This is a genomic window from SAR202 cluster bacterium (assembly GCA_016872355.1).
GTDB lineage: Bacteria > Chloroflexota > Dehalococcoidia > Lucifugimonadales > VGZY01 > VGZY01.
Window position 1 is genome coordinate 1 of sequence record VGZY01000011.1, and the last position, 52324, is coordinate 52324.

The window sequence follows — 52324 nt, forward strand, 5'->3', positions numbered from 1 at the left end:
ACAGTGTGCTGTGCTTCCGATACCAGCGGACAGTGGCCGCGGATAACACGGTGAGCTTTGGTGGAGAGGACCTGCAGATCGAGCCTGACAGCGAGCGGAGCACATACGCCAGGGCGACCGTAGAGGTACAGGAGCGGCTGGACGGGCGCATCGTGGTCATGCACAAGGGGCGTGAGCTGGCCAGCACGGTTGCTCCCCTGAGGCCCGCAGTCCTGCGAGCAAGGCGAAGAAAAGCTCAGGCGGGCAAGCGAGGAGAGGGGCGTGCTGGAGACGGGTCCGTCTCCAGCACGCCCCTCTCCTCGCCCAAGGATCGAAAGCCGGCTCAAGATCACCCTTGGAGATCGAGACTGATTCAACCAAAACCAGTGGTACTGACAAAATCACTGAGCAGTAAGACTGACAAAGTCACTGAGCATTGACATAACTACAGAGGAGGTGCGAAATGCTGCGGAAGCTTCCCCTGCCCGTCATTGCGTTCATAATCATGGGCGGCGTGGCCCTGACGTTCTTCGGCATGGGCGTCTACGCCTTCGGCGGGGACCCCGCGGGCGGCAACTTCGCCATACTATGGGGCGCGACGCTCGTCCTGGGCGCGATAGGTATCGGCCTCTTGCAGGCAGACATGCGCACTCCCGGATACCTCACCCTCGCGGGCGCGGCGGTCTGCCTCGCATTGGCGCTGCTGGTGACGTATGTCCGGTGGGCAGTGCCTTAACCTGCTAGAATGCAGGCGGCGTACCGCAAGGGAGTCGAGGGAGTCGAGGGAATGAATTCCACACTGTGTGGCGGGGCGCCGGGCGTCCGCCTTCGCGGACGCGGGCAGGTGGGACCTGAGAAGTCGAACGTCTTACTAGATCGGAGCTGCCCCCACCGATTGCCGCACCCGAGCTTCGTCCAGATACAATACCTTCACTAAAAACACCGAGGTCAGCATGGTGTCGAAGACGATGCCTAGAGCGAAAAGGACCATGATGCCCTCGAAGGTAACAGTCCAAATGCCCGTGATGTAGGCCAGAAACGCGGCCACATAAACGGTGCCGTTTACGATGATGGACTGATAGGCGAGGTACATTGTCTTCCCCATACCGTAGAAGAACGCATCGGTAACCATGTTGAAGCAGAACAGAACGTAAGGAACGAAAAGCATGCCGAACGCGGTTACGGCGAATCTAACCGTATCTGAATCGTCATTGAGAAAGTGTGCGAATGGCGCATAGGCCGGTACGAGTGCAATCCACACCACCATAAATATAGCGACGGTCAGAATTGCCGTGTGCCACAATCGGCGAACGTGATTTATGTCTCCCTAGGAGTTGGCTACCAGGGCCTTGGCAGAATCGGCAAACACCAGAATAGGCACAAGCATGAAGCTCCATAGGATATGCATCGCCAGGTAGTACCCCCCGATCTCCGTTGCGCCGATCGTGTTGATAAGCATGATGACCATGAAGAAATAGAAGACATTACGCACTAGGCTGTCCAACCCGCTGCCGGCCCCAACCCGTACGAATTCCCTCATACCGTTGAACGTGGGTCTTGAAAACGCCTGCGCAAGCGGGATCTTCAAGTTGAATGACAGTAACACCACTCCAATCAGGAATAGCAGAGCGCTAGATATGAGGCTGGACCAAGCCGTACCGGCCACGCCGAGATCCAAGGAAAAAGAATGGCCGGCGAAGAAGAGCGTATCGAACACGAACAGAAGCCCGATGTTGGCGCCGGCCATAACCAGCACGAGCGCGCGCTTCCGCAGGGATTCGAAAAGAACGACCATAGCAGCCGAGAGCAGGCTTGCCTTGAGCAGGTGCTCAGGAGGAATGGAAGGCCGGCCTCCGGCAGCGTACATCTCGTTGAAGGTGGAAGACAGTCTTGCAAGGGCGGCATCTGCAAGAGGCTTGATCTTCCGGATGGGATGGTCCTTCGGGACAATGGCGTCAGGGGTGACTGCAGTCAGCATCATCGCTTGCCGGGCAGCTTCTTCGCGCATCTCGCTCTCCGAAGATCAGGCTGCTTGCAGTCTATCTGTTCCTAAGGTATTTTTCAGCCAGGAAAGCAGGGTGTTTTTCAACACCCGACTAGTCCGAGCGCATGGCGAACTTCTGGCCCTCCCGGGGCTATGGTACAATCCGAGCTAGTTGTGATGGAGGGGTGTTATGCCGACACGGGTAAGGACATCACGCGACTTAAGAACGCGCCCCACCACGTCCGCGGACGCAGCGTCCAGGCGCGTCCCAATGAAGACCGCCCGAAACATCCGCCGCGGCCACCTTATCAAGGGCATCCGCGAGATCAACCGAATCGACTGGGACCCGTTGGAGAAGCTCGTTGCCGACGGCCAGCGCGTCGCCGAGTTCCAGAGGTTCAACCGCGAAAACCAGTTCTTCGACTACCTGAGCCGGGTTGAAGGCCTTCTGCGTGAAGTCCGCGTGCGCGAGCAGGAGATGCAGCGGACCAACGAAGAGCTGCTCGCCATCAACGAGGAGCTGCAGAGCACGACCGCCGAGCTGAAGACGACGACCGAAGAACTCGAACAGTCCAACGCCTACCGCAAGCGACTGACAGACCTTCTCCCCGACCTCCTGGTGACTGTGGACGTGGGCGGGAGAATCACCGAGACGAACAAGGCAGCGGAGCGGATCTCCGGGTACTCTATTGCGGAGCTAATGTCCCGCCGACTCCAGGACCTCTTCGCGGAGTCCGAGCGCGCCGCTCTCTTCATCCAGCAGGCCGCCAGCGGCACCGACGTAGCCAGCTACGAGCTGGAGTTCGTCACCAAGGCCGGCAAGCGCATCCCCGTCTCCTTTACTGCCGTCTCGCTCGTTGAGCCGGAAGGCGGCATACGCGGAGTGCTGGGCATCATCCGCGACATCACGGACCAGCGACTGGCGCAAGAGACCCTCAGGTACAGCGAGGCCCGCCTGCGCGCCGCCATGGACAACATGGCGGACGGCGTCATCATCATCGATAGCTCAGGCATTATGAACTCGTTCAACCTGGCCGCCGAAGAGATCTTCGGTTACGAGGCTGCGGAAGTCGTGGGCCAGAACCTCAAGATGCTGATGCCCGAGCCGTACCACAGCAATTACGACGCCTACATAGCCAACTACCTCAAGACCGGCGAGCGCAAGATGATCGGCATAGGGCGCGAGGTGATTGGCCGCAGGAAGAACGGCAGCACGTTCCCGCTGGAGCTCGCGGTCGGCGAGATCTACGTCGGGAACGAGCATATGTTCATCGGCGTCGTTCGCGATATCACCGAGCGCCGCAAGGAGCAGGAGGAACTGGCCAGGCAGGCGGAGGCACTGCGCCGTTCCAACGAGCAACTTGAGCAGTTCGCTTACGTGGCATCACACGACCTTCAGGAACCGCTACGCATAGTCACGGTGTATACCAAGCTCCTGGCCGAGCGCTACAAGGGCCGCCTGGACAGTGACGCGGATGAGTTCATCCAGTTCGCCGTCGGAGGCGTCGACCATATGCGGAACCTGATCAACGACCTGCTCCTGTACTCGCGCGTCATCTCCCAGGACCGGTCGCTGAAGGCCACGCCCTGCCAGACCGCTGTGGAGCAGGCCATGGCCAACCTGCAAATGGCCATCGAAGAGTCGGCCGCTCAGATCACCTTCGACCCGTTGCCCGTTATCAACGGCAACCCCACGCAGCTAGTCCAGCTCTTCCAGAACCTGTTCAGCAACGCCATCAAGTTCAGGGGCCAGGAGAAGCCTCGTATCCACATATCCGTCCGCAAGAGCCTGAACGAATGGACCTCCATCGTTAAAGATAACGGCATCGGCATCGCTCCAGAGTACCACAACCGCATCTTCCAGATCTTCCAGCGCCTGCACGGGAAGACCGAGTACCCCGGCATGGGCATTGGCCTTGCCATCTGCAAACAGATCGTGGAGCGCATGGGCGGCCGCATATGGTTAGAGTCCGAGATGGGCAAAGGCGCGGCGTTCATGTTCACCGTCCCGGTTGATGAGCAGCTCCAGATGAAGGGCCGCGTACCACGCCCGCTGTCGAAGGGCTGACATGCTGGTCAGGGATACCGGCGAGTTCGCGCTTATAGATAGGCTCGCGAAGGTCATCGCCGCAAGACAGGCAAAGACGCCGGCTTCCGGGCACCGTCTCGAGGTGGGTATCGGCGACGATGCCGCCGTGTGGTCCGGCCCCGCCGGGGCGACAATCGCGACCACCGACACGATGGTGGACGGCGTCCATTTTCTCGAGGGCGAGGTGGAGTGGCGCGACCTCGGGTGGAAGTCGATGGCCTCCAACCTGAGCGACATCGCGGCCATGGGCGGCGCTCCCCTCTACGCCCTGATAACGCTTGGACTGCGCGGGGACCTGCCCGTAGACGGAATCGCCGCGATGTACGAGGGGATGCTGGACGCGCTCGACGCGCACGGCGGCGCCATCGTTGGCGGGGATATCGTCTCTTCGCCGGTCTTCTTCATCACCGTCTCCCTCACCGGTGCGGCGCAGCTATCACCCGCAGGCGCGCCGCTGCTGCTCAGGCGGGACGCAGCCCGCCCGGGCGATCTCATCGCCGTGACCGGCCCACTTGGGTGCTCGGGCGGCGGCCTGCGGGTTGTGCTGGAAGGCCTTTCGCTCGACCCCGCGACATCGGCGCACCTCCGCGCCGCGCACTACCGGCCGACGCCACGCGTGCGGGAGGGCGCGGCGCTCGCCAGGCATGGCGTACTCGCGGGCATGGACATCAGCGACGGCCTTTTCGACGACCTGGGAAAACTGTGCCGCACGAGCGGCGTCGGGGCCCGCGTCCAGGCATCGAGCATCCCCATCGACGACACCCTCCGCTCAGCCTTCCCGGACCACTGCCTGTCCCTCGCCCTCTCCGGAGGAGAGGACTACGAGCTGCTTGTTGCCGCCCCAGCCAGGATTATTGAGTCCGTGATCAGGGCCGGCAAAGTGCCGTTGCACGTGATCGGGGAGATTGTCTCCCGGGAGCAGGGCGTGAAAGTACTCGGCCCTGACGGGCAGGACATTTCGCCCCGCCGAGGTGGCTGGGACCACTTCGACAAGAGATAAAACCGACCCGTCAGACCCGTCCCCCAAACCACCCCGGCGGAGAAGCAACTTGGACCGCGTAACCATAGAGATACGTACTGATGGGGAGATTCGCGCCAGCGAGATAATCGCCGACCTGCGCGCCGCCGCTGAAACGCTCTATTTCCCTATGAAGCTGGTGGGGTTCTGGGACTATCGGCAGCGCCTGCACCTGTGCCCGCACGAGGAGCGCCGCCTGTCCTGCCCTCACGTCCTCCCGAAGGAAGACCCCGCCCACGTGCCGTACGAGACGACCGTCCAGCGCGACCGCAAGGGCAGCCTGGCCATCGACTTCCCGCATGCCGGGACAGTGGTGTACTTGCGGTAGGCCCGGCGCCCGCCCTTGGGCAAACGGGGGCGTTCTGGTAAGATGCACTCCGGGCTGGCGCACTGCCCAGCCCCACAATTCGATTCCACCGAGGTTTGCCGTGAGCAAGTACTACGACGAAGCCCCCATTCCCAAGGAGCTGCGACGCAACTTCAACGTGTATGACCGCATCAAGAAGATCGGCCTGGACCTGGGCACGTTCGAGGAGAACGTAACCTCCATCGCCGGCTCAGGCATTGCGCAGGCCGTCGTGCACGACTCCGGCCTCGTGTACCTGTCCGGCTCCTCCGGCGGCAAATACCCGATGAACGACGATGAGGACCGCATCAAGCACGGCCAGGAGGGTTCGCGGGATGTGGCGGACAAGCTCATCAAGAGGCTGCACTGGACGCTGGCGGCCGGCGGCGAGGGCGACCTGAACGACGTGCTGTACACGGTGAAGGCGCTGAGCATGATCGTCTCCCCCGGCGGCGGCGCGTTCGGCAACGCCCCCAAGGTCTCCAACGGCTTCTCGTTCCGCTGGCACTCGGTCTTCGGCGGCACAATGGGCGATTTCTCCACGAACGGCACGGACTCCGGCGGCTACGCGGGCGTGCACGCCCGCAGCGCCATGGGCGGCTTCGACGGCAAGTTTTCCGCGGAGCCGGAGATTATTGTGGCCATTCCGCAGGCCCTGGCCCGGGACATCATCATGAACCGCGGCTGGCTCTTCCCGCTCGTCCCGTCCATGCTGGACAAGGTGAAGGCAAAGAAGAAGTAGATTGCGGGGCGATTGACGGCACAAAAGTAGTGGGCGGTCGGCATGCCGACCGCCCACTGGCGTCTTCCAATGGTCGTCGTTGTTTACTGACGCACCCAGGGCATGAACTCCCGCCACTCTTCGAGGATATTCCTGTGGTGGAACATGGAATATAGGTCTGGGCGGGGTGGGCCGGGTTCCCTGAGGAGCTTCATGTTGGCTTCGGCGGGGGTGCTACTGGCTTTGCGGTGGTTGCAAGGTATGCATGCACTGACGACGTTCTCCCATACGTGCGGCCCCCTGCGGGACCTCGGCACAATATGGTCGAGGGTCAGGTTCTTGCTCTGCTTGCCACAGTACTGGCAGGTGAAGTTGTCGCGGTAAAAGACTGCCCGGCGCGAGAGCTTCCTCTCCATCATGGGCTTTTTGACCATGTACATCAGCCGTATAACGGAGGGTACCGTGTAGGCCTGGCTGATAGTATTAATATGCCCCCGACCATTCGACATCAACTCCGCTTTGCCTGCATCGAGCAGCACAATTGCGCGCCTCGCATTGCATACGTTGAGAGGCTGGTAATTCTGGTTCAGTACCAGTACTGGGGCGTCGGTTAGCATATCCTCTGTTGTGGACTCAGGCCGTTCGCCGGCCCGTCTGCGGCTTATTTGTCTATATTAGTTTCCAGTATTTCGAGTGATGCTTTGAAATCCGAAGGCACAAAGCCCAGGGTGTTCGCCGGCAACGCGAACGCTATGTCGATAAACATTGAAACCACCTGCGATCCGGTCAGCGTGCCCTCAAGTCCCGACCGCGCGCTTTCTATGCGGGCCACCTGGCCTTCGATCTGCGACACCTGGGCGTTGCCGCGGATCTCCTCCGGGATGGCCGCAAGCACGTCGTAAGTCTCGAAGTCGTAGGTGAGCCGCGCGAGCCCGATGATCAGCGCGCCGCCGATGGCGCCGCCGATGACCAGGCCGAGCACAGCCCCGCCCGCGCGGTCAACGACCACGGACATCCCCAGGGTGAAGACCTTCAGCAATAGCCTGACGACCCTGGCCACCAGCCCCACCGCCACGACCACGGCGATCATGATGACCGAATAAGCGATCGTTGTCACAAGCGTATCATTCTTGATATTTGACGAGAGCGCCGCGCCAAGGTCGTCCGCAAACTGCCCGGCGATCAACCACCCGATAAGGACTCCGAGCGCCATTATTGCGGCCCCAATCAGACCGAACCGGAAGCCCACGAACGCGGCCACAGCCAGTACCGCCAGGAGAACGATATCAAGCCAGTTCACTCTTCCTCCTTGAAGTCGGCGAGGGTGAGCTCAGCGCGCCTTTACGCGGCGAATCTGGGTCAAGTCTACCATAGGGCTATTTCCTAACGAAAGTTCTTTATGTTAATAATCGCTCCGGCGCCTCAACCAAGTCTACAAACGTCTCCGCCAGGGCGAAAACGCTGGAGCTCCGGTCTCCCCCAATGCTCTGCCGCCAGATATCCCGCTGGTAGGGCTCGCCCTCTATGGACCTGCCGTCAATGGCAATAAACGCACCCTCTGTGAAATACAGGAGGGAAAAGACGTCGCGCGGGACTTCATCCTTCGGCCAGTATCCGCTCATGATCACTGGAGGCAGCATCTTCGTCCATGTCGCAACTATCCGATGGCCCGACGTGCGGATTCTCCACGACGGCGCAGAGCGAACGTCGCCGGTCCGAAGGAAGACGGCGTCCACAACCGGCAAGTCATGTCCGTACGGGGGGGTGGTTTGCCCCTTTGACGAGCTCTTCAAGCGCGAACCTGGCTACAACGTGGTTATCCGTGCATATAGCTTTGAAGCCGTTCTTCCCCGGGATGTACACCCATGCCACATCGCCGTTTCCTACCTCGCTGTACGCTGTGTGGTAGAGGCTCACCATGCCGCTGTTAGTCTCTTCCCCTGGCCGCCGGATGTATGCGATCCAGTGCTCGCCGGTCCATTTGATGCGGCCGGTCTTGACGATATTGGACATTGGCGGACCTCCGGTAAACAGGATGGCTAGATTCTTCACTGGATTGTGCCATAATACAGACCAAATGTAACTTACTCCGACCCCGCGAGGCGAGTGTGCGGATAGAGAATTACACAAAGCGCGGCCGCAGAATCTGGTCCATCTGGTTCTACCTCTCGGGGTGGTGGGTCATTGCGATTATGGCCGTGCAGCTCACGTATCTCACCGCCACGCAGGGTCCCCTCTGGGACGCCCTTATTGCGGCCGCGCTGATGGCCGTTTCCTATGTGGTGGCAGGATGGTTAATCCTCAAGCTCATCGTTAAGCCCTGGCAGAAATGGGACGTGACGTTGCAGGGCGAAGAGCGCCATATGCTCCAGGTGACGGTGCACCCGGCAGCCGGGGACTACGACGTCACCTACAATGGCCTGCCTATACGGAAGGGCAGGAGCCTGAAGGTAGCCTTCGACGGCGGGGAGCGGATTCAGCTGCCCATACCGGACCTGGCGCAACACAAGTTCTCTATGGTGCTGCGCACCCCGTGGTTCGCCAGCATGAGGCTGTCTCTTGAGATGGACGGGAAGCGCCTGGCCCAGATCTGATTACGAAAACTTTCATACCGCAATGCGGGGTGGTATACTTCGCAAGGCGATTTTTTGTGGGCAGTCACCAAACATCCGGAGGATACGATTCGATGTCCCTACCCAATTCCACGCCGGGCCCGTGGGCGATCAACGAGAAGAGCCCGCACAGGATCACCGGCCCCAAGAACGAGACGATAGCCACCATATTCGGCGGCAAGCTCGGCATAGATACCCAGCGGTACAACGGTCGGCTAGTCTCGCTCTCCTGGTCCATGTACGACCTCCTCTCCAGGAAGGCCGCCGGCGGCGATAAGCAGGCCAAGGCCATCATAGACAGCATCAAGAAATAACGGAGCCAATCCTTTGAGCAAGTCTCACGTAACCCCCGGTCCCTGGAAGCTTGAGGGCAAGAACCCAATACGGGTAACTGCGGCCAACGCCGGAAACCTGGCCACCATGTTCGGCGGACTGCCGGACGATCCCGAGCAACTGGCAAACGCCAGGCTCGCAGCGAATGCCTCAGTCATGTTCGAGTACGTAGAAAAGCTGGCCGCCGCCGGCGACCCCGAGGCCAAGGCCATCGTCGACCGGTTCAACGCTCCAGTACCCTGATCGGCCGGTCAAAAGCCCTTACTAAAGGCGTCCCATTGTCCGGGACGCCTTTGTTTTTACCAGGAAGCGATTAGTCCAGCCTGACTATCCTCCTCCTCTGTAAGTGCGCCATCCCCGCGTATTTTCGCGATACCGTTTCATCGTGTGCCGTGCTAAGGTATTCCTATGGCTCGTTTACACGTTGTAAATAGGGCACAAACAACGGCGACCCCGAGGAAGCGAATTGAACGGCGGCAAGAAATTATGGGTCGGGTTCGGGCTTAGCGCCCTCTTCCTGGCCCTATTCCTCTTTACCCTTGACCTTGAACACCTACTTAACGCCCTCGCGGACGCTAACTACTGGTATGTCATCCCCGGCATAGCCCTCTACCTTGTCGCGGTAGGTTTCCGAACGCTTCGCTGGCAGTGGCTCCTGCGCCACATCAAGCCCATACCGGTGGCCCGCCTCTTCCCCGTCGTCGTCGTCGGGTACATGGCCAACAACCTGCTCCCGATGCGCCTAGGCGAGCTGGTGAGATCGTACTACGTTGGAGAGCGCGAGCAGGTCAGTCGTACTTCTGCTCTTGTGACTATCTTCATAGAGCGCCTGCTGGACGCTCTCACCCTGCTGCTCTTCATTTGCACCATCGCCATATTCGTGTCGCTGGACACCGTGATTGAGGTGCTAGCCGCCGAGCTGAGCATCCCCTGGCCGCTCCTGATCGCGGCCGGCAGCCTCCCCTTCGTAATAGGCTTCGGCGGCCTGATGCTGATCGCCTTTGCGCCGGGCAGCGCCCGGTCGCTGGCGCGTCTCCTTATTCGCCCTCTGCCCGCGCGTTTCGAAGAGACGGCGATGCACATCGTGGACATGTTTCTCCAGGGGGTTGAGTCCCTGCGGAAGCCGACCGACATCCTGGTCCTCTTCCTGATGTCGCTCCCGATCTGGATATTCGAGGCCGGGCTGTTCTACATGATCGGCTTCTCTTTCGGCCTGCACCACCTGTACGACAGCCAGCTCGAAATGATCGTCGCGATGGTGCTCGTTACCGCCATCGCCAACATCGGCAGCTCAATACCCGCCGCGCCCGGCGGCGTGGGCCTGTTCGAGATCATCGGCACGTACACCCTCGTCTGGCTGCCTCTGGCAGCGGTGGACAAGGAAGTGGCCGGCGCCTACATTGCGGTTGTTCACGCATGCCTGCTCATCCCCATGATCGGCCTGGGCCAGGTCTTCCTCTGGGCGCAGCACGTTTCCCTCAGAAATCTCACCAGGGTCGGCAAGCAGGCGGTTACGGAAGGAGAAGAGGCAAGATGAGAGTCGGCATCATCGGCGCCGGGGCGACGGGCCTGACGGTGGCGTACCGGCTGGCGCAGCAGGGCCACGACGTTGTGGTATACGAGCGCGCCCCATTCATCGGCGGGCAGGCCTCGACTTTCGACGTTGCAGGCGCGCGCCTGGAGCGCGGGTACCACCACCTCTTCACGAATGACACCGATATCATCGACCTCATGGGAGAGATCGGCATCGGCCATCAGATGAAGTGGTTCCCCTCTAAGGTGGGCACTCTGTATGACGGGAAGATCTACAACTTCGTCACGCCGATAGACCTTCTGAAGTTCAAGCCGCTCAAGCTCCAGAACCGCATCAAGCTGGGACTCGTCACCCTCAAGCTGCGCCGGCAGAAGGACTGGCGCAAGCTGGAGGGCGTTACCGCGGACGAGTGGCTCCGCAAGAACGCGGGGAAGAATATTTACGACGTATTCTGGGGTCCTATGCTCCGCGGCAAGTTTGGCGAGGACTTCTACAACCAGATCGGCATGGCGTGGATATGGGGTAAGATCAACACGCGTTTCGCATCGCGCGGCAAAGGCATGTCCAAGGAGATGCTGGGATACCCCATCGGCAGCTTCGGCGAGATATTCGACGTGCTAGCCGACAAGATCAAAACGCTCGGCGGCGAGATACACATCAACCACGCTGTAAACCGCGTCATAGTTGAGAACGGGCGCGCTACGGGCCTTGAAATCTCCCCTGAAGGGCGCGGCGACAGCTTCACGGAGAAGTCCGATGCCGTAGTCTCGACGACTCAGAACTACATATTCCAGAAGCTGGCGCCGGAGCTTCCCGAGGACTACCGCGCAAAGCTGGACAGCGTCAAATACCTGGCCGCCGTGCTTCTCATCATGGTCCTCGACCGCCCGCTCTCGAAGGTGTACTGGCTGAACGTTTCAGACCGGTCAATCCCATTCGTGGGCGTCATTGAGCAGACGAACATGATCAATCCCAAGCACTACAGCGGCAAGCACATCGTGTACCTGACCAACTACGTCACCCGCGAGCACCCGGTTTACAAAATGACGCACGAGGAGCTGCTTACCTTCTACTTGCCTCATCTCAAGAAGATCAACCCCGGCTTCAACGCATCGTGGATAGAGACCAGCTACCACCAGGCGGTTAACGCCGCGCAGCCCATCATCGGCGTAAACTACTCGCAGCGCCTGCCGGACAACCGCACGCCCATAGCAGGTCTGTACCTTGCCAACACGACGCAGGTATACCCGGAGGACCGGGGCACCAACTACAGCGTACGCATGGGAAACAAAGTGGCGAAGATGGTTATGGAGGACGGCACAGTCGCAGATGGTGGCAAAGTGCAGGTCGGCGCGGAAAAGCAGTCGGCCTAAGTCTCGATAATACGCCGCCATTCGTTGAATCTCGACGGCTCCAGCCGCTCCAGACCGGGAATCCTGTCGAAGCCGGTGTCCGCAGAGACTATCCTCCTGGCGCCCAAGCGCTTAATTACCGCCGCGTGCAGCAGGTCGCGCGACTGAACATCCGGCAACGTGTCTGCCAATTCGGCGGCCAATTGCACGTCCCGGTAATGTACCGGCTCCACCCGCCCCTCCATCAGGTCTGCAAACGCGGCCATTACCTGGCGGCCTTGAGCCCACCTGCGCAAGGACATAGCTCTGTGCATGATCTCTTGAAAGACCTCTACGTCCGTTACGAAGGACGCCGGGTGCTCGGCGGCGAGAAGTAGAATCAGCCTGCACGGCTCTTTCAAAGGGTGTTCGCCGCCGGCCGCGTATAGAGGTATGTTGGTATCAAGGAAGACCAGGGTCATGAGCAGCGGCGAGCTCCTTGCTGAGGGTTTCCGGGTCCGGCAAGTCTTCGAGATTCATCTCACCCAACTCAAACGCCGCTCGCAGCCTGCGAGCTTTGAGAGAGTCCTCATAAGCCCGGTCTATTAACTGCCGTACGAGGTCTGATGCCGGTGTGCCGTGTTCTTCGGCCAGGACCTTGAGTCGCCGACGATGCTCGACGTCAAGCCTGACTTCAAGTCGTTCAGTAGCCATGAGAGGGCCTCCTCACAACATTGTACGGCAAAACTATGCCGTACACCAACGTCCGTACACCACCCAGCAGCACCACCCATTCTAATTGTCGTTCCTAATCGGCATAATAGTCCCCACACTAATGGGGAGATTGCTCCTATGCTTCACATGGTCATCGCCACGCACGGGCCGGAGACATGCTCGTACGCTTCAGAGAAGATACGCATACTCGCCATTGAAAGCGCCAAGCGCGTCGACGAGAGTGCCAGGGCCAAGGGCTGCAAGATCGTAGGCGCCTGGTCCAGCCGCGCCAACCACTCCCTTTACGTGGTCATCGACGGCCCCAACGCTCACGTCGTGGAACAACTACTCTTCGACCTGCGCTTCCACGAATGGCAGAGCACTACAATCCAGCCGGTATTCGATATGTCCGAGGCCGCGGGCGGGCTAGGAAACTACAACGTCCTGGGGTAGGTCCGTGGGTTAGCTCGGATGAATCTAAGACGGCCCTTACTGGTGGGGCTGCCTGAGGCGGAATGCGCAGCACCTAAACACTGCGTTGTCCTTTTGCCACGATCAGGGATTGGGCCAACCGGCCGCTCCAATGGAAGTGCAACTCGTGACGGGCCCGGGTGCACCCGAGATAGAGCAGGCGTGTGTCAAATTCTTCGTCCAAGTAATTACTGTCATTCACTCCTGCAAGAATGACCGCATCAAATTCCAGACCCTTTGCCACGATGACAGGCCCTACGACGACCTTAGAACGCATAGGTTCGCCGGATTCAAGGGTGGTCACATCCTCTACCCCACAAGCTGTCAGCCCTTTTGCGATAACTCCCCGATCCCGGGCCCACCTGTGAAGGACTGCAACCGTCACATCCCGACCGGGCCGAAGAGACTGGACTTGTTTGGCTATCGCTGAAATCATGGCCTCATTGTTCGGGGCCATCACAAACGTCGGCGCCAAGCCTTCGCGGTGATAGGCCTCCGGCGGATTGCTAGACCCTCCAGGTAGCTGCCTGAGGATGCGATTAGCGAATCTTGTTATTTGTGCAGTGCTTCTGTAACTGACGGGACTCTCATACTGAACGTACTCCGTTCTCTGGAAGAGGGTCGTTATTTCCCGCCACTGTTTAATGCCACGATGCGGAAACAATGATTGCCGGATGTCCCCCATGATCGTAAACGACCCATTGGAGGAATCCTGCTTGAGCAGCAGTATCTCCATCGGCGACACATCCTGAGCCTCGTCCACAACTATGTGTTGGAACCCCTGCTTGGGGTGTAGATTCAGGAGCCGATCCAAGTACAGTAGTGCAGGTAGATCTGTGGAGTTGAACGGTTCCGCGTCATTTCCGATACTCATTGCAAGCGCCGCCGCCAAATCGCTGTCCACGCTTTCCCGGCCAAGACTAATCAGTCTTCCGGTATTCTTTAGAAATCGACGGTATTCCTGCGCAAATCTGAGTTGTGGCCAGAAGGAAGCAATTGCGTTTTCAACTATTGGAGCCAGATCGATTCCGGTCCTCCCTAGCCCTGCTCGTTTCTGAAGCGCGTTGACTGCATCATTCGCAAAAACGCGACGCGCACTATTCCACGGCCGATTTAAGGCTTCGCGGGCCAATTGAATAACATCCGCCTTTGGCAGAACTACTTTACGGTTCAACTCGGTGGTGGGGGCCAAAATGCTGGTGGCACCCTGCAAGACGTCTCTTTTCCGTTCATCAACGAAGCGCTCGAGCAACTCGGCCATGGCACGCGAACCTTTGTAGAGTTCGGCCCTTTCCTCCAATTGAGTCGGTTTTCGGTTCCTTGTCACCAAGCCATGAATGTGTCTGTCAGTCTGTGCAATAACCGTGCTCTCGGAGAGCCTGCTCTCCATCCAATCACGCAAAGTCATCTGCCTAATATTCCTGTGGCCCAGAGAGGGCAACAGATTGGTGACGTATTTCAGGAAGGCAACAGTCGGCCCAAACATAATGACATTTTGGGCCTCGGGCCGCGCGTTCTTGCCAATCTCGCTGTGGGGGGGAGAGCAGGTAGGCTATCCTATGCAAGCCCACCACGCTCTTTCCACTCCCAGCGGCCCCTTGGAGCACGACGACAGGCGTGTCTCCCGCTGATATATGCTCGTATTGGGCTGGCTGAATCGTTCTGACGACATCGGTTAGTTCTGAGCCACCAATGCCACTAAGAGCTACCTCAATAGATGACGGCGGGGTCTTGCTTTCGATCGCCTGCGTCAACGTTGGAGGCATCAGCCGGAAAGGTCTATCACCGAGGTCAGCTTTGATCGTTCGATTTGGAACTGTCTTCTTAGTTCAACGGCCCCGCCATGGTACCCGTTGGGACTTTGATAACCTTCAGCGCCTTCCTTGTGCCATAGAGCCGCAACCGGCGCCGTCCAACTGTGCACCTCATTAAGAATGCCAAACTTGCCAATGTAGAACCTCCCCGGCGCTTCGCGCCCATTCTCACGGAAATCTACACGTCCATGAAACGGAGCAGGTCGCGCCATCTGCAACTCAAGCAAGGCCTTGTCGTTGAGGGACTGTATGCCCCGCGCGCCCTGCACATACGCAGCGTGAGCGGGGGTGCGGGCATATATCTGCCCCCACAGTTCTGTCTATGTGTTCTATAGTGCGTTGCAGCTTCCGCCTTTCCTCTTCGACTTCATGCTCCGGCACTGAGGTCACGGTTACGCCGCGCGCCATGAATCGCCTCCTTGCTGACCACATACAGACCGATTGAAAACGATGCAGTTAACATATGGCGAGCATTTTAGTTTCTAGTTTACGAAATTTGCAAGATTCTCGTACGACGGTTGAACATTACATTCGATTGTTGGTGCAATTCGCTTGTGCTATCATTGTGATAATTTTAGCAAGCGACAGAGGCCAGGCCTTTGACCGTAGCAAATACCTCCAACGAAGCCCTCAGGGAACGCATTCAGAAGGCGATCACGCACCAGAAGCGGCCTACCGTAACAGTTCTCTCCTCCCTGCTGGCGGTCCAGGATGAGATAGGCTACATCCCCGACGTTGCGATCGAAGAGGTCGCGAAGTTCACCGACACCACGCTGAACGACGTTTGGGGCGTTGCCTCGTTCTACAAGAACTTCCGGTTCACCCCTCCTTCCGCGCACACCGTAGAGGTGTGCTGGGGCCCCACGTGTCACCTGGTGGGCGCGACGAAGGTCATGACGGAGCTCATGGGTCACCTGGGGCTCAAAGACGAGGGCGACACGGCCGACAAGAAATTGACGCTGCGGTTTAACACCTGCCTGGGCGCCTGCTCTCAGGCGCCGGTAATTTCCGTTGACCACCACCTCTGGGGCAAAGTGACCCCGGAGAGGGCGTGCAAGCTCGCAGACAAGGCCCGCGAGAGCGGCCCTAAACATCATTAAACAGCCAGAACCCCCTCTGTAGCCTCCCCGCGCGGGAGACGGGGTGGAGAAGTATGCCCACTTACGCGGAACTCAAAGCCCGTGCCGACAAGCAATGGCAGGACCTCACTGCCGGCGACAGGCCGTGGATAAGGGTCGGCACCGCCCTCTGCGGCCAGGCCGCAGGCGGCGTTGAGGTCGTTGAGGCCCTAAAAAAGACGGCCGAGGCAAAGGGCATCAAGGTCACCGTCGACGAGGTGGGCTGTATCGGCATGTGCTATGCCGAGCCCCTGGTGGACATCCAGAAGCCCGGGGAGTCGCGTCTCTTTTTCAAGAACGTCTCCGCCGATGATGTCCCCGCCCTGCTCGAAAGTTACCTCGTCAAGAACCAGATCCCAACCGGCAAAGTCTTCGGCTACCTGGGCGCAAAGCCCATCGCCGGCGCGCCGAACATCGCCGACATGCCGCAGTGGAAGCTTCAAAATCGCATTGCGCTGCGCAACGCCGGCACAACCGCGCCGGACGATATCTTCCAGTACATCGCCAACAACGGCTTCGCCGCGCTCAACAAGGCGCTCACCGAGATGAAGCCGGCCGATGTTATCCAGCAGATGATCGACTCCGGCCTCCGCGGCCGCGGCGGCGCTGCATTCCCGACCGGCACCAAGTGGAGCTTCCTGGTCAAGAACACCAGCCCTGTGAAGTACATCCTCTGTAACTGCGAGGAGGGCGACCCCGGCGCGTACAACGACAAGGGCATCCTTGAGAGCGACCCTTACACGCTGGTGGAGGGTCTTCTGCTTGCCGGTTACGCCACCGGCTCCAGCAACGGGATCATCTTCGTGCGCCACGGCCACGACGGCCCTATCGACCGCGCGGAGATGGCCGTCAAGCAGGCGTACGAGAACGGCCTGCTCGGCAAGAACATCCTGGGCACCAGCTTCACGTTCAACATCGAGGTAGCTCTTACCGGCGACTCCTATGTTGCCGGAGAGGAGACGGCCCTGATGGAGGCCATCGAGGGCCACCGATCGATGCCGCGCTCCCGCCCGCCCTTCCCCGCCGCCTTCGGCGTGTGGGGCAAGCCGAGCAATATCAACAATGTGAAATCGCTGTCATACGCCCCTGAGATCATCCTCAAGGGCGCGCAGTGGTTCTCCTCCATCGGCGTGAACAAGAGCAAGGGCACGGCCATCGTTTGCCTGAGCGGGGCGATCAAGTACCCCGGCTGGTACGAGATCCCCATGGGACTCAGCCTCTCGCAGGTCATAAACGTCATCGGCGGCGGCCCGCCGTCCGGCAAGAAGGTGAAGCTCCTGCAGACCGGCGGGCCGCTCGGCGGCGTGCTGGACGCGAACAGCCTGAATATCAAGATCGACTTCGAAGAGATGTCGGCCGCGGGTGCTATCCTTGGCTCCGGAGGCATCATCATCGCGGACGAGGATACCTGCGCGGTCGACCTGACCCGAGTCCTCGTCGCATTCTGCCAGTACGAGTCGTGCGGCAAGTGCTTCCCCTGCCGCCTGGGCATGACGCACCTGCTGGAGTTCGTCGAGCGCATAACCAAGCTGGAGGGCCGCCCCGCCGACCTGGCGATGATGGAGTCTGTGGGCAAGAACATGCAGGCCGGCTCGCTCTGCGGCCACGGCCAGCTCGGCTTCAACCCCATCAGGTCCGCGCTGAAGTTCTTCGGAAGCGACTTCAAGATGCACATCGAGCAGAAGAAGTGCCCCACCGGAAGCTGCGGTAAGCCGATAATATCTCCCAGGAACACGCGCCCATACGCCGAGATGGCGCGGGACGACAGGCAGCCGATCCAAGTCGCCAGCAAAGCCTCCAAGTAGCCGAAGACCCCCTTTATGGTCTCCCCAGTTGGGGGAGGCGAGAAGGTTGTGATGACCAACGAGATCAAGCTCAAGATCGACGACAAAGAGATAAAGACAAAGCCGGGTACGAACATCCTCCAGGCTGCCATGGATGCGGGCATCTACATCCCGTACCTGTGCTACTACCCCGGCATGAAGTCCTACGGCGCGTGCCGCATGTGCGTGGTCGAGGTTGAGGGCGGCCGCGGCACCCCCGCCTCCTGCACCACGCCGGTCGCCGAGGGCATGATCGTCCGCACAAAAACGGACAACATCGTCAACCTTCGCAAGGGCGTCATGGACCTGCTCATCTCAGAGCACCCGCACGGCTGTCTGAATTGCCACCGCGTTGAGCTTTGCGGCCCCCAGGATATCTGCCTCCGCCATGTCGCCGTCAACGACAGGTGCGTGACCTGCCCCAAGAACGAGCGCTGCGAGCTCAAGGACACGGTCAGGTACCTCGAAATGGACATGGACACCAACCTGACCTACAACAACCGCCACATCCCGCTGAAGGTGGACGACCCCTTCTGGGATATGGACATGAACCTCTGCATCGTCTGCGCGCGCTGCGTGCGCGTGTGTGACGAAGTCCGCGGAGACACCGCCCTCACGCTCTTCGACCGCGGCGGCCGCACGCTCATCGGCACTTCCCACGGAATCTCGCTCCTGCAGTCCGGATGCGAGTTCTGCGGCGCGTGCATCGACGTATGCCCCACAGGCGCGCTCGTGGAGCGCAACCACAAGTGGGACAAGGCCGCGAAGACGGTCATGACCACCTGCCCGCACTGCCCTGTCGGTTGCCAGATGAAGGTGGAGGTGGACAAGCGCAATCGCATTCTCCGCACCACGCCGGACATCTACGCCGCTGCGAACAAGGGCCAGTTCTGCATCAAGGGCAAGTTCGGCCTGGAGTTCGTCAACCGCAAGGACAGGCTGCGCAAGCCGCTCATCCGCACCGAGGGCGTACTCAAGGAGAGCGCGACGGTGCAGGCGCTCGACCTCGTCGCCGAGAAGCTCGGCAAGTACAGGGGCGACCAGTTCGCATTGATCACCTCGCCGCGCGGCACCAACGAGGACCAGTACATCGCCCAGAAGTTCGCCCGCGCCGTCATGGGCACGAACAACGTGGACGTGTCGTCCAACACTCGGCCGGAGCTGATGCCCGCCGTGGGCGAGATGCTCGGCTACCAGGCCGCCACCAACCCCACTTGGGACCTTCTCGGCGCAAAGTGTTACCTGGTCGTCTCCAGCAACATCACCGAAGAGCAGACCGTCGCGGCGGTGCCCATCAAGCGCGCGCTGCAGGCCGGCGGCCCAACGCTCATCGTCATCGACCCGCGCGAGACCGAGCTGACCCGCTACGCCAAGACATGGCTTCGGCCTTTGCCCGGAACGGAAACCGCGCTGATCGGCGGCATAATCCGCGTCATCATCGACGAGTCGCTTGACGCCCACGAGTTCCTCGCCGACCGCGTGGACGGCCTCAACGACCTGAAGAACAGCCTGTGGCACTTCGACCTCATCAAGGTATCGGGCGTCACCGGCGTCCCGCAGGCGAAGATCCAGGACGCCGCGCGCACGCTGGCAAAGCGTGGCCCCACCGCCATCCTGTACGCCCTGGACACCCTGGCGCCGGAGCTACGGGACGCTTGCTCCCGCGCGCTGGTAAACCTGGCGCTCGTCATCGGCAGCGTCGGCAAGGCAAACGCCGGCCTCTACCCGCTCTACCCCGGCGCAAATGAGCAGGGCGCGCGCGACATGGGCGCCACGCCCACGCTCCTGCCCGGTTACAGACCTGCTGCGGACGCAGCCGCCCGGTCCGCTGTGAAGCAGGCGTGGAGCGCAGCGAAAGACCTGCCGACCGGCAAAGGCCTTTCCATCAAAGAGATTGTCCCGGCGATTAACAGCGGCAAGCTGAAGGCCCTCCTGCTCCAGGGCAACAGCGGCAACTTCACGAACGGCGAGCTGGGCGAGTTCCTGCCTGCTCTCAGGAAGCTCGAATTCCTGGTCGTCCAGGACACGTTCGCGAGCGAGATCACAGAGATGGCGCACGTTGTCCTTCCCGCGGACACATTCGCGGAGCGCGAGGGCACCTACACGAACATGGAGCGCCGCGCGCAGCTGCTCCGCCCGGCCATCGGCCCGAAGGGGGATGAGGACGCATACTGGCGCACGCTCAGCCTCATAGCCCGGCGCATGGGCGCGCAGGGGTTCGACCACCCGAACGCCGAGAGCGTCTTCACTGAGCTTACGCAGCTGGTCGAGACCTACGGCGGCATGACCTTCGCCCGCCTGCAAAAGGGCGGCCTCCAGTGGCCGTGCCTGGCGGCAGACATGTCAGACACGCCGGTCCTGTACGTCACAATGGACGCGGCGCGAAAGCCGAAGCTTGCTCCAATGGCGCTGTCGGCGGCGAAGCCAGCTGCCGCCGCGACGGACTTCCCACTCACGCTCGCTCACGGCCGAGTGCTCCACCAGCCGGACCATGAGGGCGAGATCGTGAAGGCAGGTAAGATCAACGACATCCAGCGCGACGAATACCTGGAGTTCCACGAAGAGGACGCGCGCAACCTTGGCCTCAAGGCCGGCGAGTGGACGGAGCTCGTCTCCGACCGCGGCGACCGCTACCGCGGGATTGTCAGGCTGACGACGGACCACAAGGGCGTGGTCTCCCTGACAACCCTGTTCGGCGGACTGGCCAGCGACCTTGACCAGTCGCGCGAGCCGGACCCCATGCTCAAGGCGCCCGGCCTGCCGCTACTTCAGGTGCGCGTAGAAAAGGCGCTGGCCGCTGCGGCTGACTAGACAGGGCAAGACTCCAGTATCGGAGGCCCAGCATGAAGTGCTCCAGATGCGGCCGTGAAAACCCGCCCGGCTCCAACTTCTGCGCTTCGTGCGGCACATCGCTAGCAGTAGCAGCAGCCGTCCGCTGCCCCACCTGCGGCCACGAGAACCGTCCCGGCGCGCTCGAATGCGCCATTTGCCACGCCGTGCTCGGAGCGCCTCCCGCCACTCCCACTGTCGAGTCTGTGCTTGGCGGGCTGGCCAAGGCAGGCGGTTTCAATCTACGGCGCGCTGCCCCCGCGCAACCTCGGTGAGCTCCTCAGCGAATCATTCACAGTCTACAGCCGCAACTTCGTGCCGTTCTTTGCACTCGCCCTGATCGCCGCGGCGCCGTCGATACTTGGGGCCCTGACTGAGGGCTCCAGCCGCGTGGTCCTGTTCATTGTGGGACTCCTCTTCAGTCGCTGCGTTTACACAAGCATCACCTGGGCGGTAGCGCAGCAATACATTGGCCGGTCCGTGACTGTAGGGCAGTGCCTGTCCGTCGCGCTGAAGCACCTGGGCACAATCGTCGTCGCCGGCATCCTGGCATTCCTGATTGTCGCCGGCTCGGCGGTCCTCATCCTCTTGATCATCGGCATCTACTTTTTCTTCTACTTCCTGGTCTCACTCTTCTTCACCACCGAAGCCATCGTGATAGACAGGACCAGCGCGACAGGAGCGATCTCCCGAAGCATCAACCTGGTCAGGGGCTCATGGTGGCGTGTTCTCGGCATCGGCATCGTATTCGTGCTTGCCACGGGCCTGATAACGCTGGTGCTGCAGATACCGGCTGCAATTATCGGCGTCGCGAACGAGACTACGGGAGAGGTAATCTCGGCTGCGGTAGCGTCAGTGGTTGCTCCGATAATCCCTATCGGCAGGACCTTACTTTATCTGGACCTCCGCGTCCGCAAGGAGAACCTCACTCTGGACAGGCTCGCCGTGGAGATGGGACCTGCCCCCGCCTGAGTACGAAATTCGTACCCAGATACTTCCAAACCTCCGGTAGATGTGTAATCATTTGACGCGGAGGTATGCAGCACAATGACACTGAGAGAAAAGAAGATTGCGGCCCTGGGTGAGGTAAAGATCATCAAGAAGCAGATGGTCACGCACGACCTGATGCTTCTGTGGCTGGAGAAGCCGGAAGGCTATACCTACAAGCCGGGCCAGTACTGTACCGTCGGCCGAGACGGCATCGAGCGCGCGTACTCGATGGCCTCCGCCCCGCACGAGAATTTCATCGAGCTGTTCATTGAGGTGGTCCCGCCGCCCGAGGGCCAGCTCACCCCGAAGCTTGCGAAGCTGGAGATAGGCGACAAGCTCACAATCCGGCCGCGCGCCAAGGGTATCTTCGTCTTCAAGCCGGAGCTGCCCAAGCAGTTCCTGGTGGCCACCGTAACCGGCGTGGTGCCCTACGTCGCCTTCCTGCGCGACTACATTCACACAAACAAGTCCGGCCACCACTTCTACGTCCTGATGGGCGCGAGCTACATGGACGAGTTCACCTACAAGGGTGAGCTTGAGAAGCTCGCAAAGGCGCGGCCCGACCTGCTGACGTTCGTGCCGACGGTCAGCCGCCCCAAGGAAGAGAAGAACGCCGGATGGAAGGGTGAGACCGGCCGCGTGAACGCCATCGCGGAGCGCCTGGCCGCCCAGTGGGGGATGACGCCGGCGGACACGATCGTGTACGCCTGCGGCCACCCGGGCATGATCGAGTCGATCAAGGAGCAGTTCGAGCCGAAGGGCTACAAGTTCGAGGAAGAGCGCTTCTGGAAGGAAGACGACTAGAGGCGAGGTTTCGGGTCTATCAGGAGTGTTAGAGGGCGGCCCCGGCGGGCCGCCCTCAGTTTTGCGTCCTACTTCCCCTTGGCCGCCGCGCGGGTCTCGGTGATCTGCTGGGCGTGGTCGTTGAGGTGCTTGATGACGCTTGTCTCAACCACATCCAGCGGCGAGGCGTACCGGCCGGTGATCGGGCGGGTCAGGTCCTCAGGCTTCAGCTTCTTCATCGTATCCAGGCATTTCGCATTGGCGCTAAGGACGCGCTTTCGGATTACGTCGATCTTGTCCTTGCCCTGCTCGTCCACCACCTTCACTCGGCGGGCCTGCTCAGCCTCGTTGCGGGCCAGGCTGGGCTCCTTCGCGGCGTTGGCTACCTTCTCCATCCACATCGGCGCGGATTCCGCCATGTGCGCGCAGATCTGCGCCACCGACCACTCGCCCTCCTTGGGGATGGTGTAGAGCTCCCTGTCGGTGATGCCGTCCATGGAGGCCACGTACTTCTTCTGCGCCTCTTCCATGCGCTTTACGAGGTCGGCGATCTGGTTGGTTGCCATTGTGATGCTCCTTGGAGTGCCTTTGGCGTGAATGGTACCCCCGCTGCCGACAGCGGTCAACGTGGCGGATTTTCAATTCACTATTCACTATTCACTATTCACTATTACAATAGCCCTCTATGGTCACTCCTGCGCGGAAGCAATATCTGGATATCAAGAAGCAGCACCCGGACGAGATCCTCCTCTTCCGGATGGGCGACTTTTATGAAACTTTCGACGGCGATGCGCGCATCGTCGCGAAGGAGCTTGAGATCGCGCTGACGGCGCGGGAGATGGGCAAGGGCGGCCGCATCCCGCTGGCCGGCATCCCGTACCACGCGCTGGACGGCTACCTCGCGCGGCTCATCAAGAAGGGCTACAAGGTCGCGATCTGCGAGCAGACGAGCGACCCCGCGACCTCGAAGGGTATAGTCGACCGCGAGGTCGTGCGCGTCGTGACGCCCGGCACGGTAATCGAGGACTCGATCCTTGACCGCAGGGCGAACAACCACCTCGCCGCGGTGATAATGGACGGCGACTCCGCCGGGCTGGCGTATGTGGACATCACCACCGCCGAGTTCGCCACGAGCCAGTTCCCCGCCGCGCACCTGCCGGTCGAGCTCGCCCGACTGATGCCTGCAGAGGTGCTGCGCCCGAAGGACATGGACGGCCTCCCCGCGCCGGACGGCGTGACGGTAACTGCCGTGGACGACACCGCGTTCCACCTGGAATGGTCAAGGGATGCCCTGCTGCAGCACTTCGGCGTCGGCTCGCTGGAGGCGTACGGCTGCGACAGGCTGCCGCTCGCCATCCGGGCCGCCGGGGCTATCCTGGACTACATTGGCCGCAACCAGAAGTCGGCGCTGGGCCAGCTAACGTCGCTGTACACGTACTCCACCGAGCAGTACATGGTGCTTGACCCGCAGACGCGGCGTAACCTTGAGCTGTACGAGGGCGGCCGGTGGGCGGACAAGCAGTCGTCGCTGCTCTCTGTCCTGGACCGTACGAAAACATCGATGGGAGCGCGCATGCTCCGCCGCTGGCTTGGCCAGCCGCTGCTGAGCGTGCCGGACCTGGAGCGGCGGCTCGATGCCGTGGAGTGGTTCCACCGGAGCGCCTTGCGCCGTGGCCGGATCATATCCGTGCTGGAAAACGTCTCTGACATCGAGCGGCTCGTCAACAAGGTCCGCGGTTTCTCCGCGACGCCGCGCGACCTGGTGGCGCTGGGCCGCAGCATGGAGTGCGCGCCGCACATTTGGGAGGTGCTGTGGGAGGACGAGGACGCACCAAAAGTGGAGTGGATAACGAAGGGAGTCGGCGACCAATCCGAAGTGGTGCAGCTTATCAAGAGCGCTGTCGCTGACGATCCGCCACTCTCAGTAGGCGATGGCAAGACCATACGGCCCGGCTTCTCACCGGACCTGGACAACGTACGCAACTCCTCCCGGAGGGCGCAGGAGTACATTGCCTCGCTGGAGAAGACCGAACGCGAGCGCACGGGGATAAAGTCGCTGAAGGTCAGCTACAACAAGGTCTTCGGGTACTACATCGAGGTCAGCAACCCCAACCTGGCGCAGGTGCCGTCGGACTACATCCGCCGCCAGACGATCACCACCGGCGAACGCTTCATCACGCCCGAGATGAAGGAGTACGAGTCGCAGGTGCTGAACGCCCAGGAGCGCGTGAGCGAGCTCGAGATATCGCTCTTCAGGCAGGTTTGCGGCCAGGTGGCCTCGCACGCAGGCGCAATAATTGAGGTCGCGCAGGCGATTGCTCACGTAGACGCGTTCGGGTCGCTCGGCGAGGTCGCATCGGTCCACGGCTATGTGCGCCCTGCGCTGAACGACGGCGAGGTCATCGACGTGAAGGACGGCCGCCACCCCGTGGTGGAGCGGACGCTCGAGGCGGGCGCGTTCGTTCCCAACGACATGCGCCTTTCTAACACGGACGACCAGTTGATCATCCTTACCGGCCCCAACATGGCGGGCAAGTCCACCTTCATCCGGCAGGCGGCGATTATTGTCCTCATGGCGCAGTGCGGCAGCTTCGTTCCGGCGGCGTCCGCCACCATCGGCCTCGTGGACCGCATCTTCACCCGCGTGGGGCTGCAGGACGACCTCTCGACCGGCCAGTCCACGTTCATGGTGGAGATGGTGGAGACCGCCGCAATCCTGAACCATGCCACGCGGCGCTCGCTCGTAATCCTGGACGAGATAGGGCGTGGGACGAGCACCTACGACGGCCTGGCCATCGCCCGCGCCATAGCTGAGTACATCCACAGCCACCCACGCCTCGGGTGCAAGACGCTCTTCGCGACGCACTACCACGAGCTGATTGCCCTGGCAGAGACGCTGCCCCGTGTGCGCAACTTCAACGTGGCTGTCTCTGAGGACAGGGGCAACATCGCCTTCCTCCGCCGCATCGTCCCCGGCGGCGCGGACAAGAGCTACGGCGTGTACGTCGCGCGGCTGGCGGGGCTGCCGACGGCGGTTGTCAACCGCGCGTGGGAGGTGCTGCGTGAACTGGAGGAGCGCTCAAAGGAGAACGGCGCCCACCCCGGCGCGTCCTCGACTGCAGCCAGGGGCCCCTCCCGCCGCCCAAAGGTCACACCACCGCAGCAGCTTAGCCTGATGGGCAACACACCGCCCGTCCTGAGCGACCTCCTCTCCCTGGACGTATCCTCCATGACGCCCATCGAGGCGATCAACAAGCTGTACGGGCTGCAGGAAAAGGCGAAGAGGGGGAATCAATGACAGTGCGAAGCCACGTTTCAAAACCGCCCTTGGTAGTAGTGGTTGCTGGGCCGAATGGAGCCGGAAAGACCAGTACGTCGAAAAAGCTTCTTCATGGCGCACTCGCAGTCAACGAATACGTCAACGCCGACCAGATAGCATCCGGACTGTCTGCATTCCAGCCCGAGACCGCGGCCGTTGAAGCAGGGCGTGTGATGCTAATCAGATTGAAAGCCCTTGCAAAAGCTCGAGAGAATTTTGCATTCGAGACAACATTGGCAAGCCGGACGTTTGCGCCGTGGCTAGAGGTTCTCCGAGCGTCAGGCTACCGCACTCATCTGAACTTCGTGGCGCTCCGTTCCCCCGAACTCGCCATTTTGCGGGTGGCGCAGAGAGTTAAGAATGGAGGCCACAATATACCGGACAATACCGTTCGGCGCAGATACGTCTCAGGATTAAGGAACTTCTTCCACCTCTATAGGCCCATTGTCGACTCATGGCAAGTGTACGATAATTCAGATAGGAGGGGCCCACGCCTAATCGCTCATGACAACGCCGGCAGTGAAGCGATTTTGGATCTCGTTGCTTGGGATAACCTTTTGGAGCAGCAGAAATGACAATTAAAGAGCGTGACAATCGCACACCTGCCGAACGCGTTCATGATATCCGCGCTATGGAAGCGGCCATGCAGGAAGCAGTCCGCGAAGAGATCGCCCGCCACAAGAAGCTCGGCAATCCCATTGCCGTCTGGGAAGACGGTCGCGTGAAGTGGATTCAGCCTGAAGATATTTGAGCCATCCGCCACACTCCTTCCCCTTCGCCCCCTCTTCCCTTACAATCCCCCCTGACACGAAAACGGCTACCGAAGCGTTTGCCGTTTTCGAAGTATCCTCCCGTCTTTAGCGGGAGGCCGTGCAGGAGGAGCCGTCGCAATGATAAAAATCGGATGCAACTTCCTCAGCCTCAAGGGGCCGAACCGCGACGTCGACCAGTTCATTAAGATGTCGTACGACCTGAGGCTGGACATCATCGACTGGCATACGTCCGCATTCCCCACCAAGAACACGGATGACTGGCTCAAGATCAAGCGCAGGTGCCTGGACTGGGGACTTTCAATCGGCTACCTGGGCATCGGCGGCAGCTTCATGCGCCCCAACGAGCCGCCCAGCAAGCAGGTGGAGCGCTGCAAGGCCGGCATCGACATGGCCGCCTTCCTTGGCTGCCCGATGATCCGCACCTTCGGCGCGCCGAAAGACGTGAACGCCAAGGACGGCAACGACGCCATCTTCGAGGGGCTGGCCAAGGGCCTCCGCGAGGCGGCTGACTGCGGCGCCGACAAGGGCGTGATGGTCGCCCTGCAGAACCACAACCACGGGAACATCGCCTCCACCGGCAAGGACGTCATCCGCATCCTTGAGACGACCAACCACGCGAACGTCACCCTGATCATGGACACCGGACAGTGGGCCGGCTCCATCGGCGACGAGGGCCACCCGGACCTCTACGACCCCAACACGCCGGTCTACGACTACATGGAGCAGACGATCCCCTACTCCGGCTATATCCGCGCCAAGTTCTACAAGTGCGCTAGCGGTCACGAGGAGCATATCGACTACAAGCGCGTCGCGAAGATCCTCAAGAAGGCGAACTTCAACGGCTCCGTCTCCATCGTCTACGAGGGCCAGGAGGAGACCGACCGCGCGATCATCGTCAAGAACGCCGCTAACGAGCTGCGCGAGGTACTGCGCGCAGAGAAGGTGGGACTCTAGGGCAGCAGTCAGCAGTCAGCAGTGAGCAGTTGGCTAACAGCCGGAAGACTTAGGCAAAATCGGGGAGAAACGGTTCATGATAAAGATCGGATGCAACTACCTCAGCTTCAAGGGCCTGCCGCTGGACATCGAGACCTTCATCAAGATGTCCTACGAAATGCGCCTCGACGTGGCAGACTTCCACACCCGCGCGTTCAAGCTGGGCGACAACGCCGCGATCCTCAAGCAGAAGGCGCTGTGCGTGAAGTACGGCCTGCCTATCGGCTACATCGGCGTCGCGGGCAACTTCTCGACCAAGCCCGAGGAGCAGCAGGCAGCGCTCCAGCGCTGCCGCGAGGGCATCGACCTCGCCGCGTTCGTCGGCTCGCCGCTCATCCGCGTATTCGGCGCGCAGAAGATCGAGGGCGCGGCCAGTCAGGACCAGGTGTTCGACGCGCTATCGAACGGCCTCCGGGAAGCATCGGAGTACGGCGCGAAGAAGGGCGTGATCGTCGCGCTGCAGAACCACAACCACGGCAACATCGCCTCTACCGGCGAGAGCCAGGTGCGGATCCACAAGCAGGTCAACCACCCCAACTTCTCGCTACTCATGGACACCGGCCAGTGGGCCAACGCCGTCGGCGACGAGGGCCATGTGGACAAGATCAACCCCAACACGCCCATCTACGACTACATGGAGCAGACGATCAAGTACGCGTCGTACGTCCGCTTCAAGTACTACAAGATCGCCGGCGGCAAGGAAGAGCTCATAGACAACGACCGCGTCATGGGCATCCTCAAGAAGGCGGGCTTCAACGGCTCCATCTCCATCGTCTACGAGGGCAAGGAGAACGAGACCACGCCGGAGCGCATCGAGACGATCCGCAAAGCCGCCGGTGAGCTGCGGACACTGCTGGCGAAGCATGGGGCGTAAGACGGTAGTTGGCTGTTAGTAGTTGGTAGTTAGCTGAAGAACAAAACCTACAAAGGGGGCGTTTGTGATCAAGTTAGGCATCAATTACACGAGCTATAAAGCTCACCCGATGACGGCGGAGAAGTTCATAGACCTTCACGCCGAGCTGAAGATGGACACCATCGACTGGCATACGGGCGCGTTCAAAGGGATGGACAAGAAGGAGCTGCTTCGCCTGAAGAACAAGGCGCTGATGAAGGGCCTGCCGATGGGTTACATGGGCCAGGGCGGCTCGTTCCTTCGCGTCACCACGACGCCTGACCCGCAGATCCAGATGTGCAAGGACGCCATCGACCTCTCGGCGTTCCTCGGTATCCCGGTCATCCGCACCTTCGGCGCGCTCCCGCCTCCGGGGTGGACGGTCGACCAGACATTCGAGGGGCTGGCGAAGGGCCTCCGCGAGGCGGCCGAGTACGGCGCCGAGAAGGGAGTGATGGTCGCGCTGCAGAACCACAACCACGGCAACATCGCCTCAAAGGCGGACGCGATCATCCGCATCCTCAAAGAGGCCAACCACCCGAACGTTGGCTACATCCTGGACACCGGACAGTGGGCGAACACCATCGGCGACCAGGGCCACGTGGACAAATTCGACCCCACGGTGGACCTGTACGGCTACATCGAGAAGGTCCTCCCCTACACCTGCTGGGTGCGCGCGAAGATATACGAGGTCGCCAGCGGCACCGAGAAGGCGCTCGACTACGACCGCATCTACGGCATCCTGAAGAAGGGCAAGTACAACGGCTCCGTCTCCCTCGTCTACGAGGGCTATGAGAAGGACGACCGCACCGAGCTGGTCACCAAGGCCGCCAAGCACCTGCGCGCCATGCAGGCGAAGCACGGGCTGTAGGCAGCGCGGAAGACATGAAGGAAATCGTCGGTAAAGCGAAGAGCATAAGGGACCTGATTGGTGCAAGCAGGTTCGCCGTCGACTACTTCCAGCGCGAATATCGCTGGCAGACGAAGCACGTTGCGGAACTCTTGGACGACCTAGCTTCCAAATTCAGAGAAAGTTATGAGGCGTCTGATGAGAGGTCAGCCGTCGAGACGTACGGTCACTATTTTCTAGGATCCATCATCGTCAGCGATAAGGATGGGAAGAAGTTCGTCGTTGACGGTCAACAGAGGATCACCTCCATCACGCTTCTTTTGATGTATTTGCACAGCGAACTGAGTGACACTCTGCAAAAAGGCGAGCTGGCGAACCTGATCTTCTCCCTCAAATATGGAACGCGGTCGTTCAATATAGATGTGCCTGAACGCGCCCGCTGCATGGATGCCCTCTTCCAGGGGCAGCCGTTTGACGACGACGGGAGGTCTGAGTCAGTTACCAACATTCTCGGGCGATATCGGGACATTGAAGAGAAGTTCCCAGAGGAGCTACTGGGCAACGCTCTCCCGTATTTCGCTGATTGGCTGATAGAGAACGTCCATCTCGTTGAGATCACAGCATTCTCTGACGAAGATGCTTACACAATTTTTGAGACCATGAACGACCGCGGACTATCACTGCGCCCCACGGACATGCTGAAGGGTTACCTGCTGACAAACATTCTGGATGCCAACAGGCGAACGCTGTGCAGCAACACTTGGGTTAACATGGTGCAGGAGTTGCAGAAGCAGGGCAAGGAGGAAGATGCAAATGCGATCAAAGCTTGGCTACGCGCCCAGTACGCTTCTACGATACGGGAACGAAAAAGCCTCGCCGCTCCTAAGGACTTTGACCTAATAGGTACTGAATTCCACCGATGGGTGAAGACTCACGAGGATGACCTCTCCCTAAAAAAACAGCGAAGCCTTCGCGCACTTCATCGAAAGCAACTTCGCATTCTACACAAGAGTGTATCAACGGCTAAGACAAGCATCGACGCAGCTTGCATCCGGCCTCGAGGAAGTCTTTTTTAACGCACAGCATGACTTCACACTCCAGTTCCCAGTCATTCTTTCCCCACTTTGTGTGTCTGACAGCGAGACTGAGCAAAATAGGAAAGTCCGAGTTACTGCCACATTCCTCGACATCCTGCTAGCCCGGAGGATATGGAATTTTCGGGCCATTGATTACTCCACAATGCAGTACGCAATGTTCCTTGTGCTCAAGGACATTAGAAACAAGTCTCTCGAAGACCTTCTAGACATCCTGACCAAACGACTAGCGTCCGATCCTGAGACCTTTGCAACGCGGGACAGATTTCGCCTTCACGGTGCGAACCGAGGGCAAGTACATAGGACACTTGCTCGTATTACGGCCTTCCTGGAATGCGACACGGATATCAGGGTCGCGGAAAGATTCAAGGAGTACCTCAACCGGCAGGGGAGAGATGGGTATGAGGTTGAGCACATATGGGCGAACCACCCCGAAGACCACAAAGCAGAATTTCCAAACGCGAGTGATTTCTTGGAGTCCCGAAACCGTATTGGTGGGCTTCTCTTGCTGCCAAAGGAGTTTAATGCAAGCTACGGCGACCTGCCGTATGAAGACTTTGCTGGCAAAGAAGGCAAGTACTCCAAGTATTTCGGGCAGAACTTACTCGCTAAATCGCTGAATCATCAATGCTATGCCAACCACCCTCGCCTTCTAAGTCTCCGTAACTCCGGTCTGCCCTTTCGCGAGCATCGGGTGTTTAACAAGGCGGACTTGGAAGAGCGGTCGGTGTTGTATCGGAAGATAGCAGAACGAATCTGGGATCCGACGAGATTAGCAAGTGCAGCCACCTAGACGAAGACGTTAACACGCCATCGCAAGACGTTGACATCCCGAGGCAATCGGAGAAGTACCGGCAATGATCAAAATCGGTTGCAATTACCTTAGCTTCAAGGGCGCGGCGAATGAGCTGAGCGTCGAGGACTTCATCAGGATGTCCTATGACCTGCGCCTGGACACCATCGACTTCCACCACCGCGCGTTTACGTCGAGCGATCCGGCGTACCTGCTCAAGATCAAGCGCATGTGCCTGGACTACGGGCTGCCCATCGGCTACGTCGGCGTCGCCGCCGGCGGGACCGGCACCGTGGAGGAGCGGCTGAGGGAGCGCGTGAAGCAGTCGAAGGCGGCCATCGACGACTCCGTGCACCTCGGCGCGCCGCTGATCCGTGTATTCGGCTTCTCCGCCGAGCAGAGCGACCCCAACCGCGACGCGCTGTTCACAGCGCTTGCGAACGCCTTCCGCGAGATATGCGAGTACGGCGCAGACAAGGGCGTCGTCGTGGCGCTGCAGAACCACAACAACCGCAACCTGGCCGCGGACGCCGAGGGCGTGCTTCGCATCCTCCGCGAGGTCGACCACCCCAACATGGCATACATCATGGACACCGGCCAGTGGAAGAACTTCTACGGCTCCTCCGGCACGCCCAACCCGACCGACGACGGTTACAAGTACATGGAGCAGGTGATGCCGTACGCCTGCTACGTCCGCACGAAGTTCTACGAGGTGGCGAGCGGCGTGGAGAAGCGGCTGGACTACGAGCGGATAATGCCGATCCTGAAGAAGAACAAATTCAACGGGTCGATATCTATTGTGTACGAGGGCGCCGAGCCCGGCGACCGGGTGGAGATCATCCGGAAGTCTGCGGCGCACCTGCGGAAGCTGATTGTGAAACATTCGATGTAGCCTGCGCGATTCATCGCGCCAGAGTCGCTTACAGGCAGTATCGGCGAACGATACAGGCGCGATGAATCGCGCGGGCTACAGAAAGCTGGAACCAAATGATCATCGATACGCACACCCACGTCTGGAGCGACGACTACGAGCGCTATCCCACCCCTAACGGGCGCAAGCACTCCATGCCAGGCTCGACTGAGTTCTTGCTGGAAACGATGGCGAAGCACAACGTGGACCACGCGGTCCTCGTGCAGTTCATCGCGTACTGGTACGACAACAGCTATATCATCGACACGATGAAGCAGTACCCCGGCAAGTTCGCGGCTATCGGGCTCATCAACTGGTTCGAGCCCGGCGCGCCGGACCGGCTGGAGAAGCTGGTCAAGGAGCACGGCTTCGCCGGGCTGCGCTTCCACACCTACCGCGCGCCCAATGGCCCGGCGAACTGGCTGGGGCCGCAGCAGCGCAATGTGTGGAAAAAGGCCCAGGAGCTTGGCTCCAGCTTCATCATCCACGCCAAGCCGGAGCACCTTCCCATTGTGGAGCCGGTCATCGCCGCGTTCCCCGGCGTGAGCGTCACGCTGGACCACCAGGGCGGCATACCGCGCGTGGAAGACCCTCCCCACCCGATGCTCCAGAACCTGCTCGCCTACGCCAAGTACCCGAACGTGGTGGTGAAGTACAGCGTGGCGCGCGAGAAGGGGCGCGAGGACTACCCGTACCGCGACACCTTCCCGATGTTCAGGAGGATTTACGACGCCTTCGGCCCGCAGCGAATCATGTGGGGCAGCAACTTCCCGGAGGTCTTCGACCAGACGAAGGGCTACGAGGAGGTGCTGGACATTTTCCGCAAACACCTCGATTTCCTTTCGAAGAATGACCTGGAGTAGATCTTCAGCAAAACGGCGCTGGGCATTTACGACTTTACCAAACGGTCGTAGAGACGCCCCACGTTGTCGAACAGGTGGCCCCGATATACAATCTCAGCAAATCAAACGGAGCGCAAAAACCGCAATGACAATTGTCGATACCCATTTGCACGTGTGGACGAACGACTACGCCAAGTACCCCATGGAGGGCGGCAAGCAGGTCAAGGAAGACGGCACCGCAGAGTTTCTGATCGATACGATGAACAAGGCCGGCGTGGACAAGGCGGTCATCGTCCAGCCAATTCACTACCTGTTCGATAACAGCTACGTATCGGACACTATGAAGAAACACCCCGGAAAGTTTGCCGGCATCGGACTGGTCAACCACTTCGAGCCGGGCGCCCCGGAGCGGCTGGAGAAGCTGGTCAAGGACCACGGCTTCAGCGGCCTCCGAATCCACCTCGCCAGGCCCCCGCAGGCATCGGACTGGGTCCGCCCCGACCAGGACGCCATATGGAAGAAGGCAGAGCAGATCGGTTCCAGTTTCATTATCTACGGGCCGGCCAACCTTCTCCCCGCCGTGGAGCCCATCATCGCCCGCTTCCCCAAGGTCAAGGTCGCCCTCGACCACAACGGCGGCGCGCCGCGGGACGAGGAGTCGCCCTACCCCGTCCTGAAGAGCATCCTGGCCCTTTCGAAGTATCCGAACGTTTACGTTAAGCTCACCCCTCACAAGCACAAGGAGCCGTTCCCTTACAAGGACACGCACCGCATCTTCAAGGCCTTCGTCGAGACCTTCGGCGCAAAGCGCCTGATGTGGGGCACCAACTTCCCTGGCGTGATGCGTGAGACCGGCTACACCCCCGCCCTGGAGCTCTTCTCCAAGCACCTGGAGTTCCTGACAAAGGAAGACAAGGACTGGATCCTCGGCAAGACGGCTCTGGGCATCTACAACTTCGGCGGCAAAAAGTAAGCCTGCTGAAAAGGATCTGAACAACGGGCCTGGCGCTGGCAAAGTCAGGCCCGTTGTTTTCTTTATGTTAAACGCTCTCGCACGCTGTCTTTCGGGGGCTTGCGTCCACCTCAGATAATCATGGTGTCCGTCGAGCGTACTCAGAGTGTGACTGGTCGCACCATGCCTTACCAAAAAGACAAAGAGAAGACCACCCGGCTCCGCCTGCGCATCGAGGCGCTGGAGAGCGAAATCGCCGCGCGAGAACGCGTGCGCGAGCACGAGGCCACGATCAATGCCTGGATAGAGAATGCGGAATTCTCGGTGTTCACGAAGGACGCCCAGGGCCGGTACGTGATGCTGAACAAGCACCACGAGGGGCTGTTGGGAAAGACCAGGGACGAGGCACTGGGAAAGACCACGCTGGAGCTTATACCCGGCGACGTGGGCGGGCGGGTCCATTCTGAAGACATGCGCGTCCTCCAGGACGGTCATGTAGACGAGCAGGAGCGCTCGACAACCGAAGGCGGCCAGACCAGGACCTACGTGGTGCGCAAGACCCCCATCCGCAACGAACGGGGCGAGGTCGTAGGCCTCTTTGGAATTACTCTCGATATTACCCAGCGGAAACGCACCGAAACGGAGATCCACCTCCTCCTGCGCATCACCCAGGCCATCGAGGAGGCCAGGGACCTGGCAACAGCCCTCCGCGTGACGATAGAGGAGGTCTGCCGCTCAACGGACTGGAGTTACGGAGAAGCGTGGACGGTAAACGCTGAAGGAGCGCTGCAGTGCAGCAGCGCCTGGTACTGCCGCGATGAGAGACTTATGGAGTTCAGGGATATCCGCAGAAAGCGCGCCCTGGACAGCGGCGTCAGCATGGTAGGGCGTGTTTGGAAGTCCCGGCTGGCAGAGTGGCTACCGGATGTTTCCGCAACACCCGAAGTTGTGTATGTCGACAGGGCCGACGCCGCAAGGTTGGGTGTAAGGGCCGCGCTCTGTGTTCCGATTGTGGCGGGTGGCCAGACCGTGGCGGTCATGGCCTTCTACATGACCGAAGTGCGTGGCCCCGACGAGTACATGAAGGGGTTCATCGCCTCGATCGGCACGCAAATTGGCGGAGCCATTGAGCGCAAGCGCGTGCAGGATATTCTCAAGGACAAGACGGAGGATCTGGCGCGGTCAAACGCGGAGCTCGAACAGTTCGCTTACGTGGCGTCCCACGATCTCCAGAAGCCGCTACGAATGGTCAGCGGCTTCGTACAGCTTCTCGCAAACAAGTACAAGGGTCAGCTTGACTCGGATGCGGATGAGTTCATATCCTATGCGCTTGATGGGTCCCAGCGCATGCATGCGCTCATAAACGACCTCCTCCAGTTCTCCCGGGTAGGACGCGACGAGGCCTCTGCAAAAGAAGTGCAGATGGGGGAGGTCCTTGAGCGCGCCCTCACGAACCTCGGCGTCGCAATAGAAGAGGCGGGCGCAATAATCACAGCAGACCCGCTTCCGTCAGTTGTTGGCAAACAGTCCTACCTTGTTCGGTTGCTCCAGAACATTATCGGCAACGCGATCAAGTTCCGTAGCAAGGCCGTCCCAAAGGTCCACGTAAGCGTGCGCCGGCAGGACGGCGAGTGGGTCTTCTCAGTGAAAGACAACGGGATAGGCTTCGAGCCGAGGTTCGCTGAACGGATATTCGGCGTCTTCCAGCGGCTGCATAGCCACGCGGAGTACCCGGGGACCGGTATCGGCCTGGCCATCTGCAAAAAGATCGTCGAGCAGCACGGCGGGCGCATCTGGGCGGAATCCGAGCCGGGCAATGGCGCAAGCTTCTACTTCACTTTGCCCGTTGTTTCAATGGACTCCGAAGCCGACGGCGAGAAGGTCTAAAGGCAGGTCAGATGACGCAAGTGCCCGCTCCCAAGCTCATCGAAATACTTATGGTAGAAGATAACCCTGGTGACGTGCGCCTCACCTACGAAATCCTCAAGATGAACAAGAGGATCGGCAATCTCACGGTCGCCAGGGACGGCGAAGAGGCGATGGCCGCCTTGAAACGGCAGGGGAGGTTCGCGGAGACGGCCCGTCCCGACCTTATCCTACTGGATCTCAACTTGCCGAAAAAGAGCGGCCACGAAATCCTGGCCGAGATCAAGGCGGACCCGAACTTCAGGCGTATCCCTGTCATTGTGCTCACGTCCTCCACTTCTGAGCACGATATTCAGCGCACGTACGAGATGCACGCGAACTGTTACATTTCCAAACCTTTCGAATTCGTAAAATACCGTGAGGTCCTCAAGACGCTCCAGACGCACTGGCTCGACACGGTTACCCTGCCCTCAGAGTGAGGCCGGATAGTATGGATATTTTCAAAATCCTGTTAATAGAAGACAATCCCGGAGACGCGCGCTTCATCCGGGAAATGCTCTCCCAGGGCCTGGGGGCAAACCACCGCGTCAAGTGGGCGCAGAAGCTCGGCGACGGGCTGACGCTACTGGCGAACGAGACCTTTGACGTGCTCCTTCTCGACCTGTCCCTCCCTGACTCCCATGGCCTCATGACACTGGAGCAGATCCACCCTTCCTACCCCAACCTTCCCGTGGTTGTGCTGACGGGCCTGGACGATGAGAAGAAGGGGCTTGAGTCCATTCACAAGGGGGCGGAGGACTACCTGGTCAAGGGCAAGACGGAGAGCCAGCTCCTCGTAAAGTCCATCCGTTACGCCATAGAGCGCCGCCGGACGGCGGAAGCGCTCCTGGTCAAGGAACAGGAGAACACGCGACTGGAGATCCTCCGGCAGACCGCCGTCGCCATGGCGCACCACGCCCAGAACGCCATCACGCCCGTCTGAATCATGGCCCACCTCTTCGATGCGAGCCAGCCCCAGGACGCCATTGAGTTGAAGCAGATCACGCTGGACCAGAGCCTGCGCATCGCCGCCATTATCGATGCGCTCGTGGAAATGGCGGAGACCGGCAACATCCCCACAATGCACTACCTGAGCGACAACAACAAGAAGATGCTCGATATGGAGCCCCCCTGATCGAGCACTACCTGAAAAAGCGCCAGCAGGCCTGAGGATGGGTGGGCGGACTACGAATTTCGTTCGCCGCAACCGGAAAACGGTCGCTTCCGTGGAAAAGCGCGTGTTATGATAGGAGGGTTGCCCCGCGAGCGGGGCTTAGATTTGCCTGGAGACTTATGGATAACCTCACCAACACACACCTTCGAAACGTAGCCATTATCGCCCACGTCGATCACGGCAAGACCAGCCTCGTTGACACACTCCTCAAGCAGAGCCATACCTTCCGGGCGAACCAGGAAATGGGGTCGCTCATCATGGACTCCAACCCCCTTGAGCGCGAGCGTGGCATAACGATCCTTGCCAAAAATACCGCGGTGACTTACAAGGGCGTCAAGATAAACATCATCGACACCCCAGGCCACGCCGACTTCAGCGGTGAGGTGGAGCGCGTCATGAACATGGCGGACGGCTGCCTCCTCGTCGTAGATGCGGTGGACGGCCCCATGCCCCAGACCAAGTACGTCCTCAAGCACGCGCTGAACCAGGGGCTGATTCCCATCGTCGTCATAAACAAGATCGACAGGCCGGAGGCCCGGGTCAAAGAGGTCATCAGCCTCGTGCAGGACCTTTTCCTGGAGCTCGCCACCAAGCCGGAACATCTCGATTTCCCCATCCTTTTCGCCTCCGCCCGCGAAGGCTACGCCATTGCAGACATGGCAGCCCCGCGCGTGGACATGCAGCCGCTTTTCGAAGCCATCCTTGGCTCCGTGCCCGCCCCCCAGGGGGACCCGAACGCGCCGCTCCAGATGCTGGTCTCAGCGCTGGACTACGATAACTACATCGGGCAGATCGCCATCGGGCGCATTTTCCGGGGGACGATGAAGTCCGGCGTCAACGTGGCGCTGCTCAGCAGCGACGGGAGCAAGACTAACTACCCTGTGGAGAAGCTTTTCATCTTCAAAGGCCTGCAAAAGGTGCAGGTTGAGGAGACGCCGGCCGGCGAGATTGTTGCGATAGCCGGCGTTTCAGACGTCACCATCGGCGACACCATCGCCTCCATAGACAACGCGGAAGGCCTGCCCCGTATTTCCGTGGAAGAGCCCACCGTAATGATGAGCTTCATCGTCAACAACTCGCCTTTCATGGGCCGCGAGGGCAAGTATTGCACTACGCGCACGCTGCACGCGCGCCTGCTGAAGGAGCTGCGCACCAACGTGAGCCTTAAGGTAGAGTCCACCGACAGCGCGGACGAGTTCCTTGTGAAAGGGCGGGGTGAGCTGCACCTCGCGATCCTCATAGAGACCATGCGGCGCGAAGGCTACGAGTTCGGCGTCTCCCGCCCCAAACCGGTACTGAAGGAGATCAACGGAAGGACCTACGAGCCTTACGAAATACTGATAATCGATACGAAGGACGAGTACATCGGCTCTCTCACGGAGAACCTGACCCGGCGCCTGGCCCAGCTGCTCGATATGCGGAGCGACGGCCAGGGGAACGTGCACATAGAGTACCGCATTCCCACGCGCGGCCTCATCGGGTTCCGCTCGTTCTTCATCCGGCTCACGCGGGGCAACGGCGTCATGAACAGCCTCTTCCAGGAGTACGCTCCCATGGAGGGCGAGGTCAGGACCCAGTCTAACGGCGTGCTTGTTGCCTCTGAGGAAGGCGTGGCGGTAACCTACGGCCTCAACGCCGCCCAGGGCCGCGGCACAACGTTCATTGAGCCCGGCACACCCGTTTACGAGGGCATGATTATCGGCATGCACCCGCGGGACGAAGACATCAGCATCAATGTAACCAAAGAGAAGAAGCTGACCAACATCCGCTCCGCCACGGCTGACTTTGCTATACGCCTCACGCCCGCTGTGAAGATGAGCCTCGAAGAGTCCATGGACTTCATCGCGGACGATGAAATGATTGAGGTAACGCCTCTCAGTTTGCGCCTGCGCAAGAAAGAGCTTTCCGCCCAGGCCCGCCAGCGGCTGCGGCGCGACGCGAAGGTCCGGGTCTAGCTCCTCGCCTCGAATTGCGGATAGGCAATGGGCGGCCGGCATGCTGACCGCCCATTGCTTTTTTTTCGCACACCACGCAGTCGTTTTCTCCGGATGGCTCCTGCCGAAAGACTCCGCGCTCGACGCAATTGCGGGGCATACTTTCTAAGATATTCTTTGAGAATTTTGCTGCCGTGTCTCGGGAATTATCGGGAGATACGCCGGGGATTTCTCGTTAAACCGCACCTTGCGAAAGAAGAAACTAGGGATTAGACTATCGTTGACCCGGCGAAGAGTCACGACATATACGTTGCCCGCAGGAGGATGAAAATGCCCAAGTTTGACCTGGTGCCATTGCAGGAAGCAATGACCATTACAGCAACGGGGAAGCGCGCCCAGATTACACACGAGTATATGGGTTTCATTAACCGACTGGGCAGTGGTGAAGCCGGAAAGCTTGAGGCGAATTCAAGTGAAAGCGTAACGGCGATCAGGCGCAGGCTGGGCGCGGCAGCCAAGGCGGCCGGCAAAGATATTGTGATCAAGCGTAACGGGGGTTCGGTCTTCTTCTGGGTGCAGCCCAAGAACAAGTCCGGCACCGGGCGCAGGCGCGGGCGGCCCCGCAAGAACGAGACGCTGGGCTAGAATTTCACGCGAGCGCGCAGCTTAGATGTTTGACCTGCTGATAAGAAACGGAATGGTGATCGACGGCAGTGGCAGCCCGGGCTTTTTCGCTGCCGTCGGCGTGAAAGACAACCGCGCCACCGTCATTCGCGGAGACTCCATCTCGCTCCAGGCAGCGCACGCAATTGACGCAAAAGACCACGTGGTATGCCCGGGATTTATCGACCTTCACTCCCACGCGGGTCTAACGATACTGGGCGCCCCGCACCACGACCCGAAGGTCAGGCAAGGCGTCACCACCGAACTGGTCGGCATCGACGGAATATCCCACGCCCCGTTCAAATCGCAGGAAGAGCTCCACCGCTACATCTGGCTGGATTCCGGCCTGAACGGGTATCCTCCCATACCCGCGGACTGGCTGACAGTAGCCCAGCTCCTCTCCAAATATGACGGGACGGTGGCCGTCAATATTGCCTATATTCTGGGCAATACTCCCCTTAGAATCTGGTCCGTGGGTTGGAACGATCGCCCCGCCACGAAGGCCCAGGTCGAAGACATGAAATCGGTCGCGCGGGAGGCGATGGAAGAAGGCGCTTGGGGCCTTTCTACCGGTCTCGATTACCCGCCGGGCTCCTACGCGAGCACGCACGAGCTGGTCGAAATATCGGGGACGGTTGCAAAGCTGGGCGGCTTTTATCACACCCACACCCGGTCCAGCCTGCTCGAAAAAGGGCACCTGGAGCCGTGGGAAGAGGCCCTGGAAATCGGCCGCCGCTCCGGCATTCCCCTGCACATGACGCACTACCGCCAGTCCCGGCAAGGGCTGGGCAGCCATCACGATTACATCGGCCTGATTGAGCGCGGGCGCGCCGAAGGTATGGATGTCACGTTTGACTGCTACACGTATCCGTACTCGGGCACCGCGTTGAACATACGCCTGCCTCACTGGGCCAAGGACGGCGGCCCAGAGCGCGCCATGGCCGCCATGCGCGATAAGAACGACCGCGCCCGCCTGAAGCGCGAGATCCCACGCGACCATCTGGAGAACATCTGGCTGACGAATTTCCTCAGGCCAGAGAACCGCAAGTTCGACGGCAAGCTGCTGACGGATATCGCGGAGATGCGCAGCCAGGACCCGTGGGAAACGATGTTCGACCTGCTACTGGAGGAGAACATGGGGGTATCGATGGTTGGGCTGGGCACGAACGCGCACACCCTGCACGCCTTCGTATCGCACCCATACGGTATGATCGCAAGCGATGCTCTGCTGTTCGGAGAGTACCCGAACCCACGCAGCTACGGCTGCTTCCCGCTGGTGCTCGCGGAGTTCGTGCGAGCGGAGAAGCACCTGAGGCTGCCGGAAGCCATACGGAAGATGACATCATTCCCTGCGCAGCGGCTGGGCCTGCCGGACCGCGGCCTGCTGAAGGACGGCTTCAGGGCGGATATCGCAATCTTCAACCCCAATACCGTCAAAACTCACGCCACTCGGGAGAACCCCAAACAGTACCCCATCGGCATGGATTACGTGATCGTAAACGGTACCGTGGTGATACAGAACGGCGAGAACACCGGGGCGCTGCCGGGAAGGGCCTTGCGGCGGGGCCGCGCCGAGACCTAGCACCCCGGCTACTTCTTCTTTCTCTCTTCCGGCCGCGTCTTGATGTGCTCCACTATGCCGGGTACTGCATCCCCGCTCTCAATCAGGGCGCGGTGCGCGAGTATTCGCAGCCTGTCGGAGTCCGAAAGGTGCTTTTGCACCTTGAGGACAAATTCCCTCACGGTCTGCTCGGGCGTCAGGTCCGAGTTATCTATCGTGAACTTCCGGCGGATGTGCGAGTTCGCGTATTCCTCCTCGAACCGCTTCAGGACGAATTCCACGTCCTTCTCCTTGAGAAGTCCCGGCCTCAAGCCTCGCTGGTCGCGCGGCTTGGGGTGGGTCTTCATCCGTTGCCGGATCGCCTCGGGGCGCGCCTTGAGCAATACCAGGATGGTCTCCGGCGCCACGCGCATCAACGCAGACTCGATCTCCCGGGCCATGGGCGACCGGGCGGCGTAATAGCCGTCGCCGCCGTAGCCGTAGTAGAGGGGCGCAAAGACGGCTTCCTCTATGTGGTAGCCGATCAGCATGTGGTCGGCGTCACCAAGGAACGCCCCGGCGCCGTGGTACTCGATCTGGTATCGCTGGAACCGCTCCTTGAAGGCCGGGCTCATCGCCATGAAGTGCGGGACATCCTCATCGGACAGCTCCGGCGTCGGGATCGTGAAGTGGTCGTGGAAAGTGCGACTGTTGCCCATAGTCTTCGAGATCCACTCGGATATGCCCTCGGAAAGCGTCGTCTTGCCAACGTGCTCGCAACCGACGAGGATGAGCTTCACACAACCCTCCCTGGCTAACTGACATTACGACGCCGGCCACTAAACGGCTCCGCCCGGTCGAATCGTCTCTAGCTCGGCGGGGCCAGCCTGTTCACCTCCAGCCCCTCGGGGCGCTGGAAGTCCTTGTACCGCAGGTGCAGCTCCACGCCGGTCACCGTGCGCGTGAACGCCGCCAGCTTAGCCATCTTCCGGTCCGTGATCTCCAGCTTGTTGTCGCCGCGCTTCACCAGTGCGGCGTCCAGCTTCCACCGGAGCCAGTACGACCCACGGTGCGGCTCCAGAAGCTCCGTGGACGCGGCGGGCAAGACAGCTCCGTTCAGCTTGAACTCCACCTCGTCCTCAACGCAGTAGAAACGGAACGCCACCGTCAGCGTCGGGTCCCGCATTTCACCTTCCCTGCGGGCATTTTCCACGTCGTCGGAGACGACGACGTTCAGGGTCGTCGTCTGCCCCTCCTTGAGGTCCGTGGGAAGCTGGCGGCCGTCCGGTGCGGAGTACGAAGGCATCTTTTCGGTGCTGGCTATGAAATACCGCTTGTCCCTGCGGCCGGTCGCCTCGGGGAAGGCCATTTCTCGAAGCAAGCTGTACTCCCCCTCCGCGAACGGCCAGGGCAGGTATCCCAGAAACATTCCGGTGAACCCCTGGGCGAACAGCGTCTGGCTGGCGGCCCGGTACATCTCGATATTGGCTATGTTGGTGCGGACATCGCTCACCTTGCGCGGCGTGCGGAAGTACGCCGCGGCGCCGGCGGCATTCGCGCTCTCGGCCAGCCATGCCGCCTCCCTGATTCCCGTGTCCATCATCTGGCCGGCAGGCTGGGCTACAACCATGTCAACGGACTTGCTTCTCAGCCACGACTCGGGGTCCAGCCCAAAGCGAAGGTTTTCTTCCTTCCTGCTCCACACCCGTGCCATGACAGGCACTTCCCTGCCCTGGCGCCCTTCCACTTCACTCGCCATTCGCTTCACTTCGGCCACGAACTGGTTCATGATCGGGATGTTCTTCTCAGTGTCCGCCTCTTTGAAGTACAGGGGGAAGAACATGAAGTCGAGATCAATCCCCTCGGCCTGATAGTCTTCGAGGACCTCTCTCAGCAGCGCAAGCTTTTCGTTCCTTACCTGCTCGTTGGCGTAGTCGTAACACCACTCGGTCTTATAGTCCGGGAAGCGGCTGTCTGAAACGCCCAGCGTGACTTCTTTCCCCTTCGTCATCTTGAGCCGTCCACACCGCTCGTCGCCGGGCGCGGCAGGGTCCTGGAGCTTCAGGCTCGGGAAGACGGGCAGGCGCATCTGGCGACTGCGGCGGATAACCTCCTGGAGTTGGTCTGTGCCCATAGAATGGGCGTCTTTGACCATCCGCATAATCCGCCAGTTAATGAAGCTCTTCCATGTCTCCTGGTCCTGGCCGATGATGCGCCCAATTTTCGTCTGGTGGAAAAAGACGTCGCCGAAACCGAGCCCGAAGGTGAGCATCTCGACGCCGGTACCCAGGAGCTCGTCCACTGGCCACCGCATTTTGTGCATGTTCAGGGGCGGGTCAAGTCTCTTGCCGTGAAAGTGATGCGCATCGCTGTAGTAGATCAGCCGGGGGCGTCTCAATAGAGCCTCCTCAAAGGGGGTTAATTGTATGAGATCGGAGACTGGAAAAACTCATGGAACAGGGGTGACTGGGCGCCGTGGCTCGCTATGCGCTTTTCAGGACACGGCAACTCCCAATTTAATGGCACGGAGTGTATCTTCGCACAGCATGGTTGTCAACGATGGGCTTAAACATGGCGCGGAAAGGCAATCGCAAGGTGCAGAAAAGGTCAGGAAATACAATTCAGGAGAGCTAGTTCAGCTTATACCCGTAGCCGCGCACGGTGACGATGTACTTGGGGTTCGAGGGGTCCGGCTCAACGCGCAGCCGTAACCTGCGGATAGACTGCTCGATCTCCTGGTCGCCAACTGCGCCGCCGTTTCGCTCAGGCCAGCCGATTGCGGCTATCTCGTCCTTGCTGCACGCCTGGCCGCGCTTCTGGAACAGCAGGTCCAGAACATCGAATTCCTTACGGGAAAGGGGCGGGTCCAGCTTGTCCGCGCGGATCCATACGTCCCGCGAACGCGAGTCCACCATTATGTCGGCCTCGCCCATGGTTGCAGCGCCTGAAGGCATTGTGAGCGTGGTGCCGCGCTCCTGGAACCGAAGGACAACTTGCCCTTCGGCAAACTCCACCTTGTCGCCGCCTTGCAGCAGGTATGTTTCGCTCTTGAGGCGCTGGCCGTTAACAAACGTGCCGTTCTTGCTGTCCAGGTCGCGAATGCGGAACCGCTCCCCTTCCTGCACAACCTGGGCTGCACCCTGGAAACGAACGGGTTGTCGATAAAGATGTCCGCCGTGGGTGACGCGCCGATCAACAGGACCTGCTGGTCGAGCGGCAGTACGCGCACTCCGGGTAAGCCGCGCTCCACAACGAACATCGAGGACGATTCGTCCGTTGTCTCTTCTTTCCTTGGCAGGTTGAAGTGCTGTTTCATGCCTTATACCCGTTCCTTCCCGCCGTTGACGGATTCCTAGATTCTATCGCCGCCGCCCGTCCGAAAACAAGTAGCTTTGTATCGTCTGCTTTGCGTCTGCCCAAGCGTCCCTGGAATTGTAACGACATTGTAACAACCCTTGAATCCACTGTTACTGAAAGGACACCCTGACAGATGTTACAAACTCTGCGTTATACGTTCGTAAGTCTTGCGGCCGCCTCGTCAGCTATGACTAGTCCGCACTAACTGTCAGGAATGTGTCAGCTATTAGAGGGGTAATCGTCAGGAACTTTGGCTCTCGACCCTCTAATCTAGGGTTAGTAGTCTCCTTGGATTAGGCAGCCCGGACAAATGGGTAGTCGGTTGTGTCAGAAGGAGTGAATGTGTCTACCAATACAACGACCGTTGAAATGACCGGCGCCGCAAAGGATATCAGGGTCCAGGCGCCGCCCGCGGTATCACGCGCACGCTACGAGCCCACGAGGGCAGGAGGTCGTGGCATGATAAATCTCAATAGCTGCCCCCGCTGCAAGGGCGCCGTGATGGAGTCTATAAACCCCAGCTTCGATAGCGCCATGTGCATCACCTGCGGCTGGCGCAAGAGCGAGGTGTCCGCAGAGGTGCTTGCGCAGGTCCAGGCCCATCTGGGCGAGCCCTACATGGAGGACCGCTACACGCACTCCCGGATTGGCACCGGCAAGCCGCCCCTAAGCGGTTGGGACCGTGTCAAGCGAAGCCGCGAGCGCGAACGCCTGAAGGAAAACGGTTCGAACGGCACGGAAGGATTACGCCTGTAAGGCCGCCGAGTCATTGGCCGGCGGCCTTACCTCAGGGAATGCCGGAGGCTGCCCCCCGACGATCACGACTGCCTGGCAGTCTCCCCAAACAATGACGGTCCGGCTGGTGAGTAACCCTCAGCCCTTATACAAGCCACCCGATGCCCCTTATTGACTGACCGCAGCTCCGGCATTCCATCCCTGCATGCGTCTATCGCGATTGGACACCTGGTGCTGAACACGCACCCCTTTGGCGGGTTCATAGGACTCGGAAGCTCGCCCGAAAGTATTATCCTCTCCCGCCTGGATTCGACTGCCGGGTCCGGGATGGGAATGGCAGAGAGCAGGGCCCTCGTATACGGGTGCTGGGGGTTTTTGTGGAGCTCGTTGCGGTCTGCAATCTCAACAATCTTCCCCAGGTACATCACTGCCACCCGGTTGCTCACATGCCTCACAACGGCCAGATCGTGGGCAATGAACAGGTAGGTCAACCCCAGCCTCTGCTGCAGCTCTTTCAACAAGTTAATAACCTGGGCCTGGATCGATACGTCCAGAGCGGACACCGGCTCGTCGCACACGATGAAGCTGGGGCTCACCGCAAGCGCCCGCGCGATGCCGATGCGCTGCCGCTGGCCGCCGCTGAACTCGTGCGGATACCGGTCTACCATGAAGGGGTTCATCCCAACAGTCGTCAGAAGCTCGGCGACGCGGTCCTGGTACTCGGCTTTCGTTTTCGTGAGCTTGTGGACTATCAGGGGCTCTCCGATTATGTCTCCGCAGGTCATGCGGGGGTCCAGCGAGCCGTAGGGGTCCTGGAAGATTATCTGCATCTTCCGGCGGAACCCGCGCATTTCGGCGCCGGACAGCCCGCTGAGGCGCGTCCCTTCGAACGTAACGTCGCCGGACGTGGGTTTGTAAAGCTGGAGTATGCACCTGCCGAGCGTCGTCTTGCCGCTGCCGCTCTCCCCCACCAGGCCGAGCGATTCGCCCTTGTCGATCGACAATGTCACGTCGTCGACCGCTTTCACATCGGCGACCTTGCGCTGCATCACAATGCCGGAGGTCACGGGGAAGTACATCTTGAGGTTCTTCACCTCCACCAGCGCCTCGCGAGAGCCGTTTGCAGTCGTCAAAGTCCCCTCCGTCATACAGCGGTGGCGCGCGTGAGGTCAGGAAGCTCGGCCCAGCGCCAGCAGGCGGATGAGTGCGAGCCGTCCACATGGAGAAGCGGCGGGATCTCGGCCCGGCACTTGTCGATCGCGTACTTGCACCTGGGTGCAAAGCGGCACCCGTCCGGCAGGTGGGCCAGGTCCGGCGGGACTCCGTCTATCGGCTCCAGGCGAGAGCCTTCTGGAGAGTCCAGGCGCGGCACAGACCGCAACAGGCCGAGCGTGTAAGGATGTCGCGGCCGCTCGTAGATCTCCCGCGCATTGCCCTCTTCAATTATCTTGCCGGCGTACATAACCAGCACGCGAGATGCGTATCTGGCAACAACGCCCAGGTTGTGAGTGATGATAATCAGGGCGGTGCCCAGGTTGCGGCAGATAGACCGCATCAGCTCCAGTATCTGCGCCTGAATCGTCACGTCCAGGGCAGTGGTCGGCTCGTCGGCAATGATGAGCTTGGGGTTGCAGCTGATCGCCATCGCAATCATCACGCGCTGGCGCATCCCGCCCGAGAGGTGATGCGGGTAATCGCGAAGCATACGGTCGGGGTCGGGTATCCCCACCATCGCGAGAAGGTCGCGGGCGCGGTCCCTGGCAGCGCCGGGGCTCATGCTCAGGTGCAGCTCCAGCGTCTCGGTGAGCTGCCGCCCGATGCTGAGGACAGGATTGAGCGATGACATCGGCTCCTGGAAGACCATCGCCATCTTGTTGCCGCGGACCTTTCGCATCTCGGACTCAGACAATGCGAGGAGGTCTCTCCCCTCAAACAACACTGAACCGTCGACAATCCGTCCGGGAGGGTTGGCAACAAGCCGCATCAGCGAGAGCGCGCTGACGCTTTTGCCGCAGCCGCTCTCACCGACAATGCCGACAATCTCGCCTTCTTCGATTGTGTAGCTAATCCCGTCGACGGCCTTGACCACGCCGTCCTGAGTGCGGAAATGCGTGGAGAGGCCCTTCACTTCGAGAAGTCGTCCCATTCACTTTCCTTGACCGCCGGGATAAGGCATATGATATCAGCTTTTGCCCGGAATTCGCCTGGTTTAGGTACAGGCACGGGGGATCGCCACCAAGCTACCCCCATAGTATCGCTACGTAGTGCAAAGTTACTATTGAAATGGTTTATTAGGTGGGTTGGGCCAAGCTATGTATAATACACAGCAGTTTGGGTTAACGTTCACCGCACCAACTATGAGCAGCGACAACAACGATCAATCCCGGCGCGGGGATAGCTCCGAAAGCTCGCAAGAGAAGGAAGAGCTTCGCCAGATGCGCATGCAGATGTTCGACGTCTCCAACCGCATCGCACTACTGAAAAGCGAGATTGCGGAGAAAGAGGAGCGCCGCGCTGCCCGGCACGAGCGCAGCCGCCGTCACCACCGCCGGAAAAAGATCGTACGTTTAATTTGGGGGGCTGTGCTGGTACTGGCCCTGACCGCCATTGTGCTCAGCATCCTCCTCTGGGTTTAAGAGGCCCCTCCTCCTGAAATGTAACGAATCGCCCAGGCGGGCGGTTATGCCGCCCGCGCGACCCCTCTGCATCCCCGCTGCCGCCCCGTCCCCTTGACACCCCAACCCCCGCCTCTACAATGTCCCCATAGGCAAATTCCGCCGCCAGGAGCCCGCCGTGCCCCATTCCGCTTCGCCCTTCGCAACGTACGTCGTCGGCAGTCTGCCCCGCCCTCAATGGGTGCGCGATGTCATAGAGGACCGCAAGGCGGGCCGGCTTTCTGAGGCCGATGCGGACAAGCTGCTGGACGGCGCGGTTCTTTCCGCCGTGCGAATGCAGGAGCGCGCAGGGGTCGACTACCTTTCCGACGGCGAATGGCGACGCGAGAGCTACGTGAAGGTGTTCACCGAGGCGGTAGCGGGCTTCACCCCGGACCTCACCGTGGCCGCCCAGGGGGTTGCCTACCCCGCCGTCACCGGCAAGCTGAAGCCCCGCCGCCCAATGGCCGTGGAGGAGGTGCGCTTTCTCAAACAGAACACCGCCTCAAAGGTCATCGCAGCAGTTCCCTCGCCCTACACCGTCGCAAGAAGGATGTGGTCTCCCGACCACTCCCGCAAGGCGTATCCCACCCGCGAAGAGTTTATGGACGCGTGCATCCCAATTGGCCGCCAGGAACTGGTAGCCCTCGTGAAGGCCGGGGTGGACGCCATCCAGCTCGACGACCCCTGGCTCGCCCTCCTGGTAGACGCCGACTACCGCAAGCGCGAGGGGATCACGAGCATCGACAGCGAGGCCACGCTCTCCGTCAAGGGCGTGAACGAGTCCGTCGCCGGCTTCTCCGGCGTGCCCGTCAGCGTCCACCTCTGCCACGCCCACTTCAACCGCCGGCACGCCACAAAGGGCGCGTACGACCTGATCATAGGCGCCCTGGGGCAGATGAACGTCCAGCGCTTTGCAATGGAGTTCGCCACGCCCGACGCGGGCGGCCTGGGCGCGCTGAAGCACTTCCCGAAGGACAAGGTCCTGGGCCTCGGCGTTATTGACCACACAGACCGGCACGTGGAGACGCCGCAAGAGGTCGTCGATCGCACGGAGCGCGCCATGGAGTACGTGCCCAAAGAGCGGCTGACCCTGAACCCGGACTGCGGATTTGCGCCTTCCAGCATCAACCCCATGGACTTCGACGAGGCGTACCTGAAACTCGTGGCCCTGAGCAAGGGAGCGCGGATGCTGCGAGAGAAGTACGCATGAAGCTGCCGAACGGCGAGAACTGCACCGTTGACCGCGACACCATCGCCGATTACCTCCTGTCTGCCACGCACCCGACCGGCCAGATAAAGGCGAAGTCCTTCGCGGCATTCGGCTTCGAGCGCGTGGACCTGGATGACGTTGCGGCGAGCCTTTTGGACCTTGGGCGCAAGGGCGAAGTCGCCGGCGCCACAGAGACTAGCCACGGCGCGAAGTACTTCGTGGACGGCGCGCTGGAGTCCCCCGTCGGCATCAAGATGTTCATCCGCACCGAGTGGGTCGTGGACAGGGGATCGGATATCCCCGCCTTCTCGGCCGTCTATCACCACGCACCGCCGCCAAACGCCGGAGGGTAAATGTTCAGAGAGCTGGAGCTCGTAGTCCTCACCCGAAACGTCCCCGAACACCGCCTCCTTGCCGGAGACGTGGGCACCGTGCTCCACTGGTACAAGGACGGCGAGGCCTACGAGGTGGAGTTCCTGACCGGCGACGGCCTCCCCGCCGCCGTCGTCACGCTCTCAAAGGACGACGTCCGGGAGATCGACTCCGCAGAAGTGCTCCACGTGAGGAGGATACGTTAGCATCATATGCCAACCGCTGAAATCGTCGCCATCGGCTCCGAGCTGCTGCTCGGCCAGATCGTAGACACCAACTCCGCCTGGATGGCCCAGCGCCTCTCCAACCTGGGCATCAACATGTACTTCAAGACCGTCGTCGGCGACAACCCAAAGCGCATGAACGAGGTGATCACCCGCGCGCTGGAGCGGTCGGACATCGTCATTACCGGCGGCGGGCTCGGCCCCACGCAGGACGACCTCACCCGCGACATCGTCGCCGAGGTCACTGGCCGCAGGCTCATGCTCGACCCCGCGCTGCTGGACCAGATAGAGCAGCGCTTCCGCAAGCGCGGCTTCATCATGACCCCGAACAACGAGCGCCAGGCCTACGTGCCGGAAGGCGCAATTCCCGTCTCCAACCCCAACGGAACCGCGCCGTCCTTCATCGTGGAGGACCCACGCGGCGTCGTCATCTCCCTCCCCGGCGTCCCGTTCGAGCTCCAGTGGCTCTTCGAAAACGAGGTGGTCCCCTACCTCCGCCGCAAGTTCAACCTGAACGAGGTGATCTGCTACCGCGTGCTCAAGGTCTCGGACATGGGCGAGAGCGCCGTGGACGACCGCATCGGCCACCTCATCGCCAACTCCAGCAACCCTACCGTCGGCGTCCTGGCCCACCCCGGCCAGGTGGACGTGCGCATCACCGCCAAGGCGGCAGACACCGCCGAGGCCGCGCGCCTCATGGCCCCGCTGGAGGCCGAGATACGCCGCCTTCTGGACAACAAGGTGTTCGCGGTGGACAACGAGACGATGGAGGACGCCGTCGGCAAGCTTCTTAAAGCGAACAAGAGCACGATCGCGGTGTACGAGGACCTCACCTGCGGAATGGTGGCGGAGCGCCTGCTCCAGGCCGGCCGCGAACACTTCGCCGAGGGCGTAATCGGCAACAGCCTCACCTCGGTCCGCAGGCTCCTCGCCTCCGCCGGCCGCGGCAAGGTCGAAGACGTGGCAGACCCCGATCAAATAGCCGTGGAGCTGGCGAAGGCCATCCGCGTCGCCTCGGGCGCCGACATCGGCTTCGCCGTCCACAGCGTCCCCGACTACACGGACGGCGCGCAGAACCTCGCCCGCGGCCAGACCTACATGGCGATAACCGACGGCTCAGGCGTGAGGAAGCGCACGTTCAACACGGCGGGACGCGGCCGCCCGGACCGCACCCGCACCAGCATGCACGCAATGGAGCTCGTCCGCCGCGCTCTGACAGAAGGCTACCCGGACAGGATTGCGCCAGTGGCCGACCCGAGTAACTGACGAAAAAAGAGCAGGGCCCCCGGATTGCTCCAGGGACCCTGCGAGGAAGGTGCCATAGGGAACACCTACCTACCGCACCTCCGACTGCTACTATCCAAAACCTAGCCTCCTTTCCAGAGTCCCCAAAGAATTTTAGACTATCATCTGCCACACTACGGACTCTGAGTTTCATTATAACCACGAAATACAGAGAAATTAAAGGGCTTTTCCGCCGATCGCCCCGCCGGCGGCTTCACACAGCCACAAACAGATTTCCAGAGAAGCGCGAGGGCAACATTCTCCCGCTTACGCAGGTCCGTACTTCCGCCCCTACCCTTTCGCCTTCTCCGCCTTCACGAACTCCTGGCCGGCGTTGATGAACAGGTCCCACACCCGCGCGTTCGACGTTATCTCGTCGTACATCCTCTTCCCCGCGCCGTGCACCCGCTCGCGCACCTTCGCCTCGAACTCCTTCACCCTCGGGTGGTTCGGCTGGCCGAGCAGGCCCATCGACTGCGCAATGTCGTTCGGGCCGGAGGTGTAGTAGTCGATGCCCTTCACCGCCAGTATCTCGTCGATGTTCTTGAGCGACTCCACGTCCTCAAGCTGGGCGATGACTATTATGTTCGCGTTCGACCACTGCATGTACTCCAGCGCGGACTTGTGCCGGCCGAACGTGGCGGCGCGCGAAGAGCCGTAGCTGCGCTTCCCCTCCGGCGCGAAGCGGCACGATTCCGCCAGCTTCCGCGCCCGCCCCCCGTCCGTGATGTGCGGCCCCATGATCCCCAGCATGCCCCTGTCCAGGAACCGCAATATGGTATCCGGCTCAATGTTCGGAACCCGTGCGATGGGCGTCATGTCCACCATCTCGCAGATGCGCACCAGATCATCGAGGCTCTCCGGCGTGAACGGCCCGTGCTCGCTGTCGAACTGCACAAAGTCGAAGCCCGCCAGCGCCATCAGCTCAATGACGGTCGTGGACGACCACGTCAGCGTGAATCCGTGGGCCCGCTTGCCCTCGCGGGCGAGCTCGATAAGCTTGTTGGGTTTCATGGCATCTCCACCGGTCAAAAAGTAGTGCGTGGAATTGTAATGGAGTGGAGTGGGAATGTGTAGTTTAGAGCGTATTCCTGTAGGGGCGGCAACGCTCTGAAGGAGCGTGTTCCCTGGGTCCAGCCCAACGGGCTGGGTAAGGTCCGACATACCAGACGGCCTGAAGGGCCGTGTTAAGTCCACACCGAAGGATGCCCCCGAGAACACGTTGACATGGCCGGGTAACACGCCCCTTCAGGGCGTTTCGTGAATTGGTCTCTTTACCCAGCCCGGTGGGCTGGGCTCAGGGAACACGGCCCTTCAGCAACTGTCTTGGAAGTCAATAGAGATTCTGGCTCTTTCAGCGTT

Annotated in this window: 55 protein-coding genes and 1 pseudogene; 40 read left to right on the forward strand and 16 right to left on the reverse strand. The window is 60.6% G+C overall.

Annotation, left to right across the window (positions count from 1 at the left end; genetic code table 11):
• Nucleotides 1-442: 442 nt before the first annotated feature.
• Nucleotides 443-715 (forward strand): hypothetical protein, encoded by a 273-nt coding sequence (locus FJ319_04120; GenBank protein MBM3933476.1) that lies wholly within the window; start codon nucleotides 443-445, stop codon nucleotides 713-715.
• A 135-nt stretch (nucleotides 716-850) separates the two neighbouring features.
• Here FJ319_04120 and FJ319_04125 read toward each other — a convergent pair whose 3' ends face one another.
• The gene (locus FJ319_04125; GenBank protein MBM3933477.1) at nucleotides 851-1246 is read right to left on the reverse strand and encodes a hypothetical protein; all 396 of its coding nucleotides are present in this window, start codon (nucleotides 1244-1246) and stop codon (nucleotides 851-853) included.
• Nucleotides 1247-1306: 60 nt separating this feature from the next.
• A complete protein-coding gene (locus FJ319_04130) occupies nucleotides 1307-1987 on the reverse strand; it encodes a hypothetical protein (GenBank protein ID MBM3933478.1) in 681 nt (226 codons plus the stop codon).
• A 166-nt stretch (nucleotides 1988-2153) separates the two neighbouring features.
• Between FJ319_04130 and FJ319_04135 the strand changes: the two genes are divergently transcribed.
• From FJ319_04135 to FJ319_04150, 4 genes are all read left to right on the forward strand, one after another.
• Nucleotides 2154-4031, forward strand: coding sequence for a PAS domain S-box protein (locus FJ319_04135; protein MBM3933479.1), 1878 nt, complete (start codon nucleotides 2154-2156; stop codon nucleotides 4029-4031).
• 1 nt (nucleotide 4032) lies between these two features.
• Nucleotides 4033-5052, forward strand: coding sequence for a thiamine-phosphate kinase (gene thiL, locus FJ319_04140; GenBank protein MBM3933480.1), 1020 nt, complete (start codon nucleotides 4033-4035; stop codon nucleotides 5050-5052).
• A gap of 49 nt (nucleotides 5053-5101) precedes the next feature.
• Nucleotides 5102-5398: a hypothetical protein gene (locus tag FJ319_04145; protein MBM3933481.1), complete on the forward strand. Its 297-nt coding sequence runs from the start codon at nucleotides 5102-5104 to the stop codon at nucleotides 5396-5398.
• 100 nt (nucleotides 5399-5498) lie between these two features.
• The gene (locus FJ319_04150) at nucleotides 5499-6158 is read left to right on the forward strand and encodes a hypothetical protein (protein MBM3933482.1); all 660 of its coding nucleotides are present in this window, start codon (nucleotides 5499-5501) and stop codon (nucleotides 6156-6158) included.
• Between the two features lie 83 nt (nucleotides 6159-6241).
• Here FJ319_04150 and FJ319_04155 read toward each other — a convergent pair whose 3' ends face one another.
• From FJ319_04155 to FJ319_04170, 4 genes are all read right to left on the reverse strand, one after another.
• Nucleotides 6242-6754, reverse strand: a complete 513-nt coding sequence (locus FJ319_04155; protein MBM3933483.1) for an HNH endonuclease — start codon at nucleotides 6752-6754, stop codon at nucleotides 6242-6244.
• A gap of 44 nt (nucleotides 6755-6798) precedes the next feature.
• Nucleotides 6799-7437 (reverse strand): hypothetical protein, encoded by a 639-nt coding sequence (locus FJ319_04160; GenBank protein ID MBM3933484.1) that lies wholly within the window; start codon nucleotides 7435-7437, stop codon nucleotides 6799-6801.
• Nucleotides 7438-7534: 97 nt separating this feature from the next.
• Nucleotides 7535-7882 carry a hypothetical protein gene (locus tag FJ319_04165; GenBank protein MBM3933485.1) on the reverse strand — a complete coding sequence of 116 codons (348 nt, stop codon included), beginning with the start codon at nucleotides 7880-7882 and terminating at the stop codon, nucleotides 7535-7537.
• A 1-nt stretch (nucleotide 7883) separates the two neighbouring features.
• Nucleotides 7884-8150, reverse strand: a complete 267-nt coding sequence (locus tag FJ319_04170; GenBank protein ID MBM3933486.1) for a hypothetical protein — start codon at nucleotides 8148-8150, stop codon at nucleotides 7884-7886.
• A gap of 95 nt (nucleotides 8151-8245) precedes the next feature.
• Here FJ319_04170 and FJ319_04175 point away from each other — a divergent pair, with 95 nt between their 5' ends.
• The 5 genes from FJ319_04175 (at nucleotide 8246) to FJ319_04195 (ending at nucleotide 11989) form a co-directional block, all read left to right on the forward strand.
• Nucleotides 8246-8731, forward strand: a complete 486-nt coding sequence (locus tag FJ319_04175) for a hypothetical protein (GenBank protein ID MBM3933487.1) — start codon at nucleotides 8246-8248, stop codon at nucleotides 8729-8731.
• 92 nt (nucleotides 8732-8823) lie between these two features.
• Nucleotides 8824-9063 carry a hypothetical protein gene (locus tag FJ319_04180; protein MBM3933488.1) on the forward strand — a complete coding sequence of 80 codons (240 nt, stop codon included), beginning with the start codon at nucleotides 8824-8826 and terminating at the stop codon, nucleotides 9061-9063.
• A gap of 13 nt (nucleotides 9064-9076) precedes the next feature.
• A complete protein-coding gene (locus FJ319_04185) occupies nucleotides 9077-9325 on the forward strand; it encodes a hypothetical protein (GenBank protein MBM3933489.1) in 249 nt (82 codons plus the stop codon).
• Between the two features lie 187 nt (nucleotides 9326-9512).
• Entirely contained in the window at nucleotides 9513-10619 is a 1107-nt protein-coding gene (locus FJ319_04190; protein ID MBM3933490.1) for a flippase-like domain-containing protein, read from the forward strand.
• On the forward strand, nucleotides 10499-11989 hold the full coding sequence (locus FJ319_04195; protein ID MBM3933491.1) for an NAD(P)/FAD-dependent oxidoreductase: 1491 nt from the start codon (nucleotides 10499-10501) through the stop codon (nucleotides 11987-11989). Before FJ319_04190 ends, FJ319_04195 begins: the two co-directional genes overlap by 121 nt.
• Here the strand turns inward: FJ319_04195 and FJ319_04200 are convergent.
• Both FJ319_04200 and FJ319_04205 read right to left on the reverse strand, forming a co-directional pair.
• Complete coding sequence (locus FJ319_04200; GenBank protein MBM3933492.1) at nucleotides 11986-12429, reverse strand: type II toxin-antitoxin system VapC family toxin; 444 nt, start codon at nucleotides 12427-12429, stop codon at nucleotides 11986-11988. The genes FJ319_04195 and FJ319_04200 overlap by 4 nt on opposite strands.
• Entirely contained in the window at nucleotides 12410-12661 is a 252-nt protein-coding gene (locus FJ319_04205) for a hypothetical protein (protein ID MBM3933493.1), read from the reverse strand. The genes FJ319_04200 and FJ319_04205 overlap by 20 nt, the downstream gene beginning before the upstream one ends.
• 138 nt (nucleotides 12662-12799) lie before the next feature.
• Between FJ319_04205 and FJ319_04210 the strand changes: the two genes are divergently transcribed.
• A complete protein-coding gene (locus FJ319_04210; protein ID MBM3933494.1) occupies nucleotides 12800-13114 on the forward strand; it encodes a hypothetical protein in 315 nt (104 codons plus the stop codon).
• A gap of 73 nt (nucleotides 13115-13187) precedes the next feature.
• Here FJ319_04210 and FJ319_04215 read toward each other — a convergent pair whose 3' ends face one another.
• A complete protein-coding gene (locus FJ319_04215) occupies nucleotides 13188-14618 on the reverse strand; it encodes a hypothetical protein (protein MBM3933495.1) in 1431 nt (476 codons plus the stop codon).
• Between the two features lie 927 nt (nucleotides 14619-15545).
• Between FJ319_04215 and FJ319_04220 the strand changes: the two genes are divergently transcribed.
• The 6 genes from FJ319_04220 (at nucleotide 15546) to FJ319_04245 (ending at nucleotide 22510) form a co-directional block, all read left to right on the forward strand.
• A complete protein-coding gene (locus FJ319_04220) occupies nucleotides 15546-16046 on the forward strand; it encodes a formate dehydrogenase (protein ID MBM3933496.1) in 501 nt (166 codons plus the stop codon).
• A gap of 53 nt (nucleotides 16047-16099) precedes the next feature.
• Nucleotides 16100-17869 carry an NADH-quinone oxidoreductase subunit F gene (locus FJ319_04225; protein MBM3933497.1) on the forward strand — a complete coding sequence of 590 codons (1770 nt, stop codon included), beginning with the start codon at nucleotides 16100-16102 and terminating at the stop codon, nucleotides 17867-17869.
• A gap of 15 nt (nucleotides 17870-17884) precedes the next feature.
• Nucleotides 17885-20698, forward strand: a complete 2814-nt coding sequence (locus FJ319_04230) for a 2Fe-2S iron-sulfur cluster binding domain-containing protein (GenBank protein MBM3933498.1) — start codon at nucleotides 17885-17887, stop codon at nucleotides 20696-20698.
• 32 nt (nucleotides 20699-20730) lie between these two features.
• The gene (locus FJ319_04235; protein ID MBM3933499.1) at nucleotides 20731-20991 is read left to right on the forward strand and encodes a zinc-ribbon domain-containing protein; all 261 of its coding nucleotides are present in this window, start codon (nucleotides 20731-20733) and stop codon (nucleotides 20989-20991) included.
• Nucleotides 20927-21688, forward strand: coding sequence for a hypothetical protein (locus FJ319_04240; GenBank protein ID MBM3933500.1), 762 nt, complete (start codon nucleotides 20927-20929; stop codon nucleotides 21686-21688). Before FJ319_04235 ends, FJ319_04240 begins: the two co-directional genes overlap by 65 nt.
• Before the next feature lie 75 nt (nucleotides 21689-21763).
• Entirely contained in the window at nucleotides 21764-22510 is a 747-nt protein-coding gene (locus FJ319_04245) for a hypothetical protein (GenBank protein ID MBM3933501.1), read from the forward strand.
• Nucleotides 22511-22578: 68 nt separating this feature from the next.
• On the opposite strand, the gene FJ319_04250 is transcribed toward FJ319_04245, so the two are convergent.
• Entirely contained in the window at nucleotides 22579-23055 is a 477-nt protein-coding gene (locus FJ319_04250; protein MBM3933502.1) for a DinB family protein, read from the reverse strand.
• Between the two features lie 119 nt (nucleotides 23056-23174).
• Between FJ319_04250 and mutS the strand changes: the two genes are divergently transcribed.
• The 17 genes and pseudogenes from mutS to FJ319_04335 all read left to right on the forward strand — a co-directional run bounded on the left by mutS (nucleotide 23175) and on the right by FJ319_04335 (nucleotide 41165).
• The gene (mutS, locus tag FJ319_04255) at nucleotides 23175-25787 is read left to right on the forward strand and encodes a DNA mismatch repair protein MutS (protein MBM3933503.1); all 2613 of its coding nucleotides are present in this window, start codon (nucleotides 23175-23177) and stop codon (nucleotides 25785-25787) included.
• Complete coding sequence (locus FJ319_04260; GenBank protein ID MBM3933504.1) at nucleotides 25784-26383, forward strand: Zeta toxin family protein; 600 nt, start codon at nucleotides 25784-25786, stop codon at nucleotides 26381-26383. The genes mutS and FJ319_04260 overlap by 4 nt, the downstream gene beginning before the upstream one ends.
• Nucleotides 26380-26559 (forward strand): hypothetical protein, encoded by a 180-nt coding sequence (locus tag FJ319_04265; GenBank protein MBM3933505.1) that lies wholly within the window; start codon nucleotides 26380-26382, stop codon nucleotides 26557-26559. The genes FJ319_04260 and FJ319_04265 overlap by 4 nt, the downstream gene beginning before the upstream one ends.
• 139 nt (nucleotides 26560-26698) lie before the next feature.
• The gene (locus tag FJ319_04270) at nucleotides 26699-27535 is read left to right on the forward strand and encodes a sugar phosphate isomerase/epimerase (protein ID MBM3933506.1); all 837 of its coding nucleotides are present in this window, start codon (nucleotides 26699-26701) and stop codon (nucleotides 27533-27535) included.
• A 76-nt stretch (nucleotides 27536-27611) separates the two neighbouring features.
• Entirely contained in the window at nucleotides 27612-28448 is an 837-nt protein-coding gene (locus FJ319_04275) for a TIM barrel protein (protein MBM3933507.1), read from the forward strand.
• Between the two features lie 64 nt (nucleotides 28449-28512).
• Nucleotides 28513-29337, forward strand: a complete 825-nt coding sequence (locus FJ319_04280; GenBank protein ID MBM3933508.1) for a sugar phosphate isomerase/epimerase — start codon at nucleotides 28513-28515, stop codon at nucleotides 29335-29337.
• Between the two features lie 14 nt (nucleotides 29338-29351).
• Nucleotides 29352-31203 (forward strand): annotated as a pseudogene (locus FJ319_04285) (DUF262 domain-containing protein).
• 64 nt (nucleotides 31204-31267) lie between these two features.
• A complete protein-coding gene (locus tag FJ319_04290) occupies nucleotides 31268-32095 on the forward strand; it encodes a sugar phosphate isomerase/epimerase (protein ID MBM3933509.1) in 828 nt (275 codons plus the stop codon).
• 95 nt (nucleotides 32096-32190) lie between these two features.
• Complete coding sequence (locus tag FJ319_04295; GenBank protein MBM3933510.1) at nucleotides 32191-32976, forward strand: amidohydrolase; 786 nt, start codon at nucleotides 32191-32193, stop codon at nucleotides 32974-32976.
• Nucleotides 32963-33928, forward strand: coding sequence for an amidohydrolase (locus FJ319_04300; protein ID MBM3933511.1), 966 nt, complete (start codon nucleotides 32963-32965; stop codon nucleotides 33926-33928). The genes FJ319_04295 and FJ319_04300 overlap by 14 nt, the downstream gene beginning before the upstream one ends.
• Nucleotides 33929-34048: 120 nt before the next feature.
• Nucleotides 34049-35794 (forward strand): PAS domain S-box protein, encoded by a 1746-nt coding sequence (locus FJ319_04305; GenBank protein ID MBM3933512.1) that lies wholly within the window; start codon nucleotides 34049-34051, stop codon nucleotides 35792-35794.
• Between the two features lie 11 nt (nucleotides 35795-35805).
• The gene (locus FJ319_04310) at nucleotides 35806-36252 is read left to right on the forward strand and encodes a response regulator (protein ID MBM3933513.1); all 447 of its coding nucleotides are present in this window, start codon (nucleotides 35806-35808) and stop codon (nucleotides 36250-36252) included.
• Nucleotides 36253-36263: 11 nt separating this feature from the next.
• Nucleotides 36264-36755 (forward strand): response regulator, encoded by a 492-nt coding sequence (locus FJ319_04315; GenBank protein MBM3933514.1) that lies wholly within the window; start codon nucleotides 36264-36266, stop codon nucleotides 36753-36755.
• A gap of 3 nt (nucleotides 36756-36758) precedes the next feature.
• Nucleotides 36759-36947, forward strand: a complete 189-nt coding sequence (locus FJ319_04320; GenBank protein MBM3933515.1) for a hypothetical protein — start codon at nucleotides 36759-36761, stop codon at nucleotides 36945-36947.
• Nucleotides 36948-37105: 158 nt separating this feature from the next.
• Nucleotides 37106-38941 (forward strand): translational GTPase TypA, encoded by a 1836-nt coding sequence (gene typA, locus FJ319_04325; protein ID MBM3933516.1) that lies wholly within the window; start codon nucleotides 37106-37108, stop codon nucleotides 38939-38941.
• A 309-nt stretch (nucleotides 38942-39250) separates the two neighbouring features.
• On the forward strand, nucleotides 39251-39565 hold the full coding sequence (locus FJ319_04330) for a hypothetical protein (protein MBM3933517.1): 315 nt from the start codon (nucleotides 39251-39253) through the stop codon (nucleotides 39563-39565).
• Between the two features lie 25 nt (nucleotides 39566-39590).
• Nucleotides 39591-41165: a D-aminoacylase gene (locus tag FJ319_04335; GenBank protein ID MBM3933518.1), complete on the forward strand. Its 1575-nt coding sequence runs from the start codon at nucleotides 39591-39593 to the stop codon at nucleotides 41163-41165.
• Between the two features lie 8 nt (nucleotides 41166-41173).
• On the opposite strand, the gene FJ319_04340 is transcribed toward FJ319_04335, so the two are convergent.
• The 3 genes from FJ319_04340 to FJ319_04350 form a co-directional block, all read right to left on the reverse strand.
• Nucleotides 41174-41923: a hypothetical protein gene (locus FJ319_04340; GenBank protein MBM3933519.1), complete on the reverse strand. Its 750-nt coding sequence runs from the start codon at nucleotides 41921-41923 to the stop codon at nucleotides 41174-41176.
• A 68-nt stretch (nucleotides 41924-41991) separates the two neighbouring features.
• On the reverse strand, nucleotides 41992-43521 hold the full coding sequence (locus FJ319_04345; GenBank protein ID MBM3933520.1) for a hypothetical protein: 1530 nt from the start codon (nucleotides 43519-43521) through the stop codon (nucleotides 41992-41994).
• Nucleotides 43522-43753: 232 nt separating this feature from the next.
• Nucleotides 43754-44248, reverse strand: a complete 495-nt coding sequence (locus tag FJ319_04350; GenBank protein MBM3933521.1) for an FHA domain-containing protein — start codon at nucleotides 44246-44248, stop codon at nucleotides 43754-43756.
• Nucleotides 44249-44822: 574 nt separating this feature from the next.
• On the opposite strand from FJ319_04350, the gene FJ319_04355 reads away from it, so the two are divergent.
• Nucleotides 44823-45236: a hypothetical protein gene (locus FJ319_04355; GenBank protein MBM3933522.1), complete on the forward strand. Its 414-nt coding sequence runs from the start codon at nucleotides 44823-44825 to the stop codon at nucleotides 45234-45236.
• A gap of 62 nt (nucleotides 45237-45298) precedes the next feature.
• Here the strand turns inward: FJ319_04355 and FJ319_04360 are convergent, their stop codons facing one another.
• Both FJ319_04360 and FJ319_04365 read right to left on the reverse strand, forming a co-directional pair.
• Entirely contained in the window at nucleotides 45299-46363 is a 1065-nt protein-coding gene (locus tag FJ319_04360) for an ATP-binding cassette domain-containing protein (GenBank protein ID MBM3933523.1), read from the reverse strand.
• Nucleotides 46360-47361, reverse strand: a complete 1002-nt coding sequence (locus FJ319_04365) for an ABC transporter ATP-binding protein (protein MBM3933524.1) — start codon at nucleotides 47359-47361, stop codon at nucleotides 46360-46362. The genes FJ319_04360 and FJ319_04365 overlap by 4 nt, the downstream gene beginning before the upstream one ends.
• A 211-nt stretch (nucleotides 47362-47572) precedes the next feature.
• Here FJ319_04365 and FJ319_04370 point away from each other — a divergent pair, with 211 nt between their 5' ends.
• The 5 genes from FJ319_04370 to FJ319_04390 all read left to right on the forward strand — a co-directional run bounded on the left by FJ319_04370 (nucleotide 47573) and on the right by FJ319_04390 (nucleotide 50944).
• Nucleotides 47573-47851, forward strand: a complete 279-nt coding sequence (locus FJ319_04370; GenBank protein ID MBM3933525.1) for a hypothetical protein — start codon at nucleotides 47573-47575, stop codon at nucleotides 47849-47851.
• 127 nt (nucleotides 47852-47978) lie between these two features.
• Nucleotides 47979-49082, forward strand: a complete 1104-nt coding sequence (locus FJ319_04375; protein MBM3933526.1) for a cobalamin-independent methionine synthase II family protein — start codon at nucleotides 47979-47981, stop codon at nucleotides 49080-49082.
• Complete coding sequence (locus FJ319_04380; GenBank protein MBM3933527.1) at nucleotides 49079-49435, forward strand: hypothetical protein; 357 nt, start codon at nucleotides 49079-49081, stop codon at nucleotides 49433-49435. Before FJ319_04375 ends, FJ319_04380 begins: the two co-directional genes overlap by 4 nt.
• Nucleotides 49436-49660: a DUF4926 domain-containing protein gene (locus tag FJ319_04385; GenBank protein ID MBM3933528.1), complete on the forward strand. Its 225-nt coding sequence runs from the start codon at nucleotides 49436-49438 to the stop codon at nucleotides 49658-49660.
• 6 nt (nucleotides 49661-49666) lie between these two features.
• Entirely contained in the window at nucleotides 49667-50944 is a 1278-nt protein-coding gene (locus FJ319_04390) for a CinA family nicotinamide mononucleotide deamidase-related protein (protein MBM3933529.1), read from the forward strand.
• Nucleotides 50945-51253: 309 nt separating this feature from the next.
• Here FJ319_04390 and FJ319_04395 read toward each other — a convergent pair whose 3' ends face one another.
• A complete protein-coding gene (locus FJ319_04395; protein MBM3933530.1) occupies nucleotides 51254-52126 on the reverse strand; it encodes a hypothetical protein in 873 nt (290 codons plus the stop codon).
• Between the last annotated feature and the right edge of the window lie 198 nt (nucleotides 52127-52324).

Coding starts and splice junctions, on each gene's coding strand:
- FJ319_04120 (MBM3933476.1), top strand. CDS start 443: ATGCTGCGGAAGCTTCCCCTGCCCGTCATTGCGTTCATAATCATGGGC.
- FJ319_04125 (MBM3933477.1), bottom strand. CDS start 1,246: ATGGTGGTGTGGATTGCACTCGTACCGGCCTATGCGCCATTCGCACAC.
- FJ319_04130 (MBM3933478.1), bottom strand. CDS start 1,987: ATGCGCGAAGAAGCTGCCCGGCAAGCGATGATGCTGACTGCAGTCACC.
- FJ319_04135 (MBM3933479.1), top strand. CDS start 2,154: ATGCCGACACGGGTAAGGACATCACGCGACTTAAGAACGCGCCCCACC.
- thiL (MBM3933480.1), top strand. CDS start 4,033: ATGCTGGTCAGGGATACCGGCGAGTTCGCGCTTATAGATAGGCTCGCG.
- FJ319_04155 (MBM3933483.1), bottom strand. CDS start 6,754: ATGCTAACCGACGCCCCAGTACTGGTACTGAACCAGAATTACCAGCCT.
- FJ319_04170 (MBM3933486.1), bottom strand. CDS start 8,150: ATGTCCAATATCGTCAAGACCGGCCGCATCAAATGGACCGGCGAGCAC.
- FJ319_04180 (MBM3933488.1), top strand. CDS start 8,824: ATGTCCCTACCCAATTCCACGCCGGGCCCGTGGGCGATCAACGAGAAG.
- FJ319_04195 (MBM3933491.1), top strand. CDS start 10,499: ATGCCTGCTCATCCCCATGATCGGCCTGGGCCAGGTCTTCCTCTGGGC.
- FJ319_04200 (MBM3933492.1), bottom strand. CDS start 12,429: ATGACCCTGGTCTTCCTTGATACCAACATACCTCTATACGCGGCCGGC.
- FJ319_04205 (MBM3933493.1), bottom strand. CDS start 12,661: ATGGCTACTGAACGACTTGAAGTCAGGCTTGACGTCGAGCATCGTCGG.
- FJ319_04210 (MBM3933494.1), top strand. CDS start 12,800: ATGCTTCACATGGTCATCGCCACGCACGGGCCGGAGACATGCTCGTAC.
- FJ319_04215 (MBM3933495.1), bottom strand. CDS start 14,618: ATGTTTGGGCCGACTGTTGCCTTCCTGAAATACGTCACCAATCTGTTG.
- FJ319_04225 (MBM3933497.1), top strand. CDS start 16,100: ATGCCCACTTACGCGGAACTCAAAGCCCGTGCCGACAAGCAATGGCAG.
- FJ319_04230 (MBM3933498.1), top strand. CDS start 17,885: ATGGTCTCCCCAGTTGGGGGAGGCGAGAAGGTTGTGATGACCAACGAG.
- FJ319_04235 (MBM3933499.1), top strand. CDS start 20,731: ATGAAGTGCTCCAGATGCGGCCGTGAAAACCCGCCCGGCTCCAACTTC.
- FJ319_04245 (MBM3933501.1), top strand. CDS start 21,764: ATGACACTGAGAGAAAAGAAGATTGCGGCCCTGGGTGAGGTAAAGATC.
- FJ319_04250 (MBM3933502.1), bottom strand. CDS start 23,055: ATGGCAACCAACCAGATCGCCGACCTCGTAAAGCGCATGGAAGAGGCG.
- mutS (MBM3933503.1), top strand. CDS start 23,175: ATGGTCACTCCTGCGCGGAAGCAATATCTGGATATCAAGAAGCAGCAC.
- FJ319_04260 (MBM3933504.1), top strand. CDS start 25,784: ATGACAGTGCGAAGCCACGTTTCAAAACCGCCCTTGGTAGTAGTGGTT.
- FJ319_04265 (MBM3933505.1), top strand. CDS start 26,380: ATGACAATTAAAGAGCGTGACAATCGCACACCTGCCGAACGCGTTCAT.
- FJ319_04270 (MBM3933506.1), top strand. CDS start 26,699: ATGATAAAAATCGGATGCAACTTCCTCAGCCTCAAGGGGCCGAACCGC.
- FJ319_04275 (MBM3933507.1), top strand. CDS start 27,612: ATGATAAAGATCGGATGCAACTACCTCAGCTTCAAGGGCCTGCCGCTG.
- FJ319_04290 (MBM3933509.1), top strand. CDS start 31,268: ATGATCAAAATCGGTTGCAATTACCTTAGCTTCAAGGGCGCGGCGAAT.
- FJ319_04295 (MBM3933510.1), top strand. CDS start 32,191: ATGATCATCGATACGCACACCCACGTCTGGAGCGACGACTACGAGCGC.
- FJ319_04300 (MBM3933511.1), top strand. CDS start 32,963: ATGACCTGGAGTAGATCTTCAGCAAAACGGCGCTGGGCATTTACGACT.
- FJ319_04305 (MBM3933512.1), top strand. CDS start 34,049: ATGGTGTCCGTCGAGCGTACTCAGAGTGTGACTGGTCGCACCATGCCT.
- FJ319_04310 (MBM3933513.1), top strand. CDS start 35,806: ATGACGCAAGTGCCCGCTCCCAAGCTCATCGAAATACTTATGGTAGAA.
- FJ319_04315 (MBM3933514.1), top strand. CDS start 36,264: ATGGATATTTTCAAAATCCTGTTAATAGAAGACAATCCCGGAGACGCG.
- FJ319_04320 (MBM3933515.1), top strand. CDS start 36,759: ATGGCCCACCTCTTCGATGCGAGCCAGCCCCAGGACGCCATTGAGTTG.
- typA (MBM3933516.1), top strand. CDS start 37,106: ATGGATAACCTCACCAACACACACCTTCGAAACGTAGCCATTATCGCC.
- FJ319_04330 (MBM3933517.1), top strand. CDS start 39,251: ATGCCCAAGTTTGACCTGGTGCCATTGCAGGAAGCAATGACCATTACA.
- FJ319_04335 (MBM3933518.1), top strand. CDS start 39,591: ATGTTTGACCTGCTGATAAGAAACGGAATGGTGATCGACGGCAGTGGC.
- FJ319_04360 (MBM3933523.1), bottom strand. CDS start 46,363: ATGACGGAGGGGACTTTGACGACTGCAAACGGCTCTCGCGAGGCGCTG.
- FJ319_04365 (MBM3933524.1), bottom strand. CDS start 47,361: ATGGGACGACTTCTCGAAGTGAAGGGCCTCTCCACGCATTTCCGCACT.
- FJ319_04370 (MBM3933525.1), top strand. CDS start 47,573: ATGAGCAGCGACAACAACGATCAATCCCGGCGCGGGGATAGCTCCGAA.
- FJ319_04380 (MBM3933527.1), top strand. CDS start 49,079: ATGAAGCTGCCGAACGGCGAGAACTGCACCGTTGACCGCGACACCATC.
- FJ319_04385 (MBM3933528.1), top strand. CDS start 49,436: ATGTTCAGAGAGCTGGAGCTCGTAGTCCTCACCCGAAACGTCCCCGAA.
- FJ319_04390 (MBM3933529.1), top strand. CDS start 49,667: ATGCCAACCGCTGAAATCGTCGCCATCGGCTCCGAGCTGCTGCTCGGC.
- FJ319_04395 (MBM3933530.1), bottom strand. CDS start 52,126: ATGTCGGACCTTACCCAGCCCGTTGGGCTGGACCCAGGGAACACGCTC.